Origin of the sequence: Mesorhizobium sp. B2-7-2 (genome assembly GCF_006440775.1) — a bacterium.
Taxonomy (GTDB): domain Bacteria; phylum Pseudomonadota; class Alphaproteobacteria; order Rhizobiales; family Rhizobiaceae; genus Mesorhizobium.
Map to the genome: position 1 here is coordinate 1 of NZ_VFTZ01000016.1, position 53,981 is coordinate 53,981.

Below are 53,981 nucleotides of genomic sequence, written 5' to 3' on the forward strand. Positions count from 1 at the left end.
TTCGCTCCTTGCTCCGCCATAGAATGACGAGGTTGGGGCGGCTTCAACCAATCTCCGGCGTTTGCGCTGATTTCACGCAAATGAACGGAAATCTTGCACCAAGACAAACCAACCTTTCAAAATCCCTGTGTCGGGAAACTAGTTCGACGCCGATTCTAGTCACTGCATCACACTGAACCGCGTCAGCCCCTTCGGCAGGAACAGCATCGCCAGCATGATCGGCCCCGAAACCCTTCAGCATTGCGGACATTCCGGGTTCGACGTCTATGCGGCTGATGCCTTTCACACTATAGAGCGCAGAAGGGCCTGCATGTGTTCTGGCAGGTCGAGCTCGCCGCGCGCCTCGATCTCCAAAAGGTATCGGGCCTTGGCCAGGCGGTCGCCTTCTTTGACCGCCCGATAGGCGCAAATGGCCAGCAGCGTCCTCTCCTCCTCTCGGCCGGCCTCGATGTGGTCGCGGCTATGGCTGCCCCTTTTGTGGACGGCCTTGCCGAACGCTGCGTACGCTGCCTTGTGCGCCTCAATCAGGGCGAACAGATCATTGGATGGTTGCCGGTCACGCCTCGGCGCCCTTGTGCTGTGACCGTTTGCTGCGACGGTCGAGGCGACGACCGCGCAGCCGGAGTGAAAGAGCAAGGCGCGGCGACTGATCCTGGACGTGGCGAACTCTCCTCTTCACTTGACGGCAGGCCCGAGCGGATGCCGTGAACATCACCAACACCGTAACACAACGGTTCGCGTATTCATGTCAGGATGGATAGCGAGGAAACCGCGCTTGAGGCTCGAGCGCGAAATATTCGAGCAGGCGGCGGCTGACCGGACCGGAGCCGGTGAACGGGTCGACATCCAAATGCAGGCCGAGCGCCTCGCCGGTCTGATCGGTGGATTCCCGACGCAGATAAGAAAAAGGCCGGGCGCGAAAGCGGCCCGGCCAAAGTATGAAGGTCATAACCTTCAGAGGGGAACATCGCCCGGCGCAATGGGAGGAAAACACCGAGCGATGGTTCCTATGTGGGCCTGGAGCGGCAGATTTTCCACGAACGGAATTCCAAAAAAGACGAGAAACGCGAAAAAATCTCGCTCAAATCCGACGAAATCGTCAGCCGATGGCCGCTGCTTTTTCCAGAAGGTCGGCATAGTGACGCCGCGCCACGTCGGGATGCGACCGCAGGCGGCTTTTCAGTACATTGGTTCCGACGTTGCGGAAGAGCGGATTGTCGGGATCGCTGGCCGGGCCGCGCGCTTCGGCAGCGAGTTCCTCCGGCAGGTCGAGCAGCGGGATGGTGGCATCGAGCCGGGCGCTGAAGAAGAATGGCACCGAAATGCGTTCGACGCCAGCCGGCGGCGTGACGACGCGATGCACGGTCGCCCTGAGATAGCCGTTCGAGGCGAGCTCCAGCAACTCGCCGATGTTGACGACGAGCGTTCGCGGGATCGGGTCGACATCGACCCAGCTGCCGTCATATTCGACCTGCAGGCCCTTGTTCTCATCCTGCAGCAGAAGCGTGAGAAAGCCGCCATCCTTATGCGCGCCGACGCCCTGGTCGTCGCCGGTGGCGTGGCGGCCAGGATAGCGCACGATCTTCATGCGGTGGTTCGGCTCACCGCGATAGATCGGATCGAAAGCATCCTCCGGCTGGTCGAGCGACAGCGCGAAGGCTTTCAGCAGCCGGATCGCCACGTCGGTCGCCTTGGCCTGCCAGGCAAGCAGCGCGGGCTTCAGGTCGGGAAGCGCGGCCGGCCACTGGTTCGGACCCTGCAGCCGCGTCCAGGCCGGCACGCCCGGCCCTTGCGCAATCGTCGTGCGTTCGACGCCGATGTCGAGCTGCTCGCGCCAGTCGGCCTTGCCTTTGGTCAGCTCGCCGCCGGCGCGCGTATAGCCACGGAACTGCGGCGACTTGACCATCTCGATGTCGAGCTTGTCGGCCTCCGGCAAGGCGAAGAAGCGACGCGCGGCGTCGAGCACTGCATCGATCTCCGGCTGCGTGATGCCGTGGCCGCTCAGATAGAAGAAGCCGACATCGCGAGCGGCGGTACGCAGATCGAACAGAAATGTCCGCAGTTCCGATGCGCCCTGCTCCAGGCGGTCGAGATCGAGCACCGGAATTATTCTGGGCATGGACAGGCTCCTCTTGGCGGTAACTCTTTTTTTCGCAATCCCGGACGGAAAACCCTGGAATTGTGACTGCGATCCCTTCGCACGATGACATCAGCATCATTGCCGGTGAAGAAACGCACCGCCCAATCTCATTGCAAACGGAGCAAGCCGGCGCTCAATTCCCAGCTTTTGCGGCAAATTGCGTTCGCGCCGGCATCCCTGCCCGACGGGTCAGCGATGATCCAGCCGCGCAACCAGCCGGTCGCCGATCCACTGGATGCCGCACACCAGAACGATGAGAACGACGACCACGGCGACCATGACGCTGGTCTCGAAGCGCTGATAGCCGTAGCGGATGGCCAGATCGCCGAGACCGCCGGCGCCAGCCATGGCCGAGGCGCCGACCAGCGTCACCAGCGTCACGGTAAAGCCGGCGACGATGCCCGGCAGCGCTTCCGGCACCAGCGCCTCGCGGATGATCGCCCATCGGTTGCCGCCCATGGCGCGCCGCCTCAATCAGCCCGTGATCGACCTCGCACAGCGACACTTCGGCGATGCGGGCGTAGTAGGGCGTGGCGACGATCGACAGCCGCACGATCGCCGCCCAGGTGTCGATCGAGGTGCCGACGATCAGCCGCGTCACCGGAATCAATGCCACCAGCAGGATGATGAAAGGCACCGAACGGAAGCCGTTGATGATGGGAAATATTCTCTCAAAGATTTGATGACTTGGAGCACACCCGGCGAGCGGATGTTCGATACGGCAAAGGCGGGCAGCGCCTATGAAGCGCGCCGGGCAAGACGCAAAGGCAATCGGTCGCCTCCCGGCAGCGACGAGACGGTCGGCAAGCCGCGCGCCTCCTGCGTGGCAAAGCCCAATCGGGTCAGGCAGGCCCGTGCCAGGGCCGCATTGCTGTCGATGACCACTAATCCGGCCGGATCGTTGAGGTTGGCGGCCACCACGGACAGTTCGGTGCAGCCGAGAAGCGCTGCATCGGCACCGGCCATTTGCGCGAGATCGAGCGCGCGCTCGGTCTCAGCCGCGGCTTCCGCAATCGAACCGGCCTTGACGAGCATGATTGCGCTGTCGACGCGCTCCTGAAATTCGGCGTCCTGCGCAAGGCAGAGGTCGAATCCCGCCGACGATATCCTGTCCTGATAAAAGCCGGAGACCAGCGTGCCCCGGGTTGCGAGGTTCGCGACCTTGCCCCGGTCCAGGCTGCGGCGGATCTCCGCCACGACCGCGTCGGCGATGTGGATGATCTCGGCTGGCGAGTTCGCCGCCAGCCTGTCGTACCAATGATGTGCGGTGTTGCAGGGCATGGCGATACAGGCAACGCCGAGCGCGTTGAGCGTCGCGACCGCAGCTTGCAGCGACGCCAGCGGCCCGTCATGGCCGGCCAAGATCGCTTCGGTTCGGTCGGGCAGTTGCGGCACGCTGAGGATGACGGAAGGCACATGCTCGTTGTCGCGCAGCGCCCCGGTCATCCGGGTCAGCTTGAAGTAAAAGTCGGCCGATGCGAGCGGCCCGAGACCGCCGATGATGCCGAGCTGCGGACGGATCCCGTCGTCGATCATCGGGCGGGCTCGGCTTCGAGCTCTTGCGCGACGGTTTCAGCGGCCTGCGCCGCTTCCCGATGGCTGGGCGCGATCATTGCCGTGCTTGCGGCCACGGTGGAGACGCTGGACAGCGTCATCAGCGTGTCCACGGCCGCGTCCACCGCGACGAACAGGACGAACGCCGCCTCGAAGGGAAGCTTCAGATAGCCACAGACAATGGACATCTGCGACAGGATGAGCAGGCTGCCCATGCCGCCTGTCGTCAGCGCCAGAAGCGCGGAGACGACACCGACAAGCAAGAGGTCCGGGATCGCCAGCGGATGGCCGTAGAGCTGGGCGATGAACAGGACGCCCGAGGTGTAGACCAGCGCCGGGCCGGTCCGCAGCAGCGCCGCCTGCAGGGGCACGAGCAGCTCGACGACCACCAGGTTGAATCTCAGGCGCTCCGTCAAAAGGTTGATGACCCAGGGCAGCGAGGCGACCGTGGAGCGCGTTGTGATGGCCACCATCAGAAGCGGCTGAAGGGTCTTGATCGTGGCCCAATAGCTTCGCCGCGAGCGTATGGCGATGACGGCAAACGCGCCGGCGAGGAATGTCACGCAGGAAAGGCCCATCACCAGCAGGTAGCCACCCATCAGCATCAGCGGCTTGATGCCGGTCGACGCGGTCTGGTCGGCGATCAGGATGAAGGTCGCGAAGGGCAATCCCCAGACGAACCAGTTGGTCAGCACGGTGCAGGCCTTGTACACCGCGTTGAGCGCCTGTGAGAGGCTGAGCGACGAGGGCTGGGGAATCCTGCCCATCGCGAGCCCGAAAAGCAGGCAGAACAACAGGACCTGGATGGTCTGGCCCGAGGCCAGCGCGTTGAAGACGTTGTTCGGCACCAGATCCAGGAAGATCGAATGAGCGCTGCTCGGATCGCCGGTGGGCGGTGGCGGCTGGAAGGGGAAGGCGAGATCGGTGGAGACGCTGCCTTGCGAATTGATGAACTCGCCGAGCTCGATGCGCGACTGCGGGTTCTCGATCTGGCCGGGCTTGAGGATCAGCGAATAGGTGCCGCTGACCAGCACGGCGAGGAACGACACGACAAGAACGGCTATGCCCACCTTGCCGAGGTAGCGGACCGATTTCGGGTCCTGGACCATGGCGGTGATGGAGAAGATCACCGACGAGACCAGGTAGGGCAGGACGACCATCTTGAGGAAATTCAAGTAGACCTGCGCGACAGGGCTGATCGCATGGGCGAAGGCCGGGTAATAGAGGCCGCACAGGATCCCGGCCAGGATCATGATGATCGTCGTCGCCGGCGAGCGCAGGATGCGCTTTGCCGCCAGGCGCCAATCGAAAGGCATGGCTGCGGCTACATCCGAGACGGCCATTGTCAGGCTTTGCTCCCGTGGCGATAACGCGCGATGATCTCGTCGGTGTTGAGGACCTGCTGGCCTCGTGCGAGATCGAGATAGAGATCGACGAAGGCCGCCAGATGCGGATTGTCCGGACTGATGCCGACGGCGATCGTATCGACCTTGTCGGTCAGCGTGATCGAGCGCGCGACCACCGTCATCGACGGATCGTCCACCATCAGCTTCTTGATCTCGAAATCGTCGCGATAGGCGAGGTCGATCGTGCCGTTGCGGATCGCATCGATAACGGTATTCCAGCCGGCGAAGCGCTGGATCGTCGCGTGCGGAAACGTGGCGGCCGCGTAGGTGGCGAAGGACGAGCCTTCGATCACGCCGAGATCGCCGGAGAAATCACGGATGATCTGTTCAGCCGGCTTGCCCTGCGTGATGCGCGCCAGGTTGACGCGGTTCGCCAGCAGCCCCTGGTGCAGCATGGCGTAAGGCCGCGAATAGAGGATCGAGCGGCCGCGCCGGAGGGTGCGGCTCAGCTTGCCGATCGCCAGGTCCGCCTGGCCGGACGTCAGCTGCTGCACCATGGCGTCGAAGGTCCCGGCTGATCGGTCGAACACCGGTTCGACGCCGAGTTCCGCGGCTATGCCACGCGCCAGGTCCATATCGATGCCGCTATCCCCAGAGCCGTCGGCCGGGAAGAAGGGATCGGAAGCGAAGGCCGGCATGGCGATGCGTAGCTTGTTGTCGCTGACGATAGGCTTGGGAACGTCTTGCGCCTGGGCCGGCGTGGCCAAGGCTTGCGCCTGCGCGAGCAGCAGCCCTCCGCCTCCGGCTGCAAACAGCGTGCGACGTGTAAGCGGCATGCGCATTTCTCTATCGTGCAGGAGAGCCGGACAACAATTCTGACCGATGCGCAGTATGCACGCCGAAGTTAAGTAAAGGTATCTTTTGTTTTGCGCTTTTTTACATTGCAGACCGCTAAAATGGCATCAGGATACATGCAGATTTTCTAAAGTAAACGAGGTCCGCGGCGAGGCGTGTTGTCGCGCGGTTCGTGCGATGGATCGTCAGAACGTCTCGACCCAAGGCCTCAGCTCGACCTCGAAGCTCCAGGCGCTGCGATGCTGGCGATGGACGGCGAGATAGGTCTCGGCGATCGCATCGGGGGAGAGGCGACGATCCGGCCGGTCGGACTCGGGCGCCTGTCCGGCCGGCTCGATCTGGCCGTCGATGATGAAATGCGCGACGTGGATGTTCTTCGGACCGAGCTCGCGTGCCATCGATTGCGCCAGCCCGCGCAGGCCGAATTTCGGCATGGCGAAACCGGCGGAACCGGAGAACCCTTTCAGGCTTGCGCTGGCGCCGGTGAACAGGATCGAGCCGGAACCACGTGCAAGAAGCCGGCGCGCCGCCTGCTGGCCGACAAGGAAGCCGCCATAGGCACCGACGAGCAGGGCTTGCTTGACCGCTTGCGCGTCGAGCTCGGCGATTGGCCCGCGCGTGCGGCCGCTGGCATTGAAGACGGCAATTTCGAGGGGACCTGCCTTGTCGACCGCCTCGAAGAGCCGCTCCACGGAGGCTGCGTCCGATACGTCTGTTTCGACGGCCTGCGCACCGGTTTCCTTGGCCAGCGCGGCCAGTTTGTCGACGTTGCGGGCGGCAAGGACGATACGGAAATCCTCCTTGGCGAGAAGCCGCGCCAGCGAGGCGCTCAATCCGGAACCGGCGCCCGCGATCACTGCGACGTTGGCTGCCATGGCGTTTCCTCCTTGAGATAATCCATCCGGGCAGTCGCCCGGCCGATGGCCTTGTTCGCAGCCTCGCGCCTTCTTCGCCGAGAGGCAAGAACGGCGTTGCTCCGTTTTTCGCCATTCTATGCAAAAAGCCGTCGGTCTATGCGCCGGCCTGCTCGGGTGTAGCGAGACACTTGCCTGCCGGGCCGATCCGTCCGACACGTGAATGAAGGGCGATTCGAGGAACGACCATGGAACCAATCTGGGCCGTCGGTCTGATGACCGGCACGGTGCTCGACGGCAATATCGACGTGGCGCTGATCAAGACCGATGGCGAGCGCATCGCCGACGCCGGCACCTACACGCTGGCCCCCTACCCGCAGTCGATCCGCAGCTTGCTCGAAGAGACGCTGCGCCAAGCGCGCGCCTGGAATTTCGAAGGGCCGGAGCCGGCGATTTTTCGCGAGGCCGAGGAGGCGCTGACGCGCGCGCAATCGGCGGCGGTCAGGGATCTGGTCGAGAGCCAGGGCATGCGCATGGCCGATATCGGCGTCGTCGGCTTCCACGGCCAGACCGTGCTGCATCGCGCTCCGCAGCCGGGCAAGATCGGGAAGACTCGCCAGCTCGGCGACGGCGAGCTGATGGCCTCGCTGATCGGCACCAGGGTCGCCTATGATTTCCGCTCGGCCGATGTCGCGGCCGGCGGGCAAGGCGCGCCTTTGGCTGCAGCCTATCATGCCGCGTTGCTCAAAGAGGCGGACGCCAGCGGCGACACCGCCGTCCTCAATCTCGGCGGCGTTGGCAACATCACCTGGTGGGACGGCAAGGACGTAATCGTCGCTTTCGACACCGGGCCGGCCAATGCGCCGGTCAACGATTTTATCAAGTCGAAAGGCCTCGGCGAGATGGACCGTGACGGCAGGCTGGCCGCCGGCGGCAAGGTCGATGAGGAACGGCTCGCCAGGCTCTTGCAGCATCCGTACCTGACGAAGCCCTATCCGAAATCGCTCGACCGCTTCGACTTCACCGCGGCGATGGCCGAGGGGCTGAACGCCGAGGACGGCGCTGCGACGCTGACCGCCTTCACCGTCTCCGCCGTCGGCAAGGCGCTCGACCTATTGCCGCGCCGGCCGAAGCGGCTCGCGGTCAGCGGCGGCGGCCGTCACAATCCCACGATGATGGCGATGCTCGAAAGCCGCGCCGGCGTCGAGGTGGTGCAGGCCGAGACGCTCGGATGGAAGGGCGATGCCGTCGAGGCGGAATGTTTCGCTTTCCTCGCCGTGCGCGTGCTGCGCGGCCTGCCGATCAGCTTTCCGAGCACCACCGGCGCGCCCGAGCCGCTGCGCGGCGGAAAACTGGCGGGCTGATCAGGACGACAGTTTCTTCTGCAGGAAGGTGCGGCTGCGGCCGGCCGGGAAATCAGGCAGCTCGCCGAACGGCTTGTAGCCCTGGCGCCGATACACCTTTTCGGCGATCGGATTGAAAGTGTCGATCCAGGCGCCGTGGCAGCCGCGCGCGGCAGCCTCCCGTTCGGCCGCGTCGAGCATGCCGGCGGCAACGCCTTTTCCGCGCAGTTTTTCGTCGACCCACAGCCACTGCACATAGAGCCAGCCCCAGGCGGTGTAGCCAGAAATACCGGCAACGAGGGCGCCGGTTTCCTCGCGCACGAATACGGCCAGCGACTTTCGGCCTGACGCTCCGACATCGGCATCGTTGAAAGCGGTGAGGCTTCCGCCCAGGAAAGCGAGGTCCTGCGGCGAGGGCTCGGCGGTGATCTCGAGGCTCGTCTTCATCGGCTGCGACTCCGGTTCGCAAGCCAGCCTTAGAGCAATTCCAGGAAAAGTGCGAAACAGTATTCTGGCCGCAAGCGAAGACTGCGGCAGGCCTGTTACCGAGGACCGACTGACCGCCAAGCCGCCGCGCCCGTCGCCACCAGCATCAGTGCCGCCGCGATCAGCGCGCAGTTGGCGAAGCCCAGGCCTGTGTAGAGCGGGCCGAAGCCTGCCGTGCCGACGGTGACGGCGAGATAGGTGACCGTGCTGTTCAAACCCATGATGGTGCCGCGGCGCGCCGGGTCGAGCGCGGTGAGGCGCATGACCAGCACGTTCAGCCCGAAATGATTGGCAAGGCCCCAGGCGGCGATCGTCGCGATCAGCAGGCCGAAGCCGCCGCTTGCCAGGGCAATCGCGACATAGACGGCGGCGACCAGCAGATAGGCAAAGGGCATGACAAGGCGCGCGCCGAGGCGATCGATGACGCCATCGAGCAGAGCGGCCGCGCCGAAACCGAGGCCGTAGGCGACCGCCGCCAGGCCATTGGCGCTGACCGGCTCGCCGAGGGCTTCGTGGAGATGATCGCCGAGATAGCCGTAGACGCCGTAGAAGGCGGTCATGAAGGCGCCGCAGGCAATGAGCAGCGGCAGGATGCCGGGAACGGCGAGCGCGCCAAGCGGCGACGGCGCGGGGCCGCCTTTCCTGATATCGTGCAGCGAGCTCATCGCCAGACCGGCAACGGCCGCCCCTGCGAGCATTGCAACGGCCGCGAAGACGGCACGCCAATGGATGAGATCGGCAATCACCGCCGACAGCGAGACGCCGGCGACCATGGAAAGCGTCCAGCCGGTCAGCACGACGCCGATGGTGCCGCTCTCGCGGCCGGGCGGCGCGATCGCGGCCGAGCTGGCATAGATCGCCGGCATGGCGATACCGGCGGCGATGCCGGCAACGAGCTGGGCGGCCACCAGCATCGCCACTGTCGGCGCCAAGGCGCTGGCGACCAGCGCGATGGCCAGCAGCAGCAATGCGCCCTGAAGCATGCGGCGCGCGCCGATCCGGTCGATGTAGCGGGCAAGGAAGAGCGCGCTGGCCGATGTGCCGAGGCCGAAGGCGGCGGCGGCCGTCATTACCGCCGGCACGCTTGCGCCGAATGACGCCGCGACGGCGGGCGCGATCGGTCCCAGAACCAGCGAATTGGAGCCGATGACGGCGATGCAGCCGGTCAGCAGATAGGCGGCTGCAGGGATTGGCGCGCGGGGCGCCTCAGTCATAATTGCTGATTGATTGCTGTTCGACATATCATCATAATGGCCGAATTAAATTCCGCATCAATGGAGAATTTCCATATGGACACAGAAACAGATGACATTCAGCGGAACAAGCATCCGACCCGCGAGGTCGACCCGATCGACCGAAAGATATTAGGCGTCCTGATCGAGGACGCGACCATCAGCTATGCCGAGCTCGGCGAGCGCGTCGGCCTGTCGGCGCCGGCGGCGCATGAGCGGGTCAAGCGGCTGAAGCGCAGCGGCGCCATCCGCGCCACATCGGCGATCATCGATCCGAGGGCGGTGAAGAAGCCGCTGCTTGCCTTCGTGCATATCGACACAAGGGGCTGGGGCAAGACGCCGGAGCTGATGGCGGTCTCCAAATATCCGGAGGTCGAGGAGATCCACACGGTCGCCGGCGACACCTGCATGCTGCTCAAGGTGCGCACCGAGGACACGCGCGCGCTGGAGGGCCTGCTGGCCCGTCTCTACGACACGCCCGGCGTGACCTCGACGCGCAGCTATGTCGTGCTCTCGACCTATCTCGAGCGCCCGGTGCAGCCCGAGATCACGAGCGAATGGCCGGCGCCGAAGCATATGGCGACACCCATGTATTAGGTCGCCGCCAGCTGGCGCGTGGAACGCGCCAGCAGATAGAACGCCGCGACATGCGTGATCATCAGCAGCGGCACGTAGAGGATCGGGATCGCGTAAGCCGCGCCCAACTGTCCGGCCTGCCCCGGAAGGTCGAGCACGGCGCCGTGATAGTAGTCGACGACAATGTCCACCACGCCTACGACGTTAAAGGCCACGACCAGCGGCCAGAAGATCACGGGCCTCGACACCGCGAATAGCGCCAGCATGGCGAGCAAGCCGGTGGCGAAGTCGCCATAGGCGGCGAAGCTTGCGAAGGCAGGAGCAAGGTCGGGGCCGACGACGCCCGGGATGAGGAAGACGAGGCCGAAGAAGCGGAAGCTGTGCAGCGTTGCGATGGCGCGTTGCGCCGCCATCGGCTCCATCGACCTCAGCCTTGGCCAGATATAGGCGGCGAAGCAAAGCAGCCACGGCACGTAACCGAGCACGAGATGGATGTTGAAGATCATCGCAGGTGACATCTTCGCTCCCTATCAAGCCTTGACCGGAACAGCCTCGAACACTGCCGTCAGAATGCCCAGCCGTCCCTCCATGAGATTGCGCCCGAGATTGGTGGCGAAGTCGGCGAAACCCTGCCCCATGACGACGCCGAGATTGAGCGAAGGCGGCGGGCCGGAGGCACGGAGCTCGGCGAACCAGGCCTTGGCGGCAGCCGTGTCGTCGCGACGGACGAGCGTGCCGAAGCCAGCGGCTTCGATCGCCTCGCAGGTCGCTTCGGCCGTCAGCAGGAAGCTTTCGCCCGGCGTCTTCGCCCAAGGCACTGGATAGTGCGGATCGCCGCCATTCAGCACGACGTCGAATGTCGCGAATTTTCCGCCCGGCTTCAAAACGCGCCTGATCTCGCGGTAGAGCAGCGGCCGGTCGGCGATGTTCATCGCCACATGTTGCAAAAGCGCGGCATCGAAGCGGCCATCCTCGACGGGAAGCGACAAAGCGCTGCCGGTTTCGAACGACACTTTGGCGTCTTGGCCGGTGCGCGTGGTCAGGTAACGCGCGGCCTCGACGAAGGGTTCGCTGAGATCGACGCCGGTCACCGCGCAGCCATAGGTCTCGGCAAGAAACCTGGCCGGCCCGCCGACGCCCGATCCGACGTCGAGCACGGACATGTCGGCGGTGATGGCGGCGAGGCTGGCGAGTTCCGCAGTCGCGGCCAGCCCGCGGGTATGGAACTGGTCCAGGGTCGCCAGCTGTTCGGACTTCAGCCGCTGTTGCTCAGGCCCAAACACCGCCAGTGCGTTCTTCAATCGATCGGTCAAGCCGGTCGCGCGATAGTGATCGCGCACGCGATCGAGTTCATCGGTCATTGCCATTTCCCTTCAGGCTTCCAACGTCATGGATGAAATAACGCCGCTTTCCGCGAACCACTATCCACGATAATGTCGATGGGTCATGAAGCAGAACTTCACAGTCAGGCACGGAGCGCTCGACGGCGTCGAAGCATTCCTGAGCGTCGCAAGGCATCGCAATTTCCGTAAGGCGGCGGCCGAGCTCGCCGTCACCCCGTCAGCGATCAGCCAGGCGATACGAACGCTCGAGGCGCGCATCGGCGCCGCGCTGTTCATCCGCACGACGCGCAGCGTCGGCCTCACCGAAGCCGGCGAGCGCTTCTTCGCGCGCGCCCGGCCCGCCTTCGAGGAACTGATCGCCGCGAGCGAGATCGCGCGCGGGATGGGCCAGCGGCCGGCGGGGCTCTTGCGCCTCTCGGTACCGCCGGCCGTGGTGCCGATGCTGCTGGAGCCGATGGTCGCCTCCTTCTGCCAAGCCTATCCTGAGATCGAGCTGGAGATCGTCGCCAGCGGCGAGCTCGCCGATCTCGCCGCTGAAGGATTCGACGCCGGCATCCGGATGGGCGACTTGATCGCGCCCGACATGGTCGCGGTCCGCCTGACGCCCTCCTTTCCGATGGCGGTCGTCGGCAGCTCGGATTATCTGCGCCGGCGCGGGGCGCCCGAGCGCATCGAGGACCTGCGCGACCATGCCTGCTTGCGCCTGCGCCGCTCGAATGGTTCGGTCGCGCCCTGGTCCTTCGTCGACGGCAACAAGGCCGTCGAGGCAATCGTGTCGGGACCGCTCATCGCGCACGATTATCCGTCGCTGCTCGGCGCGGCGATCCAGGGTGTCGGGCTGGCGCAGGTGCCAGGCCCGATCGCCGAAGCGCCGATCGCCGACGGGCGACTCCAGGCACTGCTCGGCCGTTTCGCGATGACCACGCCGGGCGTTTTCCTCTATTATCCGGAAAGGCATCAGGTTCTGCCCAAACTGCGCGCCTTCATCGACCACATCAGGCAAACCGAGCGGCGTTGACGCCGCCCCGAAGCGATCAGGCCGGCGACGGTCAAGCTGACGCTTCGAAAGCCCGTGAAGGCAGTTGAGCCAAGCGACAAGTCGCTCGACCGCAGCCGAGCAGCGATGCTGCGCGGGGACACGACCTACTCCCTCGCGTGCCAGGCAAGGAATCTGCGTATCTCCTCCCGCTTGTCTTCGGACAAACCGGCAAGCAGGTTCTCGTCCAAGTACCCTTCCCGTATGAGAACGGCGAAACCGAGGATAAGCTGTGAATAGCGATAGTCGAACATGTGGTCGATCTCTCGCCGCTGCTGCCGCAGATAGTCTTCGACCTCCCACATGTCGGCCGGCGTCGTCGCATCGCTGGCCTTCTTTTTGAATTCGGCCATTGTCTTGCCGAGCGCCGCATCCAGCGCTGCATCGAAAGCGGCGCGAGCGACTTTCTTCTCGGACGGAGACCACTTTAGACCGAAGCTCATGAAACACCTCCTTGCGGCCTCAGATGCTTGGCACGTTGCGACACGAATGGTCGCTTCATTGGCCAGCGCGGGATTCGATCAAGGATCGGATACGTTCCGCATCCGACTGCGCGACCGGATTGTAGACGATCATGCCGAGCTCGGGTCGACCGTCAACAGCAAAGACCGAGAACTCCAACTCGATAAGCCCGATCTCGGGATGCCGCAGACGCTTCACGCCCTCGCCATGCGCCGCAACGACGTCATTGTCGCGCCAGAGTGCCGCGAACTCGGGGCTGATCCTGGAAAGCTCCTCGACGAGTTCCGTGACCTCCGCGCCGGCGCCGGCCCGAACGGCGTCGGCTCTGAAGGATCCGACCACGAAACGCGCGACACTCTGCCAGTCGTCCTGCGCATCGCGCACGCGCGAATTGCCGAACATCAGGCGCAGGATGTTGCGCTGCTCGCGCGGCAGCTTGGAATAGTCGGTCAGCATCGCGGCCGCGGCACGGTTCCAGGCAACCACATCCCAGGTCGCGGTCTTGATGATCGCCGGGCTCGGGTCCAAAGCGTCGAGGACACGCTGGAGGCGCGGCGTCACGCTGTCCACGCTTTTGTAGCGAACTTCCGGCGGCCGCCCGAGACCCAGCATGAACAAATGCTCGCGTTCGGGCTCGGTCAGCATCAGGCCGGTGGCGATGCGGTTCAGCACGTCCGCGGACGGCGCGCCGCCCCGCCCCTGCTCCAGCCAGGTGTACCAGGTTGGGCTGATATTGGCGCGCTGCGCCACCTCTTCGCGACGCAGCCCTTGCGTGCGCCGGCGCCCCGTGGCGAAGCCGAAGGCGGCGGGATCGAGGCGCATGCGGCGATCTCGCAAAAAGGTGCCAAGCTTGTTGGTCGTCTCGACGGGCATTGCGATCCTGTTGACTATTATACCATGATAAAGTCACTACTTTAACAGAATGAGTTATAGCGCAAATAAGGCCTCCGAACAACCACAGGAGACCCTCCCATGCGTGTATTCCTTACCGGCGCGACCGGCTTCATCGGTTCCAGGATTGTGCCCGAACTTCTTGCCGCCGGGCACAAGGTGCTTGGTCTGACCCGCTCCGATGCAGGCGCGCGGTCGCTTGTCGCCGCGGGCGCCGAGCCCCATCGCGGCGACCTCGAAGACCTCGACAGCCTGCGCGACGGCGCGGCGAAATCGGATGCGGTGATCCACACCGCTTTCGATCACAATTTCTCGAGTTTCGTGGCCAATTGCGAGAAGGACAAGCGCGTCATCGAAGCGCTGGGCGGGGCGCTGGCCGGCTCGGACCGGTTGCTGATCATCACGTCCGGTGTGGGCATGGGTTCCGCCGAGCACGGACAGCCGGCGACAGAAGACGTTTTTAACACCGACCATCCCAATCCGCGCATCCTGTCGGAGCTTACCGGCGCGGCGATGGCCGAGAAGGGCGTCAAGGTGTCGGTGGTGCGGTTGCCGCAGGTGCATGACACGGTGAAGCAGGGCCTGATCACACCGCTGATCGCGCAGACGCGCGCCAAGGGCGTGTCGGCCTATCTTGGCGAAGGCCGGAACCGGTGGTCGGCGGCGCATGTGCTGGATGTCGCGAAGCTCTACCAGTTGGCGCTGGACAAGCAGGAAGCCGGCGTGCGCTACAACGCCGTCGCGGAGGAAGGCATCCCGGTGCGCGAGATCGCGGAAGTGATCGGCGCCGGTCTCAACGTGCCGGTGGTCTCGCTCTCGCAGGAAGAGGTTGCCGACCATTTCGGATGGCTTGCCATGTTCGCCGGCCTCGACATGCCGGCGTCGAGCGAATGGACGCGCGCGCACCTCGGCTGGCAGCCGACCGGACCCGGCCTCATCGCCGATCTCGAGCGAATGGATTACATGCAGGCGGCCGCAGCCTGACTCTGCGTTTCCTTATCCAAGGGTCTCCGAGAGCGGATCAGCCCCTGTTTTGAAGGGCTGACCCACTCTCAGGGTCAGCGATTACTTCCCGCAATAGTGGTCGTTGATGTCGTTGACCGCATCCGCATCCGGCCCGACGCGGTGATACGCGCAGGCGCCCGCCGACGTGGTGGGCATCTGCCGGTCGTAGTAGCGCGGACCGCCGAACAGCGTCTCGATGATGTCGTCACTGGCTGGAACATAACGCTCCTGTTTGACGACGCGGTAGCGATGCTGTTCGCCAGCGGCGGCCGGGCCAGCCATCGTGGCTGCCGCGGCAAGCACGAGCGCGGCGATTGCAAAATATTTCGTCATGGCAGCGACCTTCCGGCAATTCGGATCTGCAGCATAGCCAAAATCGCCAGCGGAACAAAAGTTCCCGTTTCGCGCTTGCGGCCGGTGAGTTCCTCGACAGAAATCTGTGTGTTTGCGTTGGCGGTTGGCATGCTTTGGAGATTGGCCGAAGCGCGCATCGCGACGTCATCCACGGGCGGAGCAATGGGCGAAGCGACGCGCGCAGACCGAGAATCCGTGACTTCAGAGCGCTGCTGCGGTGCAGAATTCTGCTCCGTTGCACTCCGCGGCTCAGGTCACGGAATGGATTCCAGGGTCTCCGCGACGCCGCTTCGCGGCTGCTCCGCCCTGGAATGACGAGGTTGAGGGAGGCTTCAGCCAATCCCAGGCGTTTGCGCTGATCCCGGCAGAAATGATTGGTGAATCGTCAGCGAACGGCAATCGCAACGGCGAGCCCGTCTCGCGAATGACCGCGATTGGTTTCCGCGACAGCCGACAACAGATGGGAGAGCCGATGGCCAGAGCCTGCGCGGTTTCGATCATTCTTCAAGTGCAATCAGCGAACGCATCAGGGTTGCCCTTGCCGAAGCGAGATGCGCCCGGCAGGCCTTTGCAACCCAGGCGGGGTTTCGGCTTTCGAGCGCGTCGATATAGGTGATGTGCTCAAGGAGCGCTGCCTTGTTGCGCTGCTTTTCATCCTGCTTGTTCCATTGGTAGTGATAGTGAAAAATGAAGCTGATGATGTCGTAGAAACCGTCGATGAAGCGGTTTGGCGATGCCTCGTTTATGAGCCGGTGAAACCGGTTATCGAGGCCGGAGAAATCGTGAAAGCGGCTTTCGATCCGCTTCAGCAGGTCGACATGTGCGATCTTAAGCGCGGCGAGCTTGGTCCACAGCGGGGAATTCTCAGGCTGCTGTGAAAACAGATGCGCCGAGCGCAATTCGAACATCACCCTGATCTCAAACAGCTCAAGTGCGAAATCCTCCGTGAAGCCCTTGAAAAGCCAACCGGTATTCGGCCTTTTCTCGATCAGCCCAAACCGGCTGAAGCGGATCAGGAACTCGCGGATTCCGTTGGTCGCAACACCGAACTGCCGCGCAAGCTCAAGTTCGTTTATGCTCGTGCCTGGTCTGGTATCGCCCCGCAGCATCCACTCCATGAATTGCTGCTCGACATGTTTGGCACGCGGCGTGGTTTCGGCGTCGGGATAGTAATCATTTTCGTCGACCGCGCGCTCCGCAATCCGGATACCGTTGCGCTCGGCGATCAGTTTGCGACGAACAAGTTCCTGTAGAACCTTTCGGACGGTCGTGCGGCTGACGCCCATTCGCCGTTTCAACTCGTTCTCGGACGGAAGCTCTCCGACCAGTTGTCCATCATGCAGCATACTGGCGACGCGGTTGAACGCCTTCTTGTAGACAGTGTCGGTTCTCATAGGACTTTCCCGAAATATTAGCTTGTTCTTTTTAGCATGAACTTTATCCATAAAAAACAACTTGACCCGATCAAGCTCGTTGTTTTTTATCGATAAGAGGAGGAATTCGACACGATCTGGGTTTTTGACGACGCGGCGCAACCAGCCTCGGCGGGGAGAGAAATTTTGCCTGAAACGGGAAATACCGGCACCACCGTCGGCGAGAGCGCATTACCAGCGCCCAAGAAGAAAGACGCTGTTCCCGGCCTTGCACTTGGCCTGACTTTGCTGAGCGCTGGGCCGGTCGTCATCCTGGCCTTGCTGATCGTCGTCCTCGGTTTTCTGTCGCCCTATTTCCTGACAGGGCGCAACCTCGGCAACATCCTCGCCCAAACCGCCGTGATCTCGGTTGTGGCGATGGGCCAGCATCTGGTCATTCTGACACGCGGCATCGATCTTTCCGTCGGATCGAACCTTGCACTGGCCTCCGTCGTCGGCGCCCTCGCCTTTCATGGCGGCGCGCCCGCATTCGCAGTGATCGCGGTGATGGTTGGCTGCGGCGCGGCGGTGGGCGCCATCAACGGGCTCTTCTACGTCTTCGGCCGGCTGCCGCATCCTTTCATCATCACGCTGGCAACATTGAGCATCGCCAAAGGCTTGGCGCTCCAACTGGCCGATGGGCGCGCCATACCGGGGATGCCGGATTCGATAGATGCGCTCGGCCGCGATGCGGTCTGGGGTCTGCCCGGATCGGTCTTTGTCGTTGCAGGCGTTGCCGCGGTCCTTCTGGTCATGGCCAAGACCATGGTCTGGGGCCGGTGGATTTATGCCGTCGGCGGTCGACCAGACGCCGCCCTGCGCATGGGCATTCCGGTGTCCTGGGTCCTGGTTTCGGTCTATGTGATCTCGGGGCTGTGCGCCGGCATCGGCGCGGTCATACTCGCCGGCCGCACCGACGCCGGTTCCCCCTTGTTCGGCAATCTGCTTGAACTGGATACGATTGCGGCGGTGATCATCGGCGGCGCCAGTTTTCTTGGCGGCCGCGGCCATCTCGGGCACGCCTTGATCGGCGCCATCATGATCGGCGTCATCCGCAACGCGCTCAACCTGCTCAACGTCAATGTCTTTTTCCAGCTCATCGTCATCGGCGTGGTCATCGTCATCGCCGTCGAGTCCGACGTGCTGCGCAACTATCTCGAAGGGCGGGTGCGCGTCATGCAGGCCGGGAGGCAGTCATGAGCGCCGTTGCGGCCAACGCCGATCGTGCCGCCACCGCCGACCAACCCGTGCTCGCCGTACGCGGTGCCACCAAGCGGTTCGGTTCGGTTCTGGCGCTGGACGATGTCAGCATCAAGGTGCGGCGAGGCGAGATCGTCGGCCTGCTCGGCGACAATGGCGCGGGCAAATCGACGCTGACCAAATGCATCAGCGGCGTGCACCAACTCGATGCCGGCGAAATTGCCCTGGACGGTGCGCCAACCCAGATACGCTCCCCTGCGGATGCGCGCTTCGCCGGCATCGAGACCGTCTACCAGGATCTGGCGCTGTTCGACAATCTGACGCCGGGACAAAACTTCTTTGCCGGTCGCGAGCTGGCTCGCCCGCAATGGCTTCCTCGCGGCTTGCGATTTCTCCAGCAACGCAGGATGGACGCCGAGACCCGTGTTCTGCTGGCAAACCTCAAGGTGACGTTGCCGCGCTTGGACGCCGTCGTCGCCATGATGTCGGGCGGTCAAAGACAAGCCATCGCCGTGGCCCGGTCGACCGTGTTTGCCCGCAAGGTCGTGATCCTGGACGAGCCGACGGCCGCGCTTGGCCTGCGTGAATCGCGGCAGGTGCTCAACCTGGTCGCCGCCCTGCGCGACCAGGGCAATGCCGTCATCCTGATCACCCACAATATGGAGCACGTCGTCGAGCTTGCCGATCGCGCCGTGGTGCTGCGCCAGGGCCGCAAGGTCGGCGAGCTTGTCCCGACCAGGGAAAACAAGCAGGAGCTGGTTTCCATGATCGTTGGAGCCTGATCCGTTCGAGATTTGGGGATCGTTCCGGTCCGCAAATGCCTGAAGCGACTTCCGCCGGAAGACGCCTCAATTCCAAGGGAGGAATGGAATGCCAATGAACCTGAAACTGTTCGCTGGGCTGGCCATCGCCGTTACATTCGCGATGCCGGCTTCCGCCGCCGACAAGATCAAGGTCGGCCTGATCACCAAATTCCCCGTGCCGTTCTATTCGACCATGGAGGATGCCGCCAAGAAATACGCGGCCGCTCATCCCGAAATCGAGCTGGTCACCGGCCAGGGCCAGGCAGCTACGGACATCGAGGGCCAGATCGCGCTCATCGAGTCCATGATCACCCAAGGCGTCAAGGGCCTGGCGATCACTCCGGTCGACCCGACCGTCGCGCCGGCGCTCGACAAGGCGGTTGCCGCCGGCATCAAGGTGGTTCTCGTTGACAACAGCATTCCCAACTGGAAAGGCCAGACGGCTCTGGTCTCGACCAACAACCTCAACGGCGGCAAGATCGCCGGAGAGTATCTGAAGACCGTGCTGAAAAGCGGCGACAAGATCGGCATCCTGCAAGGTGTTCCCGGAGTGCCGGCTCTGGATGATCGGGTCACCGGCATGATGGAGGGCCTCGGCGACATCAAGGTTGATGTTGTCGGCAAGGGCGCAACCAACTGCACGCTCGAGCTCGGCACGTCGGTGGCCGAGGACATCCTGACCGCCAATCCCGATCTCAAGGCGATCTACTCGGCCTGTGGCCCGCCCATCCCCGGCGCCGTCAAGTCGATAAGCAATGCGGGCATTGCCAACGACAAGATCATCCTGGTCGGCTTCGACGCCTGCTGCGGCGAGATCGAAGCGATCAAGTCCGGCGCGGAAGACGCCAGCGTTGCACAATTTCCGGCGAAGATGGGCGAGCTGGGCATCGACACTGTCGTCAAGGCAATCCACGGGGAGGCGGTCGAAGCCAATGTGGATACCGGCGCCGGCCTTGTGACGCTGCAGAACGTCAAGGACTTCGAGTGATCCAACAGAGGTCCGGCGGCGGCGCCGCCGGACCACTTCTACCGCAGGACTGTTGCGGGTTCGCCTTAGCGAAGGGGTGAAATCACAAACATGGCCCCCACCATCAAAGTCGTCAGATGCGCCGCGCCGGGCAAGCTGGTGCTTGAGGAGCACGAGGCGCCAGGGAGCCCGCCGGAAGGCTGGGCCTTGGTCGATGTCGCCTATGTCGGCATATGCGGGACGGATTACCACATTTTCGAGGGCAGGCATCCCTACCTCGCCTATCCACGTATCATGGGCCACGAGGTTTCGGGAACGATCGCGGCCATCAACGCACCCGCGAACTTATCGGTCGGAAATCAAGTCCTGATCAATCCCTATCTCGCCTGCGGAAAATGTTCGGCCTGTCGCCATGGCAAGCCGAACTGCTGCGTCGCGATAGAAGTGCTTGGCGTGCACCGCGACGGTGCCATGAGCGAGCAGATACTGGTGCCGGCGCAGAATTTGATCGCGGCGACGGGTCTGTCGCCGGTCGAGGCTGCCACGGTCGAGTTTCTGGCCATCGGTGCGCACGCGGTTCGCAGATCCATGGCCGGTCCGGGCAATCGGACGTTGGTCGTCGGCGCCGGACCGATCGGCCTTGGTGTCGCGCTTTTTGCGCGCATCGCGCAGCAGGATGTGACCGTCATGGACATCGATGCCGAACGGCTGGCCTTTGCTGGCAGCCAATTGGGATTCGACGTGATCGACGAATCGGACGGTTCGGCCGCCGAAGCGATAGCCGAGCGAACTGCCGGAACGGGTTTCGATATCGTCTACGACGCTACGGGAAACAGCCGTTCCATGGAGTCTGCCTTCGCCTTTGTTGCCCACGCAGGCGTGATGGTGATGGTCAGCGTTGTACAAGGCGATATTACCTTCTCCGATCCGGAGTTTCACAAGCGTGAAATGATGCTGATCGGCAGTCGTAACGCGACGCATGCGGATTTCCAGCACGTCATCGCCTCGATCCATGCCGGCAAAATAGCGATCGACCAACTCGTCACCCATCGCACGACGCTGCGGGACAGCCCACGCGACATTGCGATCTGGGCGAAGGAGAAGGCCGGTCTGATCAAGGCCGTCATCGAGGTGGGGCGACCTGTCTGACTTGAGCAAACACGTTCAAGATACGCCGTGCCGCCTGGTGCTGGCACGGGATGCGCCTCATGGAGGGAAGCAGTTCGCGCTCGAGGTGTCGATCGATCGCCGCCACGTTCAGCAGCAGCGTTTGAACGACCAGCAAGGATGGGATGCGACAAAACCGCAGCCGAGACCAAGACTCCTGTATGTTCGCTCGATTGCGCGATCAAGGAATCAAGAAGGAATTACCCAATGGACTTGTTCAAACTGGATGGCGACGTCGCGCTGGTCACCGGCGCCGGCAGTGGCATCGGTCAGGCCATAGCGGTCGGCCTTGCTGAGGCCGGTGCCGACGTCGCGTGCTTCGGTCACGCCTCGAAGGGAGGTCTCGAGGCAACGGCGCAAAGGATCACCGCGCTCGGCCGCAAGGCGCTTGCGATAACCGGCTCGGTGACGTCGGAAACCGATCTTGCCGCCGCCGTCGAGCGTATCGAAAAGGAGCTCGGCGCGCTTACGGTTGCCGTCAACAATGCAGGTATAGGCGGCGCGCACGCGGCCGAGACCTTGCCGCTGGCCACGTGGGAAGAACTTTACCGCATCAATGTCGGCGGTGTGTTCTTGTCCTGCCAGGCCGAGGCTCGCGTGATGCTGCCACGCCGCAAGGGATCGATCATCAACGTGGCCTCCATGTCCGGCTCGATCGTCAACCGCGGTCTCCTCCAGGCGCACTACAACTCGTCGAAGGCAGCCGTCATTCACATGACCAAGAGCCTGGCGATGGAATGGTTGGACCGCGGACTGCGGCTCAACGTGCTCAGCCCCGGATACACGCTGACCCCGATGAACCGGAGGCCGGAAGTCGCCGAGCAGGTGAAGAACTTCGAGCGCGATACGCCCATGGGTCGCCTCGCGGCGCCCGAGGAGATGATAGGCCCGGCGGTGTTTCTGGCCAGTCGAGCCGCGTCTTTCGTTACCGGCATCGATCTCATCGTGGATGGCGGCTTCGTGTGCTGGTAGCAGAAGCGAAGCACGGCGCGCTTCGCACTCAATCGAAGGACGTCGCGGCCTTGGCAAAGGCCGCGGGAAACTCGCGGCGGTCCGACACGAACCGGGACCGCCGCTGCATTTGTGCCAAGTCGCCCGCCTTCTCAAGCGCAGCGGCCGGCAGTGGCTAGTTATGGTGGATTTCCGTGCCCAGCACCTTCAGACACTCACGAATGAAGGCGGCAAGTGCGGTCCATCCTTTGGCCGAAACCATCGTGCCGTCTACATAGGCGTCGGTGGGCGAGAGGTCGATATAGGTGCCGCCCGCAAGGGTGACCTCCGGCTCGCAGGCCGCCAGCGCACCGACCTTCTTGCCGCGCACGACACCGTCCACCGCTATCAGAATCTGCACGCCGTGGCAGATCGTGAAGATCGGCTTCCCGGTCTCGTGGAAGTGGCGGACCATGGCCTGAACGCGCTTGTCTGTGCGGATGTATTCCGGCCCGCGGCCGCCGGCGCAGTAGACCGCATCATATTGGTCGATCTGCCTTTCCGCCTCGGAAAACGTCTTGTTGATCAGCGCGTAGTGTCCGGGTTTCTCGGTATAGGTCTGGTCGCCCTCAAAGTCGTGCAGCGAGGTCTTGATCCGGTCTCCGGCGTTCTTGTCGGGGCACACGACATGGATGGTGTGGCCTACGGCTTCCATGGCCTGCTGATAGACAAAGATTTCGTACTCCTCGGTGAACTCTCCGGTCAGAATCAGTATCTTTTTGGCTGGCATGGTCTTCCTCTCGGTTGTGTAGCAGGGCGAGGCGCGCCTTGGGTTTTGGCTTCGGATTGTGGATGTCAGGAAGAGGCATGTTTCACCCGCCTGGAACGTCCGTCTGACTATTCGAACGCAGGCAGGAGCCTGTCACGCGAGTTCTCGATGTGCACCCGCATCGCCGTTCGCGCCGCGTTTGCATCGCCGGCTGCGAAAGCCGAGAGAATGGCTTCGTGCTCGTCCAGCGCTTCCTCGGTTACGCGCGAGTGGTACATCAGCCGGAAAATGTGAAAATGCGTGTGCTGGTGGTTCAGCGTCTCGCGGATGATCTCGTTCTGCGCGAACTCCATGATCTTGTCATGGAAGATCGCATCCTGTCGGGCGAAGTTGGAATAGCGAAGGCGCTCGTCCCTGCCCTCGCCGCGGGTCATGACCCCCGCCGCCTCTTGCAGGGCCGCCAGCCGGGCAGCGTCCAGGCCGGCCGCTGCCTTGGCCGCGGCGGCAGGCTCAAGCAAAAGGCGCAACTCGTAAAGCTCGTCAAAACGCCGGCGTGTGATCTGCGGTGCGGCGCGATAGCCGACCAGGTGGGTCTTGATCACCAGGCCTTCGCCTTCCAGACGCCCGAGAGCCTCGCGGATCGGCGTATGCGAGACATCCAGTTCCCGGACGAGATTGTCCACGGTTATGCGCGACCCCGGCGCGATCTTGAGCGACATGAGTTGCTGGAAGATCGCCTCGTAGACGTCTCCCGCGAGGCTGTTCGCGCGCTGGATCCTGCCTGTCGGCCGCGCGTCGTCATCAAGCTTCACATCGGGGTTCTGCATCTTTTTGCCTCTTGACAGGAAGGACCACTAACACGATGCTCCGGCCAATTCAATCCTATATCCTATACGATTTTATAGCGGATATGTCTAAATGGAAGCGATGGATCGCCGAGCCATATTGGAAGAGCCCACTCGATGACCTTGTTCGCCGCAGCGCGATTGCCGCGTGAGATTTTGTTCGGCAAGGGCCAGCGCCAGGTGCTGCCGCACGTCGCGTCCAGGCATGGCAAGCGCGCGCTCGTCTGCACGGACGAGCGCTTCGCGGCAACGGCCATATTCGGCGAGATGATGGCCGCGCTGAGGAATGCCTCGGTTGAAATCCTTGTCCATGACCGCACGCTGCCGGACGTGCCCCGGGACAGCGTCGCGATCTGTGTTGCCGAGGCGAAGGATTTCAAACCCGACATGGTCGTTGGGATCGGTGGCGGAAGCTGCCTCGACATGGCCAAGTGCGCGGCGCTGCTGATCAGTCATGGCGGCAGGCTTCAGGACTACTATGGTGAGTTCAAGGTCCCAGGCCCAACGCTGCCGTTGATTGCCGTGCCGACCACCGCCGGCACCGGCTCGGAGGTAACCCCGGTAGCCGTCATTTCCGATCCGGAGCGCCTGCTGAAGGTTGGCATTTCAAGCCCCCACCTCATCGCCGCCGTCGCACTGTGCGACCCGGAGCTGACCGCGACCTGCCCGCCCGCGCTCACGGCAATTGCCGGCGCCGATGCCCTGACGCACGCCATCGAAGCCTTTACGGCGGCGAGACGCGGAACCGATCCGACACTTCCGCAGCAGCACGTCTTTGTGGGCAAGAGCGCGCTCACCGACCATTTCGCGCTATTGGCCGTCAAGCTTCTTGGCCGCAGCCTGGAAAGGGCCTACCGGGACGGAGCGGACGAGGATGCACGCGCCGATGTGATGATGGGCGCCTTGGCGGCCGGCTGCGCCTTCGGCACGGCCGGAACGGCTGCCGCCCATGCCGTGCAATATCCGGTTGGCGCGCTCACCCACACGCCGCATGGATTGGGGGTGGCGACCATGCTTCCCTATGTGATGAACTACAACTTGCCCGCCGCCGCAAGCGAGTTTGCCGAGGTCGGCGCCGCGCTCGGTCTGCCCCAGGCCGACATTGAGCTCAAGGACAGGGCTTCCGCGACCATCGCAGAGGTCTCACGGCTTTTCGGCGCGATCGGCATCACACGGACGCTGGCCGAGCTGGGCTTGCCTGCCGGCAAGGTCGAGTGGACCGCCGAGCAGGCGCTCGGCATCGACCGCCTGATCAAGAACAACCCCCGCCCTTTCGACGCCGCCGCGATGCGACGGCTGGTGCAAGCGGCCTATGACGGCGACATGCCCGCCGTTCTGATGTGAAACAGGAGACAGACCTCATGAACGCTTCTCCAGGGCTTTTGGATGAGGAGGACGTCTCCGAATATGCCACGTTCTCACACGGGCTCTATATCGGTGGGCAATGGCGGCCCTCGTCGGACGGGTGCGTTATCGAGGTGGTCGATCCATCGACGGAATCCGTCATCGCGGCTGTTCCCGATGCTACGCTGGCTGACGCCGCGGCCGCCGTCGACGCCGCGGCCAAGGCGGCGGCGGCCTGGCGCGAAACCGCCCCGCGCAAACGGTCGGAGATCCTGAGACGTTGCTTCGAGCTGATGACCGAGCGGGCGGAGACGCTGGCCGTGCTGATTTCGTTAGAGAACGGCAAGGCGCTGCGCGATGCACGCGGCGAAGTCGCTTATGCGGCCGAGTTCTTTCGGTGGAACGCCGAGGAAGCGGTTCGCATCAGCGGCGAGTTCGGCCTTGCGCCTTCTGGAGCAAACCGTATCGTCGTCGACTACCAGCCGATAGGCATATGTGTGCTGATCACGCCATGGAATTTTCCAGCTGCCATGGCTACACGCAAGATCGCGCCGGCGCTCGCAGCCGGCTGTACCGTGATCCTGAAGCCCGCCAGCGAAACGCCACTGACCGCCTATGCGCTTGCCGCGCTGTATGAGGACGCCGGCGTCCCGCCCGGTGTCGTGAACGTTCTCACCACGTCCAACCCGGGACCGCTGAGCGCTGCCATGCTGGCCGACCCGCGAGTGCGCAAACTCTCGTTCACCGGCTCCACCGGCGTTGGGCGCGTTCTTCTGGCCGAAGCCGCCAGGCACGTCATCTCCTGTTCGATGGAGCTTGGCGGCAACGCTCCCTTCGTCGTGTTCGACGATGCCGACCTGGAGGCCGCGCTCGACGGAGCGATGATTGCCAAGATGCGCAACGCCGGCGAAGCATGCACCGCCGCCAATCGGCTCTATGTCCAGGCGGGCGTCCATGACGCGTTCGCGGAGGGACTGCGCAAGCGCATGGCCGCCCTCAAGGTAGGCCCCGGCACGGATGTCGAGACCGAATGCGGCCCGATGATCACTCGCAAAGCCATCGAGAAAATCGACCGGCTCGTCAAAGACGCGGTCCGTCGCGGTGCAAAGGTGCTGTGCGGAGGCGCAGCCTCGGATGACAAGGGCTATTTCTACCCGCCGACGGTTCTTTGCGACATTGCCCCGGATGCGGAGATGGCGCACGAGGAAATATTCGGTCCCGTCGCTCCAATCATGCGCTTCAACGATGAGGCCGAAGTCATCGCACGCGCCAATGACACCGAATACGGGCTGGCGGCCTACATCTATACGCGCGATCTGGCCAAGGGCATGCGCGTGGCATCAAGGATCGAGTCGGGTATGATCGCGCTGAACCGGGGCCTGATGTCCGACCCTGCGGCTCCCTTCGGCGGCGTCAAGCAGAGCGGCCTCGGACGCGAAGGCGGACAAAAGCACGGCATCAGCGAGTTCCTGGAAGCCAAGTATATCGCCGTGACGATATGAGGGCGCAGGCGTGACCAGGGATCCATTTCGCATCCGCGACCACGTTACAGAGTTCGATGATATCGTCGCCGAGATCGTTCGCCGCAGCGCGGAGACCCGGGCGAAAATCGAGAGCGTCGCCGACGTCGCCTATGGACCGGACGCCGCCGAAACCATCGATATGTTCTTTCCCCAAGGAAAACGCGACCGCGTGCCGGTGCACATGTTCATCCATGGCGGCTACTGGCGCATGTTCTCCAAGCGCGATTATTCCTATGTCGCGGACACGGTGACGCGGGCGGGCGCGATCGCGATCATCGTCGACTATTCACTGATGCCCTCAGTGAGGATGGCCGCTATCGTCGAGCAGGTGCGCCGGGCCAAGCGTTGGGTGCTCGAGCACATCGCCGAGCACGGCGGCGATCGCGGCCGCCTGACGGTCAGCGGGCACTCCGCCGGCGCCCATCTGGCGACGATGCTGTTCAACGATGACGGCCGATCATCAAGCGTCAAAGGCGCGCTGCTGCTTGGCGGCTTGTACGAGTTGAAGCCTCTGCAGACCTCCTTCCTTGCCGCCGAGATCGCCATCACGGACGACGAGGCTGCCAGCCTGTCGCCGCTGACACATCGCTTCGATCCCTCCGTAGAGGTCGAGATTGCAGTTGGAGCCGAGGAAACGCCGCCGTTCCACAGCCAGGCCGAGGCATTTGCGAAGCATCTGCGAAAGCAAGGGCTGGCAGTCTCTCAAACCGCCCTCTCCGGTGCCAATCACATGAGCAGCGTTCGCGATCTTGGAGTGAGTGGAACCGAGGCATCGGATCGTTTGGCCAAGCTCATCGCCACATAGAGTCCCATCCAGATATCGGGCCGCTGGCTAATTGGCCGACGCCGGAGACCGGCGCATGATTGCCTTGGCGGCGATCTCGGCCGGCCGGCTACGCAGTCCTGCCCCGCAGGCTGTCGGCGAGGGAGGACAGCGCATCGGCGAGTTGCCGCGCGGTCTCCGGCGGCGGCAGCGGCATTTTCAGGCTCCGCACGCCGGTTGCCGAATCGCGTTCGATCCATGGATGCGCCGGAGCCTTGGGATCGTTGGCGGCCGCCAGAGCGGCAACGAATTGCGCACCCACCTGCGCCAAGGCTAGCCACGGATCGGAACCGGGATCGCTCCGCGGCACCATGGGCCCGTTCGAGTGCGCGACATCGCCGGCATCGAGATCCGAATCCGCCTTTGAGTCTACCGCAGGTCCTGCGTCCTCGGCAGCGGCAATGCTGTTTCCGACCTCTTCCGCCGGCGTCACGGCCTCGCTTTCACCCATGCTCCCGGTGACGTTCTCCACCTCCTTCATGAAGCGATTGAGACGCGAGCCGCCCAGCGAAATCTCGCCGCTGCCACCGTCGAGAATTCCAGCCGACAGCGAGCGCTTGAACGCCAGCACCGACAGCATCCCCTCCTCGATGGTGCCTTTAGCGACGAAATTGATGACCCGCACGGGCCGTGTCTGACCCATGCGATGGATGCGTGCGATGCGCTGCTCGAGCACGGCCGGGTTCCACGGCAGGTCCATGTTCACGAGAGTCGAGGCATGCTGCAGATTGAGGCCCGTGCTGCCGGCATCGGTGGACAGGAACACGCGACAGGCGGGGTCGTGACGAAAGCGCTCGACCAGCGCTGGCCGCTTGTCCGACGGCACGCCGCCGTGGAAGCTGACATAGCCCAAGCCGCGCGCTTCGAGACGCCGGATGACGATGTCGTGGGTCCGTGTCCATTGCGAGAACACCACCGCCTTGGCTTTCGGCTCGGCGAACAGATCGTCGAACAGGGCCGCCAGCTCATCGGCCTTGACGCCATGGTCTGTCTCCTGGTCCAGGAGATAGGTGCTGTTGCACGACATGCGCATATTCTGCAGCGCGCAGGTCAGTCGCCGCTGATCCTTGTCCGACAAAAATCGCGTCCTCCGCCAGCGCTGCACGATTTTCGCCACCACGTCGGCGTTTTCCTGATGATGGAGCATCTGCATCTCCGTCATCGGCACCAGAAGATTCTGGTCGAGACGATGCGGCAATTGCTTCAGCACCTCGGATTTGCGGCGGCGGATCATGATCGGCGCCAGTGTCTGACCAATCTTCTCGAGCCCGGTGTAGCCGGTCACGCGACCGCCTTCGTCCTTGACCTGGTGCTCGTGCAGCAGCTTCCACGTCGGCCCCAGCCGGTGCTGATCGACGAACTGAACGATCGAGATCAGCTCTTCGAGCTTGTTCTCCAAGGGCGTCCCGCTCAGCACGATCGCATAGGGACTGTCGATGCGCTTCAAGGCCCGCGCCGCAATGGTGTTCCAGTTCTTCACCCGTTGCGCTTCATCGACGATCACGAGATCGGGCGCCCAGTCGGCGATCAGATCAACGTCGGGCTTGAGCTTCTCGTAATTCGTGATCTTGCAGAAATCGTCCAAACGATAGTCGTTCTGGCGCTGCGCCCGCCCGCCATTGATGACCCGCGCCGCGTTCTCGCCTTTCCTGCCGGAGAAACGCAGAATCTCGCTCTGCCACTGGTATTTGAGCGAGGTCGGACAGATCACGAGCACTTTTGTGACGCCGAAATGCCGGGCCAATATTTCCGCCGCTGCAATCGCCTGGATGGTCTTGCCCAGCCCCATGTCGTCGCCGATCAGCGCCCGGCCCGCCCGCACGGCGAACAGGGCGCCCTCGGCCTGATAGGGATAGAGCGGCACCGTCAGATGCTTTCCGACTTCGGGGTCGGCGGCCCCAAGCGGAAACAGTTCCTTGAGCTTAGCGGCGCGGCGCTCCGCATCGCGCTTTCCCGCGATGAAATCGAGCGCATCGTCATAGGCGCGGAACTCGTGACCCGACTTCGATGCCATGGCCATGAAAGACTCGAGCTTGTCCAGGCGGTCGTCCGGCAGCATCCCATCATGTTCGGCGTCGAACAATGCCGCGGCCGCCTCGCGCAACGCTTGTGGGCTATCCGTTCCGGCGCGGAAATGGAGACGGCGCCTGCCGTCGTTGCGAAGATACAGCTCGGAAAACGCCGGCTGGTAGCCGCGAGCAAACGCGGCCTTGGCGCCGCGCTTCTTCTCCAGCTTGGCGAGGGTAAATTCGATGTGCTTGCAGGTGCCGAGCTCGCTCGTCGCATAGTCGGGGCATGAGCAGAAATTGCCGCCGGGTCCCATGCCCCGGATCGCCACGCGGTAGCTCGATTTCGAGGCGGGATTGCTGACCCGAAACTCAGAGAAAAACGGTTCGCCAGTCAGATTCTCGAGCCCGAAGGCTTGCTCGCGGCCGAACTGGCGGCGCAAGCCGCGCTGCCAGTCCACAGGCGACAGATCGGCGGGCGCATGGCTGCGCGAGAGCTTGGGTTCCCTGTTCGGCTTGATCGCCGACTTCGTGTTTCCGCGCTTGGATCTCATCGAATAGACTCCGTTCAGCAAATGTTTCCCGCGTGACATTCATCCGTATCCGATGCCCCATGTGGGCTCTACTTCTATTCCCAGCGGCGCCGGTGACCATCGTCCACGAAATCAAGATCGGCACATCACAGCTCTCACGAGTGTCCAACCGGTACTGCCGTGGCGGCAGACGGCTCGACTGTATAGCCGAGCGCCCGGTATCCAGATCGCCGCTTAGCCGCCATTCGCGTGAGAATGGGCACAAGGTCATCGACATAGTCGACAACGAGAACCTCTGTTTTACCAGCATGTTGCCGGTGAAGCCGACCGATATATTGGGCCAACGTGCCTTTCCACGAAATGGGCATCGTCAAGAACAGCGCGTCCAACCTTGGATCATCAAAGCCCTCGCCGATGTAACGCCCTGTCGCGAGGATGAGCCGCTCCTGATGGTCTGCCACTCGCAGGGCAGCATCTGACGCCTTGCGTTCGGCCGCTGACATTCCTCCTCGAAGGACGACAAGATTGCGCACGAAGCGCGAAAAGCGGCCTTGCAAATATTCGAGATGATCCCGGCGCTCGGTGAGCACGATCGGTGAGCGCTTTGCCTCCAGCGCCTTCAACACGTCGTCGAAGATCAGGTTATTACGTGTCTCGTCCTGCGCGATGGCCGCGTAAATCGCTGGCATGGCAGGACGATCCGAGTCCGCCAAAGGCGGTGGCAGTTGAAACTGCGTCGATCGAGTCTTCGCGCGGTGAACAATTCCCCGCCCCGCTGCTTGGGCACGCGCATCAACGCGATGCCGAACTGGGCCACATTGCATGAAGATGATTGGATGGTGACCGTCTTTGCGGGCCACCGTCGCGGACAGTCCGAGGACATAGCGCGCTTTCGCCCGGCGGGCCACAAGCTCAAAGCTCGCCGCCGAAAGATGATGGCACTCATCGACAACCAGATGACCGTAGTTCGCTACCATGTCGGATACTTCACCTCGGCGCACGAGGCTCTGGATCAATGCGACATCAATGATACCAGTCGGCTTGCGGCGTCCGCCGCCAATGACGCCGATATCTTTCGGATCGATATCGAGGAATGTCCTTAGCCGCTCCACCCACTGGGTGAGCAATTCGCGGCGATGGACAAGAACAAGCGCATTGCGTCCGCGTTGCGCAATCAAGGCTGCGGCCACCACCGTCTTGCCGAAGGCGGTCGTCGCCGCAAGCACGCCATGCTCATGCGGAAGAAGGGCGTCAAACGCCTTGACCTGCGGCTCGTACAACGTCCCCTGAAACCGTATTCGGCTCGCAAGCGGATCGCCGATCGCCCTCAGATCATTCAACTCAACCTCGGCGCCCTCGCCTTGGATCAGCTCAACAGCTTCGTCAAGGCATCCGCGGGGCAGCCCCACATGACGCGCGTGAAGTTCGGCGCAGGAGATGATCCGAGGCTTGCCGAAGGTCGAGAGACGCATGGACTGCGCACGATAGAACTCAGGGTTTTGGAAGGCCGCCAGGCGTATGAGCCGCGTCGACATTGCCGACGGCAAATCGGTCCGGTCTATATAGAGCTGGTCGGCGACCACTATCGTGATCTTGCCCGACAGGGGACTGCCGACCGGCCCCGCTTTGGGGCGCCGAGACGGTGTCATGCGCCAGGGCTCGTCCGCTTCTTCATCTTCGACGGGCATGCGGACGCCCAGAATACGGCCACGCGTCTCCGCATCGTCGACGATTTCTGCGGCGGCCTTGGCCGATAGCCGTGGCATCGCCGCCAGAAACGCCCTTTGGTCGTCGTATGGACGAAGATCTTGGTCGATGAAGACACTGTTTCCAAGCTCGCGCGCGCGGCGCTGCAAAGGTAAAGCGATCAGATTGCCGAAGCCGCCGACCGGCATGATATCCTGGCTCGGAAAAAGGCGATCGTATGAGGCGAAACCTATTTCCGGGCGACGCTCCATCGTTTCCGTCAGCATTGTCGCGCCAAGTTGCCGAGCGGTGCGCGCCGAAACCGGCTCAGAGAAGAAAATCCACACATGACCACCATTGCCGGATCGAGACCGCTCAAGGGCCGCAGCAACGCCCTTGGCCTGGCAAGTCTCCAGCATGGCCAAGGCGTCAGCCACCCAGTTCTCCTCGTCAAAATCGGCGGCCAGAAACCAGCAGGTCTCGTCAGGAAGCAGCGGATAAACACCCGCCACGAAATCGCCGCCAAAGCCGCGTGCGGCCTCGCCGCGCAGATGCTTTTCGATGATGTCGTCGGCGACCGGGATGAAGGCTTGATGAGGGCACTCGCCGCATTTGACCTGAGGCTTCCCGCATACCCCTTTCACCCACTCGTTGGCGCACGCGGGCGCATAGCCGGACTTTGCGGCCTTCCGATTTTCCCATCTGACAGGGAATACGTCAGCACGGCCTGCGAATAGGCCCCGAAACAGCGCGATCTTTTCCGTGGTGGGTGACGCGGCAGTGACCCCCGGCGCATCTGCAATGACGGGTGGTGAATAATTTGCGGCCGCGGCCGAGCGCCGGCTCACCAGATTCCTCAGCGCGGCCTCAAGCTCTTTCCGCTCGGCCTCATTTGCGGCTAGGCGGTCGCGAAGCCGCTCAATCTCGACCTCGAGTTCGTGCGCAGTCTCGGCGCCACTGCCCAGCACCAGTCGTTTCGACACAGCTCCGCTCAGCCAAGTCTTCATGGAGTAGGCTCCGCAGGTCGTCGTCCTCGTCTCGCACGTGGCGCCAGCGACTTGTCACCGGATTTCCAAGCTTTGACGTTCTGCGCCTTCCATCGCAACGCCGGACAGGCTTCTATCGCGGCGCTCACGGATTCCGGAACGTCCATAGGAGACGCGCCTATCTCGCCTCGATCAAGTATACTGTCCAAGAACGCTCTCTCGCCTACCGTGAACTGAAACAGCAGCGCGAGTTTCTCTCGACACTCGGCCGTGACCTTGTCGATCCATGCCGCTGGGCCGCCGAAGGCATCGAAATATCGGTCATGTAGGCACATGGTCAGCTTGCCGGTGATGTCGCCGACCTCACATCCGATCGTTGCGGGTGAGGCGGTGCGCCAATCGAAGCTCTTGGCGCTTGCGCCGATCATCAAAGTGGCGGCCTTGATCTTTGCCCAGTCGAGAGACGGCATGGCGATGATCCGGTGTGCGTCGAACAGATCGCGTGCGGTGCGCCGCGTAACCAGCGCGACCATCTTGCCGGCGATGATCTCGTGGATGTCAAGGACCGGCACGTCCATCGCTCGATACGATCCGATGGCTGCCGACGGCATGCGGCCCACGCCGTAAAGGGGAGCACGGAAGAGATAGTTGATATCGATCTCGACCGTCCCCGCCCCGCCCAGCGCGGAAGCATAGCGGTAGATCCATTTGCCGCCGGCGTGCTCGGATGGCCCGCGCCGCGCGGCGTAGCCTTTCGATTCCATCAGCCGCTCGATCCGGTCCTCCAGCCCCGGCCGGTCCGCATCCATCCTCTTCTTCTCGATTGCACCGACATAGTTGATATCGATGTCGACCGAGAGGCGATCCAGATTGGCATGGAAGACATTGAGCGCCGTTCCGCCCTTCAAGGCGACGCGCGGTCCGATCAGCGCGTCGGCGCTCAACGCGTCGAGAATGTCGATCAGCCGGATCACCCTCTCCAACGTCGCCGGCTGGAGCTGCCGCTCGGCCGCAAGGTCCTGAAGCGTTTCTCGCGATGCGACCATCAGACGCCTTCGAAGGAGGCGTCGACCGCCTGCGTCGGGAGAAGCACGCGCCACGGCTGGACGAGCACAGCGTGACCGGGCTCGGCGCCCAGCGCGTAGTGCTTCGAGCGTGGAAGACGTGCTCGCAGGCGTAACAGAACGTCATCGGTGACGCCTAGCGCGCGTTGCCGCTTTTCGAGCCACCAGCCGCAAACCGAAGCGAGCGAGCTGTTGTCCAGCAGTTCGACATAGTCGGCGACTTTCGCCGGATCGAGATAGCGGACCAGGTCCAGTGACTTCAGAACTTCCTCGGCGCCGCCGGCGAGTTCCGGTCGGTGCAGGACATCGACGATCGTGCGTTCGACCGCCGTCACGCGGACCGTCACCCCCTGCCGATCCATGGTCGTGGTCAGGTAGTCGGCCTTGCCGGTCGCCGCCAACGTCTTTGGCGGCGTGACGAAGCGGCAAGCGCCAAACGACAGTTCCACGCGTTCGGTTCGGCCGGCGCTGATGAGCTGGACTTCGTTGAACTCGGAATAGGCTATGCCATGCAGCTCAAGGCCGGAGTGAAATCCCAAAACGCCATCGGGGCGCAGCCTGCTCGCCGCGGCGAAGCGGTCGATCACCATCCGGTCCGCTGTCAGGTGAGCCGGTACGGCCGCGAACACCTCGCGGCTGACGCGCTTGATGTTACCGGCCCGCAGATGGTACCGGAGCAGGCTCGTCACATTGGCCCCGCCCGCCGGGTGGCCGAGGGCCACTGCGAACTCTGCGCGGGTGAATACCGGATGAGCCGACAGGAAGCTGGCCGTTTTGCGCTGGCGAGGTTGCGTAGCGAGTCTTCGATTCTGCTCCATAATGGGTAATTAATTGCCGTTACGACGCATATCTGTCAACAAACCCACGCATGGACGGCCCCGATGGCCCTGCTTTCCGGTTGCGAAAAACGCGCCGTATAGGCTATAAATTACCCATCTGAACGCATTTTCTAGAACTAACGATGTATTGCCGATTATCCTCAGCCTCAATAAGCCGTTGAATAAATGGAATCTTGTAGGCGACGGCCGCCCCCTATTCCTACTCGATTGTCCTGAGCCATCGTAGTGCGCTGATTTGGCACCGCAATTTATTTTTGCATAACAGAGAACCGTCTCGCCGATTCATCAGAAAATTGCACTCTTGATTTCAAAAGAGAATATCGCCGATTCGGGACGACGATGGCGGTCTCAGGCTGACGAAAAAAGGACTACCAGCCTCCATCTGTTTCGGTGTTCAGCGCCCGCGCGATTAAGAGCGCGAGTCCCAGGCGCGACAGAGCCGCGGAAACCCTCGGTTGGATGAGGCGTTCTTAATCATGACCCGACGCATGAGCGAGCGCGTAGCTATCGTGACTGGTGCAGGACGCGGCCTTGGGCGCGCCATGACGATGGCTCTGCTGGGCGCAGGCCATCGCGTATTTCTGACGTCGACCGATATCGAGTCGCTCGACGAGACACGACGCGCCAGCGGAGCGGGCGAGCGCGCTGCCGTGAAGACTGCCGATCTCGGCAATGAACAAGAGCTGGCTGACCTGGTCGATGCCGCCATGCGCGCATTCGGGCGCGTCGATGTCCTTGTCAGCAACGCGGGCGTCCCAAACCCGCCGGTACAACGGCCTCTTGACGTCACACCGGATCAGTTCCGGCAGTTGTTCGAGATCAACACGATTGCCTCGATCAATTTGATCCGGCTGGTCACCCCCGACATGGTCGCGCGCAGATGGGGTCGGATCATCTTCATCTCCACCAGCCTTGATACCATGCTCGAACCGGGTCACGTCGCGTATGGAATGACCAAGGCGGCTGGAGAAGCCTTCATCGCGGCTCTCGCAACGTCGCTTCAGTCGACGGGCGTCACGGCCAACGTACTTTCGCCCGGCGGCGCAGTTGCAACGAGAATGGCGGCAGGTGTTGCGGACCCAAAGGCCCTACTTCAGCCCGAAATCATGGCGGCGCCCGTTGTGTGGCTGGCGTCGGATGACTCGAATAACGTAACCGGCCGACGCTTCATCGCCGCGAAGTGGAATGCTGCGCTCAATCCCGCTCAAGCGTCGCAGGCCGCAAGCGCGCCGGCTGCATGGGGCGGCTATGGCGACAAAAGCGTCAAACCCGTAAGAGGCGGTAGCCGCTCAAAAAGTTCTCCGCCTTGAAGCCTCCCGTCGCCCGAACCGTCAGATGCGCAAGCGTCCCCGGCGACCTGCCGCGGGTCAGTCGCGCGGTATGGACAGCCCCGCGAGAAGCGGCGCGTGCGCGGCAAGCCTGCGAGATATGAACTCGGTGAAGAGCCGCACGCGCTTCGTCTTGCGGGACTCCCCCTGCGTGAGAAGCCAGAGCGTTCCGTACGTGTGCAGGTCGGTTCCCGGCACCCTCACCAGGAGGGGGTCGGCGTCGCCGACGAAGCACGGCAGCGTCGTCATCCCGAGCCCTTGCCGTACGGCAACGATCTGCGCCTCGCCATCCGTGACCCTGAACGGAACCCCGGTGGTGCGAACCTCGCCGTCGCTCGCCCAATCCGGAATTCCATGAATGCTTATGACGATCCATCGGATGGGATCAGGCGCGCCCGCACGCCACGCGGCCAGTCGATCGCGAGACATGTAGACGCCGCCGAACACCTCCGGCCCCTTCAGGCCGTGGAGATTGAGCGGCAGGGTTTTGCGGTCGTAGACAACGCGGATCGCGACGTCGGCCTCCCGGTTGGTCAGATTTGCCAGCTCGCCGGATGACAAGATGTCCATCTCGATGTCCGGATGCAGACGCGCGAAATCGGCGAAGTCCGGCATGAGCAGGTGTGTCGCGAGGGGCGGCGCCAGCGTCACCCGCAGAAGCCCGCGCACGCTCTGGTCGCGCCCAAGGATGCGCGTCTCCAGCAGGTGCGACGACGCTTCCATCTGGTCCGCGAACTCGAGGACCTCCTCGCCCGCAGCCGTCAGGCGGTAGCCCGAAGGCAGCTTTTCGAACATGTGCACCCCGAGGCGCTCCTCGAGCTGGGCGATGCGTCGCAGCACGGTCGAGTGGTTCACACCGAGGCGCTCAGCGGCAGCCCGCACGGAGCCTCCGCGCGCGGCGGCAAGAAAGTAGCGAACGTCATCCCAGTCGATCATGGTGCATTCCTGCCGCGGAGTGCGGTTTGCAAAGCCCGTTCTAACACGCTCAGCCGTGGTTCGCGCGGTCGTCGCGGCGTTCGATCATCTGACTGGATCGTTTTCGCACCACCGATGTGCGCGATTGCGCACTCACCGCCCGACTTCAGCGAACCCATCTCAAGGCTCTCGCGGGACTTCCCCGTACAGCCAAGGACACGAGACGGCGAAACGAAGGATGCATGACATGAACAGACTGAATGGAAAGACCGCCGTCATCACCGGCGGCGCCACCGGCATCGGCCGCGCCGCGGCAAAGCGCTTCATCGAGGAAGGCGCCTTCGTCTTCATCTTTGGCCGCCGGCAGGAAGCGCTCGACGCCGCCGTGGCCGACCTCGGGCCCAGTGCCCGCGCGGTGAAGGGCTCGGTCTCGAATGGGGCCGACCTCGACCGGCTCTACGCGGCGGTGAAGGCCGAGCGCGGAAGCCTCGACATCGTCTTCGCCAATGCCGGGGCCGGCGGCCCGCTTCCGCTCGGCCAGATCACCGCCGCGCACATTGACGAAACCTTCGACACCAACGTGAAGGGTACGATCTTCACGGTTCAGAAGGCGCTGCCGCTGATGGGCCAGGGCGGCTCGATCATCCTGACCGGATCGAGCGCCGGCACCACGGGCGCCCCGGGATTCACTGCCTACAGCGCGAGCAAGGCGGCCGTACGCAACCTTGCGCGGACCTGGGCGGAGGACCTGAAGGGCACCGGCATCCGCGTAAATGTGCTGTCGCCCGGGGCGACTGCGACCGAACTCGCGAAGGAGGCGCTAGGCGAGGAAGGCCAGAAGGCCTACGGCGCGATGACTCCGCTCCAGCGCATGGCCGATCCGGCGGAGATCGGGGCGGTGGCTGCGTTTCTCGCGTCGTCGGACAGCAGCTTCATGACCGCCAGCGAGGTCGCCGTCGACGGCGGCCTGGCGCAACTCTGACCCGCCTCGTCCGGCCGCTCCCTCCACCGATCCGATTATTCGCACACCCACGGAAGAAAATAAAATGGAACAAGCACTTAAAGGCAAAACTGCTCTCGTTACCGGGGCATCGCGGGGCATTGGCCGCGCTATCGCCGAACGTCTTGCAAGAGATGGTGCGACGGTCGCGCTGACCTACAACGCCAGCAAATCTGGTGCAGACGAGGCGGTCGCGGCCATCGAGAAAGCTGGAGGTACTGCGTTCGCAATCCACGCGGACCTCGTTGACCCGGCGACCGTCCCGACCTTGTTCGAGAAACTCGACGCCGAGTTCACCAAGCGGAAGGGAAGCAAAGCCCTCGATATCCTGGTCAACAACGCTGGCAATATCGGCTGGATTGGCTTCAAAGACGCGACGCCGGACAGTTGGGACACCCTGATCGCCGTCTATGCCCGCGCGCCCTTCTTCATCGTTCAGGTCGCCATGGGTCGTCTCGCCGATGGCGCGCGCATCATCAACATCTCTTCCGCTGCCGCGACGAAGCCCGTGACAGCCGCGCCCATTTACTCGATGGCCAAAGCGGCCATCAACAATCTTACCCAAGCACTCGCGTCCGAGCTGGGGCCGCGCGGAATTACCGCGAACGCCGTAGCGCCGGGCTACACGCGAACCGACGCGAACGCCGCGTTCCGAGAGAATTCCGAACTCGTAAAGGCGGTCGAGGCACAGATCGCGCTGGGACGCTTTGGCGAGCCTTCGGAAATCGCCGCCGTCGTGGCGTTCTTGGCTTCCGATGAAGGCCACTGGGTGACCGGCCAGACGATTGAGGCAAGCGGCGGCTACAAGCTCTGACCGCAACGAAAGAAGCAAAGGAGAATATAATGAGCTACGCAATTATCGGCTTCGGCAAGATCGGCCAGGCCCTCGCCCGCGCCTTCGCCCGCAAGAACATCGACGTGGCCGTCGCGAGCCGCCGGCCCCCCGAGGCATTGGCGCCGCAGGCTCGAGCGATTGGACCCACGGTGGTCGCCAAGTCGCTGCGGGAAGCACTCGAGGCCGACACAATCATCTTGGCGGTCCCTTTCGGGGAGCATCGCGAGGTTGCGAAAGCCCTGCCGAGCTGGAACGGCAAGACGGTCATCGACGCGATGAACGCGTTTCCTGAACCCGAAGAGCTGGACGGCCTCCCGTCCTCCGCCTTCGTTGCGAAGTCGTTCACCGGCGCCAAGTTCGTGAAAGGCTTCAATCACCTCATTGCAGCCACCCTGGCTGCCGATCCGGTCGTCGAGGGCGGCCACCGGGTGGTCTTCCTGTCGAGCGACGACGAGGACGCGACCGCTCCCGTGGCGGCCTTGGCCAAACAGCTCGGGTTCGCACCCGTCAAGCTGGGAAAGCTCAACGAGGGCGGCGCGCTGGTGCACGCACGCGGCCGCACCTGGGGCCGGCTCATCTTCCAGGATCTGTTCAAGAAGGAGCAGTAATCGGTGTACGACCGTGTGATTTGGCCCGAGAAGTACAACCCCAAGACGTCGGCGATCTATGCGCTCAACGACATCGACGTGAAAGCGCCCCCAGAAGTGGTATGGAAGCTGCTGGTCGATGCTGAGAACTGGTCGAGCTACTTTCCTGCTGAAGACCAGGTCAAAATCCTGAGCGGCGAAAGGCAATTGGCGCGCGGGACCAAATACAGCCGAGTGACCGTCGGATTCCCGATGAGCCTGGTTGTTACGGAGTGCGAGCCCTTCCGCCGACTTGCGTGGGCGACTACTGTCGATGGTGACGACACCGGCTCGAGCGCCATGGCTGGGTCATCACTCCCACAGATGATGGCTGCCACGTGCTGATCGAGGAAACGCAACAGGGCTCATGGTTCCTCGAGGAACTCGGGCGCAAGCGTCCCGGTGGGCTCTATCGCTATCACCAGGAATGGGTCGAACGCCTCGCCGGCGCGGCAGAGGCGAAAGTAGAAGTCAAGGCAGGTTAACCTGCGGGTCCTTGGACTTGGGCTGCCCAGCGCCTCAGCACATTGAGCGGGATAAGGGCAGCGCCGGCCAAGATTGGAGATAGTTGAAATGAATATAGACCTCAAAGGTAAGAAGGCGATCGTCACCGGGTCAACGGCGGGCATCGGCCGTGCCACTGCGGAAGGTTTAGCCCGTACAGGGGCGTCAGTCGTTATCAGCGGCCGTGGGAATGCCCGGGTCGACGAGGCGGTGCAACAAATTCGGCAGACCATTCCTGGGAGCAATATCACTGGCGTTGCAGCAAACTTGGCCACCGTCGAAGGTGTCGAGGCTTTCATCGCGCAGGTGCCGGACGCCGATATCCTCGTGAACAACGTGGGTACGGCATATATCCGGGACTACAACGGCATCGAAGACATTGCGAATATCCCCGACGAGGACTGGCTTGGCCTGTTCCAGCTGAATGTCATGAGCGGCGTGCGCATGACGCGCCACTACCTGCCGCGCATGGTGAAAAAGGGCTGGGGCCGAGTCGTGTTCGTCAGCAGCGAGTCCGCGGTCAATATCCCCAAGGAGATGCTCGACTACGGCATGACAAAGACCGCGCAACTGGCGGTCTCGCGCGGGCTTGCCGAGGCGGCCGCGGGCACGGGCGTCACCGTCAATGCCGTCCTGCCGGGCCCTACTCGGTCTGAGATCCTGGGTGACTTCATGGCAAAGCAGGCGGAGGCGAACGGGATCACGCAGGATGAGGCCGAGCAAGGTTTCCTGAAGGCGATGCGCCCGACCACCCTCATACAGCGTTTTGCGACCACCGATGAGGTGGCCAACATGATCGTCTACGCCTGCTCGGAGCAGGCTTCGGCGACCACCGGTGCGGCTCTGCGCGTCGACGGCGGCGTAGTCCGCTTCGTTGCCTGATCGTGCGGGCGGGCTTCGGCACCGGAAGCCGATGCAGCGTCAGGGCTGACGGCGGACCAAATCGATCAACAGCTACAGCTTTCATGTCGTTGCGCGCGCCCCTTCCCCGCCAGCACGCTGAATCCTCGAAGACGGGGTTTAGACTTGACGGCGGACATCTGCTGCAAATCCTTTCCAGCTTCTAAAACCCTGGAACCACCAATGAGCGAAATCATTTAGACCGGGAGGTTTCTGGCCCGCTCGCGCATCATTCTTTGGCTCGGTCGCTTGTGGTGGTCATGATGAAGCGCTCGTCCGATTTCACAGATTCGCCTGCACTTCGCTTCGTCCTCATGATGGGCGTCGTCAATCTGTTTGGTGACGTCACCTATGAGGGAGGCGCCGCGATCAACGGCCAGTTCCTGGGTGCGTTGGGCGCCAGCGCGGCCGCTGTCAGCATCATCGCCGGGTCTGGCGAGTTTCTCGGCTATGCCTTGCGTTCGGTCTCCGGCTACGTCGCCGATCGGACCGGCCGCTACTGGTTGGTGACTTTCGTGGGCTACGCCATCAATCTCTTTGCCGTCCCCGCCATGGCGCTGGCGGGCAGCTGGCAGATCGCGGGCGTCCTGATCATCGCCGAACGCATCGGACGGGCTATCCGCAAGCCGACCGTGGAGGCGATGATCTCTTATACCACCGGCAAGCTGGGACGCGGCTGGGCCTACGGCCTGAACACTGCCCTCGACGAGACGGGCGCAACGGTCGGCCCGCTGATCATCGCACTGGTGTTGTTGCTGGGTGGCGACTACCGGACTGGTTTCGCGTGGTTGTTCGTCTCGGCGATCCTTGCGGGCGCCGCCCTGGTGGCCGCGCGCGTCGGCTTTCCGGTCCCCGCACGCCTCGAGGACCGGCCCACAGCGGAGGCAAAGGGATTCGGCGCACCCTATTGGCTCTATATGGTTGCGGCCGCGGTCTTCGCCGCAGGGCTGATGAGCTACGAGCTCGTCGCTTTCCACCTGGCACGGATGCAGTTGGTTGCAGGACCATGGATACCTGTGCTGCTGGCGCTCTCGACCGGCTGCGGCGTGATCGCCAACCTCGTGCTGGGCAGGCTCTATGACCGCATCGGCCTCCCGGTGATTCTGGCGGGCGTGGTCCTTTCGGCGCTGTTCGCACCCTTGGCGTTCCAGAACACCCTGCTGCCGATCGTCCTTGCCATGCCGTTGTGGGGCGTCGGCTACGCAACGCAGGACACCCTGCTGAAGGCAGTCATCGCGGGAATCCTGCCGGAAGGGCGGCGCGGTCTGGCGTTTGGGCTCTTCTACGCCGCCTATGGCGTCGGCTGGCTCGTTGGAAGCATCGCGGCTGGTCTGCTATACGAACGCTCCCTGCCTGCGGTTATAGCTTTCGTCGTGATCGCGCAGCTTGCGTCGCTGCCGTTGTTCCTTCTTGCGGGGCGCGGCCTCCGATAGCTGACCTGGCGCCCATTCAGGAGGACTCAGAAGGGCTCGCATTCGGCGCCAATGAATTCATCGATCTCGAGAAGGATGCCCCTGGCCGGCTCAGATCTCGAGCAGCGCATAGGGCCGGCCCGTCGGCTTCGCGACGTGCATGGCGACATTGTAGACTTTCGCGCCGCCGGGAGTTTGACCTTCGAAGGTGCCTCGATGCGCGTGACCATGCACGACGGCGCTCACCTTGAACCGGTCGATCGTTTCCGCCAGCCGGGAAGAGCCGAGGAACGGGAAGATTTCGGGCGGCTCGCCAGCGACCGTTTCCGCGATCGGGGCGTAGTGAAGCACCACGAGCGTCCGCTTGGCGCGGACTTGCCGCATGGCATTTTCCAGCCGCATCGCCTCGCTGACGCTCTCGGCCACCATGGCCTTGATTGCCGGCTCACCGAAGGACCCGAGCATCCTCGAGCCGAACCCGCCAACAAAACCCTTGACGCCGACAAAGCCGACTTCCATCAGTTCCGTCGCCTGTCCGTCGAGGAGGTAAACGCCGGCCTGGCGAAGTGTCGCCGCTATCTGCTCGGCGCAACCGGATTCGTAGTCGTGGTTGCCGAGCACCGCGACCACGGGAATCGAGCAGGCCCGGAGATCCTCCGCCAAAAGCTCGGCCTCCTTCGGCTTGCCGAGATTGGTGAGGTCCCCCGCAAGTACCAAGATGTCGGCTTCGCGCGAAACCTCCCCGAACAGGTCGCGATGGGAGGTCTGCGCATCTTCCTGCACATGCAGATCGCCCACCGCGGCGACTTTGACTTTGCCGTTTCCGCTCGTTTTGCCGCTTGCCCTGCTTTGTTCAGCCATCGTGAAATTCTCCAACGCCGCCGACACCGGCAAAGCCCCATTCCTTGACATCGATCTCGTAGTCGACCTGTGACAGCAGTCGACCGCGGCAGATCTTCATCCTCGGTGAAGGCAATTGCCGCTGCCTGGCGAGCCGGTCGAGCAGATCGTCAAGCAACCAGTCGGGAATGCGGTCGCGTTCGCTGGGATAGATCCAGCGGAAATTCAGCAACTGCATCAGCAGCACCTCCCAGTGGATGTCGAGATAAGACAGCAGCCTTTGCCAGTCGATCTGCTCATGTGCCTTGAGGATGGTATGGGCGATATCGGCGCCGTCGTGCCGTCCCCTGTCCTGGATGAAGCATTTCGACCAGATAAGTTCCGTAGGTCCGATGATCCTGACCCGGCTGCCCAGCAGCTCGACCTGCCGGGCATGCTCCAGCCACTGGTCCTCGACCTGCATGGTGCCGTTGGCGGAAGCAAAGATCACGTCGAAGAAATGCGGACCTTCGAAGACCTTCCCCAGCCAGCGATCGTCCTCGATCACGACGGCGTAGCCGATATCCTTGAAATGGGCGAGGATGCGCGAACAATCGCCTGCCTTGCAGAAGATATCGAGGTCCTTGGTCTGGCGCACGACGCCGGTATAGGCGCTCACCGCATATGTCCCGGCAACCAGAAAAGGAATGTCGGTGGCGGCGAGCTCGCGGATCGCGTGCGTATAGAAAGCTTCCGCCTCCGCGCTCTTCAGCGTCGGCTCCGCTTTGGCGTCGATCACAGGCAGCGTCGCCAGCACGCCCGGCAACTCGTCATCGGCCATCGACCGTTGCTCCGAGCTCAAATCTTCATCCGGGATGTAAACAGCAACCTGACCGGCTGGTTCCGTCGCCGGCGACTGTGGGTGGGCCTCACCTCAGTCCCCTTGCTTGCGGTATAGGCGCTCGGTTGCACGATCGCTCTCGCGGCGTTCGGCCGGTCCTCGGTGCCGGCGAGTCAAAAGAGCATAAACGAGCACGAGCAGGAGAATAGTCGGCCCGCCGATCACGACGAAGGCCCACAGATCGATACCGAGCATGGCTTTTCCTTCCCGGTTGGAGGCGGTCGTCCGGCTAACCGAGTTGGCGGCCAAAGGTTCCGCCGGCCGTCCATGCGAGGCGACAGTTAGGCCAATCTCGCCACACGGCGGCGCCCATGCTCGACAAGACGGAAATCGCAGCGGTCGCGTCTATGTCTATTGAAGAAGCGCGCTTTCGAGGGAGGATGAGATCGCTGAAGGCCTTTACCCGCACGCATTGCGAAGCCAATTGAAAGCCCGGTCTGCTTATCCTCGTTGGTGACACAGGAGCGCAGATCGGGCCTGCCTCGGTGAGGGAACTAAGGCGGCCGCACTTTGCGCCACGATCGGTCGCGCCGCCTTAACATAGGTTGTTGTCGCAAACGCCGATTGAAGGATGATGCCGTGTCCGATCACCGTTTCAGCGGCAAAGCGGCCATGCGCTATCGCATCAAACGTTTTCGCAAACCGGTCGTGGTGCAGCCAGGTCGCATCGACCGCGACCGCGTCGTCGTGTCGGTGCTGGACGCGGCTGACGTGCTTTTGCACGATTGGCCCAAGCCCGATTTGAGGACACGGCACCGCGCGATCCAGGCCTGTCTTGCGGTGTTGCGCAATCAGGAGCCGCCAAGGGTCGCACGCCAGGCTTTCATCGCCGCTGCCGAGGACGCCAGAATATTGCTTGGCGACCAGAGCTGAGATCAGGATGCCGGCGGCTCTGCCGCCCCGGTGTGCTGGCCGGCATCCATCGGCGAGCCGAGATTTTGTCCGCCCCGATCTGATCCAGCTGCCAGCGGGATCGTTCCGGCAAAAAGGCGGCCCCTCGCGACGGCCACCCCGTTTCTTCGATCAGGCGCTCGGTACGCCGGCGGGTGCGACGGAGGACTTCCGAACCGCACCGAGCCGCATGTTCGGTGCAGCGGCCGGCGGAACGTTTACCGGCGGACGTTGTTCTTCACCAGGAGGAACGGTGATGGTCGACGACAAGAACAAGCGCGATTTCCGCGACCGCGACCGCGTATCGGGCGACGAAGAATATGAGGTCGCGTATTTCGCGCGGAAATTCCAGCTGACGATGCCCGAAGCCCGGGAGCTTATTCGCAAACACGGCAATGACCGCGCAACGCTGGAGCGCGAAGCCAAGGCGCTCGGTTCTCGCTAGAGCGATTCACCGTTTCACGGAAACGGCGAACCGCTCTATCTCTTTGTTTTGACGCAATTCCAGACGGAAAACCGCTCACACTTTTCCTGGAATTGCTCTAGCCCGGAATGACCTGGCGCGGATGCGTTTGGCTGAAGCCGCCGGCGAAGGGAATGCGCGCAAAGCCAGTGTGATTAACCGAAGCGCCAACGCCTCGACCACTTGCTTGCGGCCTCGCAGGACCTCGCCCTCGTCACTGCCGCTGGAGTCCGTCCAGCGCCTTGGAGATGGCTCCGACGACTTGCCTGAGTTGCACCGGTTTCTGCAGCCGCTCGATGTCGTCGAACCGGCCGGGAATCACATCCTGGTCGTAGCCGGTGATGAAAACGAACGGGACACCGATGTCCTTGAGGGAGTCGGCCAAGGTGAATGACGGCCCGGGTCCAAGATTGATGTCCAGCAGAACCGCATGAGGGCGCCGCTCTTCGAGTTCGGCCCGCGCAGCCCGATCGGATGGACAAGGCCCGATGACTTCGGCGCCGGCGCAGCTGAGCGCGCGCGCCACCTCGAGGGCGATATAATACTCGTCCTCCACGATCAGGACGGTGCGGCCGCCGAGCTCAGATTTCTCTATCATGGCCAGGGCTCCTCGACACACCATAGCGCTGCTCGACGCGCCTCTTGCCGGTGCCGGGCGGTCTGCCACCGAATGGTGCGGCAGTTATTCTCCGGAGTCGAGTTGAATGACCGCTTTTTTGATCCTTTCGCATCCACCCTGCGCACCAGCGACCGCCGCGACGACATCTCGCGGCCGATGCATCTCGGAACGGAAAGGGTCCGCGGCCCGAAATCTCAATGGCGGCGCATCTTCAGATGCCGGCTGCTCCAGACGTGTCGTTGCAGCGCCGAAGCTTGAAAGAATTTCCACCTCCCTCTCATGGGTTAATGCGCGACCGCGAGACCGGGAGCATTCGTTGGCTGCAAGAGAAATAAAGCGCGGCTTAGGGAGGTGCAGCGTGATCAAATATCATCCTGTCCGTCTGAACGAACTCATCGAGCACTATATGGAAACGCGTTCCTCGCACCGCTCGCCGGTGTCGGTGGCCGCGGCCACGCGGGCCATCCTGACTGTCATGCCGGATTGCTCGATAGAGTCTCCTCAATTGAGCAACATGATCGCGCGGTCGGCCGTCAAGCACGGACACGCCGTCAGCTTCGACTTGATGACAGTCTAATCCGGCGAGGATCTCTCAAGGGTCGCAGGCCGGAGCGTCATGTCCAGCGGGTGGCGCGCCGGATCGGTCGGCAGTGGCTTGTCAAGCCCGCGATTTCGGCAACACGAGAGGGACGCGGCTGCGTCGTAGCCGGTGGCGGACACCCGCGGCAGCCGCTTCTCAGCGCTTGGCTCACGACGCATGATCAATCGGCGGCTCCGGCCGGTCGAGATCGGTCATGCCCATCTGGACGCGATCTTGACCAGGCGCTTCCAAGCCTCTTCGCACGTCGCAACGGGATCGGTAGCCGTGAAACCGAGCGCGAAAATCGCCGCTGTGATATCCTGCTCCGGAAAATACGCGTCTCCAGGACGGTGCGCGAGCATCGGCGACTTTCTCGTCCATATGCGCTTCCTGCGCGCAGTCGTGCGCGGCAAATGGACGTTAACATAGGTAAGGTCATTGCCCGGTCGTTCTGTGTATCACAGACAAGAAGGACAAGGATGAGGCGGCCTCTGATCCGGAAGCTCGAGAAGTTCACGCGGCTCTCGCACGCCGACAAGGACATGCTGCTCAGAATAGCGGCGCAACGGGTCCGGCGTTTCGCCGCGCGCGAGGATATCATCCACGAGGGCGAGAAGCCCGAATTCATCAATCTGATCAGCGAGGGCTGGGCCTGCCGCTACAAGACCCTCGAAGACGGCCGCAGGCAGATCATCGCATTTTTCCTGCCTGGGGACCTGTGCGATCTGAATGTCTTCGTCCTGAAGGAAATGGACCACTCTATCGGCGCCATCACGCCGGTCGTGGTGTCGGAAATCTCGCGCACGGCCTTCGACGAGATGATGATTGGGCATCCGCGCATCACCCAGGCGCTGTGGTGGGAATCGCTCGTCGCAGCGGCGATACAGCGCGAGTGGACCGTCAACCTCGGGCAGCGCGATGCACTGGAGCGCATGGCGCATTTATTATGCGAGCTGTTCATCCGGCTTGAAGCCGCCGGCTGCACGAGCAATAGCAGTTGCGAGTTCCCGTTGACGCAGACGGAACTGGGCGAGACGCTGGGCATGTCGACGGTTCATGTGAATCGCACCCTGCAGGAGCTGCGCGCTTCGAATCTCATCGTGCTAAGGGACAGGACGCTGACCATTCCCAACCTTCAGGCATTGCAGGACGTCGCGCTGTTCAATCCCAATTATCTGCATCTCGATCGTGAAGGCAGGCATCTCGATGCCAATGAAGAGTGATGTCAAAGGGTCCGCCCAAAAAGCCGCTTGAACGTAGCCTGGCCGAGGCCAAGGCGGCCCTGCACGAGCATGCGAGCGCCGAAGCCGGGCTGCGCGCAAGCGAGGAGAACCTGCAGAATTTCGGCGAGGCCGCCTCGGACGTGCTTTGGATCCGGAACGCCGAGACGCTGCAGTGGGAATATCTGACCCCCGCTTTCGACGCCATTTACGGCACGAGCCGTGAAAAGGCCCTGGCCGGCGACAACTTCGCCAGCTGGATCGAGCTTGTCCTGCCTGAAGACCGCGAGCATGTGCTGGCCCAGATCGAGCGCATTCGCGACGGCGAAAGCGTCACCTTCGAATACCGGATATGCCGGCCGGCCGACAATGAGATACGCTGGCTGCGCAACGCCGATTTTCCGATGCGCGATGAAGCGGGAAAGGTCGCCCAGATCGGGGGCATCGGTCAGGACATCACGCGTCAGAAGGAATGCGAGGAACAACAGCAGGCCCGCTTCGCCGAATTGCAGCATCACGTGCGCAACACGCTGGCCGTCATCCGCTCGATCGTGCGGCGCACGATGGAGAAGAGCGAATCCCTGGACGAAGCCGCGGCCCATCTGGAAGGCCGCATCAACGCCTTCGCCCGGGTCCAGGCGGCCATCACACGCCGCCCGTCGATCGGTATCAGTCTGGCATTGATCGTGGCGGAAGAATTGCGTGCTGCGGGCGGCCGGGAAGGCGAGAATCTGACGATCGAAGGTCCGCCCTTGACGCTTGCGCCCAAGGCCGCCGAGACAATGGGGCTGGCCATTCACGAGTTAGCGACCAACGCCCTGAAATACGGAGCACTGTCCAGCCGCGCGGGCCGCATCGACATCCAATGGCAGCTGGAAGAGGACCTGCTCCATTTCAAATGGATCGAGAGCGGATCCCACCATTTCAAACCCGTCGAGCGGCGCGGCTTCGGCTTGGAGGTTCTGGAGGGCACCTTGCCGTACGAGCTCGGAGCGACAGTGGACTTGCGGCTCGCTCCGAGCGGGCTCAATTTCACGGCTGCCATCCCGCTTGGCGCCATAGGCGGCCAGTAGCACGACCACGGCTATCGGCGACGCTGTTGCCGCCCTCTTCAGACTCCCGGATTCGGCTTTCGTTCCACCCGCGAGCAGAGCTCTGAGACAAAGGCCGGTTCGCATCGGTGCTGAGCGCCTGATTGTGGCAAAGGCCCAGTTGTGAAAAAGAGCCGATCCTCATCGACGAATTCACCGACTCCTCTCTTGCCCGCTGACCGGGCTTCGCCATGGTCGATCGATCAGAAACCCGCCCGGCCGGAGCAGGCGGGGTTCCATTTCGGTCTTTTGAATTGCCGCAGTCTGTCGCGGAACAAAGGCCGGGAATAGCGGTTCGGTCCCATCAAACAGCAAGGGAGCCTTCAGCCATGAGCATGCGTATGTTGCTCGTTCCATCGACGGCCGTCGCGTTGATGCTTGCCCTTCCGGCCTTCGCGGCCGACGACGCGCAGACCTTCGTCGACAAGGCTGCCATCGGCGGGATGTTTGAGGTGGATACCAGCAAGATCGCGCAAGACAATGCGAAGGATCAGCAGATCAAGGATTTCGCCAAGCGGATGATCACCGACCACGGCGCAGCGAACGCCAAACTGCAGAAGATCGCCGCCGAGCAGAAATTGCAGGTACCGACGCGATCCGATGCGCAGCATAAGAGCGATCTGGAACGGTTGCAGAGCACGACGGCCTCGCTGGATCAGCCTTACGTGGAGATGCAGCGCAAGGCACATGCGGACGCAGTCGGCCTGTTCGAGGCCTACGCCAAGGACGGAGACAACCCCGCGCTCAAATCTTTCGCGGCGCAAACCTTGCCGACACTGAAAATGCATCAGGACATGATCGAAAAGATCGCCCGCGCCAGCGCGAGTATGCCGGCGGTCAAATCGGCATCGACACCCAAACCACCCGCTCCGGTTTCCGGCGCAAACAGCTTCACCGAAGCGCAGGCGAAGAAGCGCATCCAGGATGCCGGCTATGCGGACGTGTCAGCGCTCACCAAGGACGAGCAGGGCATCTGGCGCGGCCAGGCGACGAAGGACGGCAAGGGCACCTCCGTTGCACTCGACTATCAGGGCAACGTCTTCGCCGGTCAACAATAGACAGGAGAACCGACATGCAAACGATCACCGCGCTGTTCGACGATTATGACGACGCCGCTGACGCGGTAGGCGAGCTGGAATCCACCGGCGTCCCGTCATCCGACATCAGCATCATGGCCAACAACGCCCGCGGCTGGTATCGAAACACGCAATCGCCGGCCGCTGAGGATGCCGCCAGCGGCGCCGGTATCGGCGCGGTCGTGGGCGGCGCCGGAGGCTTGGCAACAGGCCTGGGCGCCATGGCGATACCCGGCGTCGGGCCGGTCGTTGCGGCCGGCTGGCTGGCGTCGACAGCCGCGGGCGCCGTCGCCGGAGCGATTATGGGCGGCGCGGCCGGCGGCATTATCGGCAGCCTGACCGATGCCGGCGTGCCGGAGGAAGACGCGCATGTCTATGCCGAAGGCGTCCGCCGCGGCGGCACGCTGGTGACAGCTCGCGTCGAGGACGACCTCGCTTCGGAAGCCCGGGAAGTCCTTCACAGCTCCGCGTCAGTCAACATCGCCGACCGCCGCAGCGAATATGAAGCGGACGGGTGGGCAGCCTTCGATCCGGCTGCCGGCGGTTATTCGGCTGAGGATGTCGAGCGGGAAGCGGCGCGCCGAAGGACGGCCTAACCTCGCCGTCGGCGGCCACAACAGACGCAAAGCCAGCCAGGAGTTCGACATGAGACGGGTGCTTCTGCCACTGATATTGGCTGCGGTGGTCCTGGTGCTCTGCTATTGGGCCTTTGTCTATGTCGGCACAGGCTGGCAAACAGCGCCCGTCAAACGGGCACCCGAACAGAACCAGGGCGGGAACGCGCCGCAGGATACCTCGCCGGCCGCCGGCATCACGAAGAATCCACAGGATGCCAGCAAGATGCCGGGGGTTCGGTGACAGTTCGAGCGCGATATCCGCTCTTTCCTGGAGGCCTACTCACGCGCGATGAATTTGTTGAACCGGCTGATGGTACCCTCCGCGGTCATGTCCTGGTGGACGAACGCCAAATTGTCGTCGTCCAGCACTTTGAAGAAGTCTTCCCATTCGATCGGCCTCAGATCTTCGTCGCCCGCGCCGAAATCGACCCGCAGGATCGCGCCCTTCCCCGGCCCGGCGACGACGGCAGGCCTGCCCTCGCGCGCCTCGATCCAAGCTCGGATCACTTCGTGATTTGAGGTCGTCATAGCCTCGCTCATTGCGGCCTCCTGGTTGACAGTCCCCGCTATCTCAGAGGAACCCGAAGATATCCCGCTTGTTCCCCTTGCGCCCGGTTCGCGAGCCCCGCGGCAATCGAAGATCCACGCGGCGATCCAGACGAAGAAGGCCCGCTGCCTGCATGCGGCAACGGGCCATGGGCCTGATGGGACCCTGGATCGCTAGAGGGAGGGCGATCGGCTTTCGAACCGGCAGGCGGCAGAAATGTTCCGGAGAAAGTTTCACGTTCCAGTGCGTCGGGTGAACATTCAGGATTTGACGACAATCTTCTCGCCCACGGCCGGAGCTTGCGGCAAGCTTCCATGAAAGTGCGCGCTGAATTGCCTGACGCAAGCTTAACCAGTCCTCGCCTAGTTCCCCGACACAGGGATTTTGAAAGGTTGCCGTTTGTCTTGGCGCAAGATGTCCGTGAAATCAGCGCAAACGCCGGAGATTGGTTGAAGCCGCCCCAACTTCGTCATTCTATGGCGGAGCAAGGAGCGAAGCGACGCGGCGCAGACCATAGAATCCATTCCGTGACTTGGAAGCGCCGCCTCGGTGCAGAATTTTGCTCCGTTGCATTCCTTGGCGAAGGTAACGGCATGGATTCCAGGGTCTTCGCGACGGAGCTTCGCTCCTGCTCCGCCCTGGAATGACGATCGCGATGGGCGTTTCGGCCAATCTCCAACGCATGCCACCTGACAACGCAAACAGAGCCGACCGGTCAAAATCCCTGTGCAGTGGCACTAGCCGAAATGATGTTGCCGAACGAGCAGTCGGACGAGATTTCAGCCGGCGGAGCGGGCATGCCCTAGCTTGCGCTATCTTGGAACTTCATCCGATCCTTCCTCTGCCCCGGTCGCTTGAGAACTGTCCGATTCTACCCGCGAGAACGCACGAACCGGCGCTTGCCTCGGTGCCGGGCCGCGAGATTTTCGGCGCCACCATCGCGGCAGGAACTCGGCAATCAGGCTTTGAATTATGCCCTTCATCCGATCGCCTCATGGAAGGTTTGGAGACGAACAACTGCCGGCCATGATGGTTCCGCATGGTCGCGATCAGAACGTCCCAGTCGACAATCAATTCGGGCGGGCTTTGCGCGTCCGCAACGCTATCGCGGCGTCGAGCTTACGCGCCAGTGCCAACATTCGAGACGGTGCATTCTCGTATCTCAGCGCCTCCAACGCGACGCACGTCTCACGCTCCGGCGTCGTGATCTTGGAGGGTTCCTCCTCCGATCTGAGCACTTGACGAACCTTGCGTGTCACGGCCGTTCCCCTAACATGGGTTAATGCCTGCCCCATTAACCCACTGATGGGAAAAAGGTTCCTGTCTCGTCCGTCTGCTGGACCAACGAACTTCCGGTCGGGCGCAGCTGTCCCGAATATCGAAGTCGGCGCAGCCTATCGCCTGCCGAAGCTTATCAGGAAGCTCTCCAGCGCCTCTCGGATCTGCTCAGGCGCCTCGCGGGTCGGAAAATGGCCGACGCCCGGCAGAAGCTCACGTTCGTAGCTTGCCGAGAAATACTCCTCCTTGCCTTCGGAGGAACCCGGCAGAACGACGCGGTCGTCATCGCCATGAAGGACCAGTGTCGGCACCGAGATGACCTGCGCCTCAACCTGCTTGCGCGCGAGCTCAGCGTAGCGCGGATCGGGATCCGCCTCCCCCCAGCGCACGCGATAGGAATGCAGCGTCACGTCCGGCCAGTCCGGATTTTTGAAGGACCTCGCCACACGTTCAAACAGCGCGTCGTCAAACCAGCCTGGCGGGCTCCAGCTGCCCCACTGGAATCGAGCGAAGGAGTGGCCGTGCTGTCGCACGAACTCCTCGCCGCGCTTGGTCGCCATGAACCACTGGTACCAGAAGGCCCTCGTCTGCTCCAAAGGCGGCGTCGGAAGCGAGCCGGGTTGCCATCCCAGCGAAAGCGCCGCGCAGCATCTTATCCTCTGCGGAAAGACGGAGGCGAGCAGGTAGGCGATGCGTGCCCCCCAGTCGTGGCCGACAACCGCGAACCGTTGGAGGCCGATGGCATCGGCAAAGTCGAGCGCGTCCTGCGCCATGGCGGCGATCTCGCCGGAGCGCATCGTTTCGGCGGAGTGGAACACAGTCCCTCCAAACCCGCGCAGCCATGGCGCGAAGGTGCGAAAGCCCGCGGCGTGAAGAAGTGGCGACACGTCCGCAAAAGTGGTCGCATCGTCTGGCCAACCATGAAGGAGCAGCACAGGCGCTCCGTCCTCGGATCCGCCGCTCACATAGGCGACCCGCAGCAGCGGCGTGTCGCAGAAGACAGGCTCTTCCACAGATCCTCCTCAGAGCAGCACATTGCAGTGGCCGCCCAACCTTGTGCAACCGGGTTTGTTCCTTGTGGCCGCCGGCCCGGCCCGATCCGACGAGGGAACCAACCGTGGCGCCGTCGGATGGTCGATGTTCATCTCGGCGGCCGCGGCATCCCGGATCGGGAAAATCCTGGCGGCGATATCAGAGGTTCCGCGCAAAATCTTCGTGGACCCAGGTTACGAGGAATTGGCCTATGGGACGGCCCGCGTTCATTCCTTTACATAGGCGCCGGGCTGACGGCCGCTCCTGGGCTCCTGGGCGCCTTGGCGTCCTTGGAATGCTCCGCGACAGTGGGACCGGCCCCTGAGCTCTTTTCCGTCGCCGTGCTTGGCGTCGGCTGTCGCGGCGGATTGCGGCCCTCAGATTGACGGGTCTTGTCCTCGACCTCGCCCTGCTTTCGGCTGAGGCCCGGATCGACATGGGGTCTTTCATTGCCGGCGGCGTCCTGGGAAAATTCGTCGCTCGGATCCGGATCGGTATTGGCGGGATATTTCGTGGCGCCGGTCTCGCGACGGTTCTGGCTGTTCTTCATGACTCTGTCTCCGGTTGGATGAAAGATAACACCGGCGCGAGAGCGGCGTTCCCAACTGCTGGCCCAACTGCCGGGCAGTCCGTTTCAAGTCCGGTGGAACAAACCTCCAGGCATCCGATTAGGCGCAGACAGTGCAGTTCAGCCGTGCGAGAGGAGCCAGGCATGGACAGGGAAGAACGCATCAGGCAACGCGCCCATGAGATCTGGGAGCGTGAAGGCCGACCGGAGGGCCGTCAGCAGGAACACTGGGATCAAGCCGTCCAGGAGATCGAGTCGGAAGGTTCGGAAGTCGAGCGCGGTCCGGTGGCGCCCGATCCCGCGGTTGGCGCCGGCTCTGACCCCGCCGCCAACAGGCCAGGCGGCTGAAGCACGTCGGCCCGCGGATGCGTCGTATCCTAATTGC

Annotated in this window: 60 protein-coding genes and 1 pseudogene; 29 read left to right on the forward strand and 32 right to left on the reverse strand. The window is 63.0% G+C overall.

All coding sequences use genetic code 11. The annotated features are described in order from the left end of the window. Nucleotides 1-282: 282 nt before the first annotated feature. From FJ425_RS20795 to FJ425_RS20830, 8 genes and pseudogenes are all read right to left on the reverse strand, one after another. Nucleotides 283-636: a hypothetical protein gene (locus FJ425_RS20795; RefSeq protein WP_246673643.1), complete on the reverse strand. Its 354-nt coding sequence runs from the start codon at nt 634-636 to the stop codon at nt 283-285. A gap of 112 nt (nt 637-748) precedes the next feature. Continuing rightward, a complete protein-coding gene (locus tag FJ425_RS31605) occupies nt 749-949 on the reverse strand; it encodes a hypothetical protein (protein WP_181165093.1) in 201 nt (66 codons plus the stop codon). 150 nt (nt 950-1,099) lie between these two features. Next, the gene (locus tag FJ425_RS20805) at nt 1,100-2,119 is read right to left on the reverse strand and encodes an isopenicillin N synthase family oxygenase (RefSeq protein ID WP_140637069.1); all 1,020 of its coding nucleotides are present in this window, start codon (nt 2,117-2,119) and stop codon (nt 1,100-1,102) included. 210 nt (nt 2,120-2,329) lie between these two features. Continuing rightward, a pseudogene (locus FJ425_RS20810) lies at nt 2,330-2,798 on the reverse strand (methionine ABC transporter permease); the annotation flags it as partial. A gap of 80 nt (nt 2,799-2,878) precedes the next feature. Beyond that, nucleotides 2,879-3,676: an amino acid racemase gene (locus FJ425_RS20815; RefSeq protein ID WP_140637071.1), complete on the reverse strand. Its 798-nt coding sequence runs from the start codon at nt 3,674-3,676 to the stop codon at nt 2,879-2,881. After that, nucleotides 3,673-5,037, reverse strand: a complete 1,365-nt coding sequence (locus FJ425_RS20820; protein WP_140637073.1) for a cation:dicarboxylase symporter family transporter — start codon at nt 5,035-5,037, stop codon at nt 3,673-3,675. The genes FJ425_RS20815 and FJ425_RS20820 overlap by 4 nt, the downstream gene beginning before the upstream one ends. A 2-nt stretch (nt 5,038-5,039) precedes the next feature. Next, on the reverse strand, nt 5,040-5,876 hold the full coding sequence (locus FJ425_RS20825) for a transporter substrate-binding domain-containing protein (RefSeq protein ID WP_181165090.1): 837 nt from the start codon (nt 5,874-5,876) through the stop codon (nt 5,040-5,042). 204 nt (nt 5,877-6,080) lie between these two features. Then, the gene (locus FJ425_RS20830) at nt 6,081-6,770 is read right to left on the reverse strand and encodes an SDR family NAD(P)-dependent oxidoreductase (protein WP_140637075.1); all 690 of its coding nucleotides are present in this window, start codon (nt 6,768-6,770) and stop codon (nt 6,081-6,083) included. A gap of 227 nt (nt 6,771-6,997) precedes the next feature. On the opposite strand from FJ425_RS20830, the gene FJ425_RS20835 reads away from it, so the two are divergent. Beyond that, complete coding sequence (locus tag FJ425_RS20835; RefSeq protein WP_140637077.1) at nt 6,998-8,113, forward strand: anhydro-N-acetylmuramic acid kinase; 1,116 nt, start codon at nt 6,998-7,000, stop codon at nt 8,111-8,113. Here FJ425_RS20835 and FJ425_RS20840 read toward each other — a convergent pair whose 3' ends face one another. Further along, nucleotides 8,114-8,539 carry a GNAT family N-acetyltransferase gene (locus FJ425_RS20840; protein WP_140637079.1) on the reverse strand — a complete coding sequence of 142 codons (426 nt, stop codon included), beginning with the start codon at nt 8,537-8,539 and terminating at the stop codon, nt 8,114-8,116. A gap of 95 nt (nt 8,540-8,634) precedes the next feature. Continuing rightward, the gene (locus FJ425_RS20845) at nt 8,635-9,819 is read right to left on the reverse strand and encodes an MFS transporter (RefSeq protein ID WP_140725801.1); all 1,185 of its coding nucleotides are present in this window, start codon (nt 9,817-9,819) and stop codon (nt 8,635-8,637) included. 48 nt (nt 9,820-9,867) lie between these two features. Here FJ425_RS20845 and FJ425_RS20850 point away from each other — a divergent pair, with 48 nt between their 5' ends. Continuing rightward, on the forward strand, nt 9,868-10,407 hold the full coding sequence (locus FJ425_RS20850) for an Lrp/AsnC family transcriptional regulator (RefSeq protein WP_140637082.1): 540 nt from the start codon (nt 9,868-9,870) through the stop codon (nt 10,405-10,407). Here FJ425_RS20850 and FJ425_RS20855 read toward each other — a convergent pair. Together FJ425_RS20855 and FJ425_RS20860 are read right to left on the reverse strand one after the other, a co-directional pair. After that, on the reverse strand, nt 10,404-10,904 hold the full coding sequence (locus FJ425_RS20855) for a hypothetical protein (RefSeq protein WP_140637084.1): 501 nt from the start codon (nt 10,902-10,904) through the stop codon (nt 10,404-10,406). The genes FJ425_RS20850 and FJ425_RS20855 overlap by 4 nt on opposite strands. A gap of 12 nt (nt 10,905-10,916) precedes the next feature. Further along, nucleotides 10,917-11,747, reverse strand: coding sequence for a class I SAM-dependent methyltransferase (locus FJ425_RS20860; RefSeq protein WP_140637086.1), 831 nt, complete (start codon nt 11,745-11,747; stop codon nt 10,917-10,919). Nucleotides 11,748-11,832: 85 nt separating this feature from the next. Between FJ425_RS20860 and FJ425_RS20865 the strand changes: the two genes are divergently transcribed. Beyond that, nucleotides 11,833-12,747, forward strand: a complete 915-nt coding sequence (locus tag FJ425_RS20865; protein WP_140637088.1) for a LysR family transcriptional regulator — start codon at nt 11,833-11,835, stop codon at nt 12,745-12,747. A 125-nt stretch (nt 12,748-12,872) separates the two neighbouring features. Here FJ425_RS20865 and FJ425_RS20870 read toward each other — a convergent pair whose 3' ends face one another. Then, nucleotides 12,873-13,208, reverse strand: a complete 336-nt coding sequence (locus FJ425_RS20870) for a hypothetical protein (RefSeq protein WP_140637090.1) — start codon at nt 13,206-13,208, stop codon at nt 12,873-12,875. A 55-nt stretch (nt 13,209-13,263) separates the two neighbouring features. After that, nucleotides 13,264-14,100 (reverse strand): helix-turn-helix transcriptional regulator, encoded by an 837-nt coding sequence (locus FJ425_RS20875; protein ID WP_140637092.1) that lies wholly within the window; start codon nt 14,098-14,100, stop codon nt 13,264-13,266. A gap of 99 nt (nt 14,101-14,199) precedes the next feature. Here FJ425_RS20875 and FJ425_RS20880 point away from each other — a divergent pair, with 99 nt between their 5' ends. After that, nucleotides 14,200-15,102 carry an SDR family oxidoreductase gene (locus FJ425_RS20880; protein ID WP_140637093.1) on the forward strand — a complete coding sequence of 301 codons (903 nt, stop codon included), beginning with the start codon at nt 14,200-14,202 and terminating at the stop codon, nt 15,100-15,102. Between the two features lie 81 nt (nt 15,103-15,183). On the opposite strand, the gene FJ425_RS20885 is transcribed toward FJ425_RS20880, so the two are convergent. The 3 genes from FJ425_RS20885 to FJ425_RS20890 all read right to left on the reverse strand — a co-directional run bounded on the left by FJ425_RS20885 (nt 15,184) and on the right by FJ425_RS20890 (nt 16,871). After that, entirely contained in the window at nt 15,184-15,456 is a 273-nt protein-coding gene (locus FJ425_RS20885; protein ID WP_140637095.1) for a hypothetical protein, read from the reverse strand. Next, a complete protein-coding gene (locus FJ425_RS31610) occupies nt 15,453-15,614 on the reverse strand; it encodes a hypothetical protein (RefSeq protein ID WP_181165091.1) in 162 nt (53 codons plus the stop codon). Before FJ425_RS31610 ends, FJ425_RS20885 begins: the two co-directional genes overlap by 4 nt. A gap of 360 nt (nt 15,615-15,974) precedes the next feature. Further along, complete coding sequence (locus tag FJ425_RS20890) at nt 15,975-16,871, reverse strand: GntR family transcriptional regulator (RefSeq protein WP_140637114.1); 897 nt, start codon at nt 16,869-16,871, stop codon at nt 15,975-15,977. Nucleotides 16,872-17,036: 165 nt separating this feature from the next. On the opposite strand from FJ425_RS20890, the gene FJ425_RS20895 reads away from it, so the two are divergent. The 5 genes from FJ425_RS20895 to FJ425_RS20915 all read left to right on the forward strand — a co-directional run bounded on the left by FJ425_RS20895 (nt 17,037) and on the right by FJ425_RS20915 (nt 21,998). Next, the gene (locus FJ425_RS20895; RefSeq protein WP_246673644.1) at nt 17,037-18,089 is read left to right on the forward strand and encodes an ABC transporter permease; all 1,053 of its coding nucleotides are present in this window, start codon (nt 17,037-17,039) and stop codon (nt 18,087-18,089) included. Continuing rightward, nucleotides 18,086-18,871: an ATP-binding cassette domain-containing protein gene (locus FJ425_RS20900; protein WP_140637097.1), complete on the forward strand. Its 786-nt coding sequence runs from the start codon at nt 18,086-18,088 to the stop codon at nt 18,869-18,871. Before FJ425_RS20895 ends, FJ425_RS20900 begins: the two co-directional genes overlap by 4 nt. A 94-nt stretch (nt 18,872-18,965) precedes the next feature. Beyond that, nucleotides 18,966-19,880, forward strand: a complete 915-nt coding sequence (locus tag FJ425_RS20905) for a sugar ABC transporter substrate-binding protein (RefSeq protein WP_140637099.1) — start codon at nt 18,966-18,968, stop codon at nt 19,878-19,880. A gap of 102 nt (nt 19,881-19,982) precedes the next feature. Beyond that, nucleotides 19,983-21,008, forward strand: coding sequence for a zinc-binding alcohol dehydrogenase family protein (locus FJ425_RS20910; RefSeq protein WP_140637118.1), 1,026 nt, complete (start codon nt 19,983-19,985; stop codon nt 21,006-21,008). Nucleotides 21,009-21,233: 225 nt separating this feature from the next. Further along, nucleotides 21,234-21,998, forward strand: a complete 765-nt coding sequence (locus FJ425_RS20915) for an SDR family oxidoreductase (RefSeq protein WP_140637101.1) — start codon at nt 21,234-21,236, stop codon at nt 21,996-21,998. Nucleotides 21,999-22,152: 154 nt separating this feature from the next. Here FJ425_RS20915 and FJ425_RS20920 read toward each other — a convergent pair whose 3' ends face one another. Both FJ425_RS20920 and FJ425_RS20925 read right to left on the reverse strand, forming a co-directional pair. Next, a complete protein-coding gene (locus FJ425_RS20920; protein ID WP_140725804.1) occupies nt 22,153-22,746 on the reverse strand; it encodes a DJ-1/PfpI family protein in 594 nt (197 codons plus the stop codon). 107 nt (nt 22,747-22,853) lie between these two features. Then, nucleotides 22,854-23,552: a GntR family transcriptional regulator gene (locus FJ425_RS20925; RefSeq protein ID WP_140637103.1), complete on the reverse strand. Its 699-nt coding sequence runs from the start codon at nt 23,550-23,552 to the stop codon at nt 22,854-22,856. Nucleotides 23,553-23,687: 135 nt separating this feature from the next. Here FJ425_RS20925 and FJ425_RS20930 point away from each other — a divergent pair, with 135 nt between their 5' ends. Genes FJ425_RS20930 through FJ425_RS20940 form a run of 3 tightly spaced genes read left to right on the forward strand, consistent with a single transcriptional unit; the run spans nt 23,688 to nt 27,242 of the window. Further along, a complete protein-coding gene (locus FJ425_RS20930; protein ID WP_140725806.1) occupies nt 23,688-24,914 on the forward strand; it encodes an iron-containing alcohol dehydrogenase in 1,227 nt (408 codons plus the stop codon). 17 nt (nt 24,915-24,931) lie between these two features. Next, a complete protein-coding gene (locus FJ425_RS20935) occupies nt 24,932-26,416 on the forward strand; it encodes an NAD-dependent succinate-semialdehyde dehydrogenase (protein WP_140725809.1) in 1,485 nt (494 codons plus the stop codon). Between the two features lie 10 nt (nt 26,417-26,426). Continuing rightward, nucleotides 26,427-27,242 carry an alpha/beta hydrolase gene (locus tag FJ425_RS20940; RefSeq protein WP_140725812.1) on the forward strand — a complete coding sequence of 272 codons (816 nt, stop codon included), beginning with the start codon at nt 26,427-26,429 and terminating at the stop codon, nt 27,240-27,242. A gap of 88 nt (nt 27,243-27,330) precedes the next feature. On the opposite strand, the gene FJ425_RS20945 is transcribed toward FJ425_RS20940, so the two are convergent. The 4 genes from FJ425_RS20945 to FJ425_RS20960 all read right to left on the reverse strand — a co-directional run bounded on the left by FJ425_RS20945 (nt 27,331) and on the right by FJ425_RS20960 (nt 34,257). Next, a complete protein-coding gene (locus FJ425_RS20945; protein WP_140725815.1) occupies nt 27,331-29,820 on the reverse strand; it encodes a DEAD/DEAH box helicase in 2,490 nt (829 codons plus the stop codon). A gap of 134 nt (nt 29,821-29,954) precedes the next feature. Beyond that, nucleotides 29,955-32,492 (reverse strand): DEAD/DEAH box helicase, encoded by a 2,538-nt coding sequence (locus tag FJ425_RS20950; RefSeq protein ID WP_140725818.1) that lies wholly within the window; start codon nt 32,490-32,492, stop codon nt 29,955-29,957. Next, complete coding sequence (locus FJ425_RS20955) at nt 32,489-33,445, reverse strand: nucleotidyl transferase AbiEii/AbiGii toxin family protein (protein ID WP_246677969.1); 957 nt, start codon at nt 33,443-33,445, stop codon at nt 32,489-32,491. The genes FJ425_RS20950 and FJ425_RS20955 overlap by 4 nt, the downstream gene beginning before the upstream one ends. Nucleotides 33,446-33,516: 71 nt before the next feature. Beyond that, nucleotides 33,517-34,257, reverse strand: coding sequence for a type IV toxin-antitoxin system AbiEi family antitoxin (locus FJ425_RS20960; RefSeq protein ID WP_140635133.1), 741 nt, complete (start codon nt 34,255-34,257; stop codon nt 33,517-33,519). A 572-nt stretch (nt 34,258-34,829) separates the two neighbouring features. Between FJ425_RS20960 and FJ425_RS20965 the strand changes: the two genes are divergently transcribed. Beyond that, nucleotides 34,830-35,684: an SDR family oxidoreductase gene (locus FJ425_RS20965; protein WP_140725821.1), complete on the forward strand. Its 855-nt coding sequence runs from the start codon at nt 34,830-34,832 to the stop codon at nt 35,682-35,684. Between the two features lie 57 nt (nt 35,685-35,741). Here the strand turns inward: FJ425_RS20965 and FJ425_RS20970 are convergent, their stop codons facing one another. Next, nucleotides 35,742-36,638 (reverse strand): LysR family transcriptional regulator, encoded by an 897-nt coding sequence (locus FJ425_RS20970; protein ID WP_140725824.1) that lies wholly within the window; start codon nt 36,636-36,638, stop codon nt 35,742-35,744. Between the two features lie 226 nt (nt 36,639-36,864). Between FJ425_RS20970 and FJ425_RS20975 the strand changes: the two genes are divergently transcribed. The 7 genes from FJ425_RS20975 (at nt 36,865) to FJ425_RS21000 (ending at nt 41,915) form a co-directional block, all read left to right on the forward strand. Then, complete coding sequence (locus tag FJ425_RS20975; RefSeq protein WP_140635128.1) at nt 36,865-37,599, forward strand: SDR family oxidoreductase; 735 nt, start codon at nt 36,865-36,867, stop codon at nt 37,597-37,599. A gap of 64 nt (nt 37,600-37,663) precedes the next feature. Then, the gene (locus tag FJ425_RS20980) at nt 37,664-38,431 is read left to right on the forward strand and encodes an SDR family oxidoreductase (RefSeq protein WP_140725827.1); all 768 of its coding nucleotides are present in this window, start codon (nt 37,664-37,666) and stop codon (nt 38,429-38,431) included. A 29-nt stretch (nt 38,432-38,460) separates the two neighbouring features. Beyond that, nucleotides 38,461-39,060, forward strand: coding sequence for an NADPH-dependent F420 reductase (locus FJ425_RS20985; protein ID WP_140725830.1), 600 nt, complete (start codon nt 38,461-38,463; stop codon nt 39,058-39,060). Nucleotides 39,061-39,063: 3 nt separating this feature from the next. After that, nucleotides 39,064-39,423: an SRPBCC family protein gene (locus tag FJ425_RS20990; protein ID WP_246677970.1), complete on the forward strand. Its 360-nt coding sequence runs from the start codon at nt 39,064-39,066 to the stop codon at nt 39,421-39,423. Continuing rightward, nucleotides 39,417-39,563 (forward strand): hypothetical protein, encoded by a 147-nt coding sequence (locus FJ425_RS32090; RefSeq protein ID WP_246677971.1) that lies wholly within the window; start codon nt 39,417-39,419, stop codon nt 39,561-39,563. The genes FJ425_RS20990 and FJ425_RS32090 overlap by 7 nt, the downstream gene beginning before the upstream one ends. Nucleotides 39,564-39,651: 88 nt before the next feature. Beyond that, complete coding sequence (locus FJ425_RS20995) at nt 39,652-40,464, forward strand: SDR family oxidoreductase (protein WP_140725832.1); 813 nt, start codon at nt 39,652-39,654, stop codon at nt 40,462-40,464. Between the two features lie 278 nt (nt 40,465-40,742). Beyond that, nucleotides 40,743-41,915, forward strand: coding sequence for an MFS transporter (locus tag FJ425_RS21000; RefSeq protein WP_181175992.1), 1,173 nt, complete (start codon nt 40,743-40,745; stop codon nt 41,913-41,915). A gap of 90 nt (nt 41,916-42,005) precedes the next feature. Here the strand turns inward: FJ425_RS21000 and FJ425_RS21005 are convergent, their stop codons facing one another. The 3 genes from FJ425_RS21005 to FJ425_RS31615 form a co-directional block, all read right to left on the reverse strand. Continuing rightward, nucleotides 42,006-42,755, reverse strand: a complete 750-nt coding sequence (locus FJ425_RS21005; RefSeq protein ID WP_140542257.1) for a metallophosphoesterase — start codon at nt 42,753-42,755, stop codon at nt 42,006-42,008. Next, complete coding sequence (locus FJ425_RS21010; RefSeq protein ID WP_140725835.1) at nt 42,748-43,554, reverse strand: nucleotidyltransferase family protein; 807 nt, start codon at nt 43,552-43,554, stop codon at nt 42,748-42,750. Before FJ425_RS21010 ends, FJ425_RS21005 begins: the two co-directional genes overlap by 8 nt. A 93-nt stretch (nt 43,555-43,647) precedes the next feature. Then, a complete protein-coding gene (locus FJ425_RS31615) occupies nt 43,648-43,809 on the reverse strand; it encodes a hypothetical protein (protein WP_181175994.1) in 162 nt (53 codons plus the stop codon). Between the two features lie 384 nt (nt 43,810-44,193). Here FJ425_RS31615 and FJ425_RS21015 point away from each other — a divergent pair, with 384 nt between their 5' ends. Together FJ425_RS21015 and FJ425_RS21020 are read left to right on the forward strand one after the other, a co-directional pair. After that, complete coding sequence (locus FJ425_RS21015) at nt 44,194-44,487, forward strand: DUF982 domain-containing protein (RefSeq protein WP_246673550.1); 294 nt, start codon at nt 44,194-44,196, stop codon at nt 44,485-44,487. A 274-nt stretch (nt 44,488-44,761) separates the two neighbouring features. Then, nucleotides 44,762-44,950, forward strand: a complete 189-nt coding sequence (locus FJ425_RS21020) for a DUF3606 domain-containing protein (protein ID WP_140542258.1) — start codon at nt 44,762-44,764, stop codon at nt 44,948-44,950. Between the two features lie 232 nt (nt 44,951-45,182). On the opposite strand, the gene FJ425_RS21025 is transcribed toward FJ425_RS21020, so the two are convergent. Continuing rightward, nucleotides 45,183-45,566 (reverse strand): response regulator, encoded by a 384-nt coding sequence (locus FJ425_RS21025; RefSeq protein WP_210239103.1) that lies wholly within the window; start codon nt 45,564-45,566, stop codon nt 45,183-45,185. Nucleotides 45,567-45,945: 379 nt separating this feature from the next. On the opposite strand from FJ425_RS21025, the gene FJ425_RS21030 reads away from it, so the two are divergent. Next, nucleotides 45,946-46,164 carry a hypothetical protein gene (locus tag FJ425_RS21030; protein WP_140542259.1) on the forward strand — a complete coding sequence of 73 codons (219 nt, stop codon included), beginning with the start codon at nt 45,946-45,948 and terminating at the stop codon, nt 46,162-46,164. A 171-nt stretch (nt 46,165-46,335) separates the two neighbouring features. Here the strand turns inward: FJ425_RS21030 and FJ425_RS21035 are convergent, their stop codons facing one another. Beyond that, entirely contained in the window at nt 46,336-46,548 is a 213-nt protein-coding gene (locus FJ425_RS21035; RefSeq protein WP_140725838.1) for a hypothetical protein, read from the reverse strand. A 98-nt stretch (nt 46,549-46,646) separates the two neighbouring features. On the opposite strand from FJ425_RS21035, the gene FJ425_RS21040 reads away from it, so the two are divergent. The 5 genes from FJ425_RS21040 (at nt 46,647) to FJ425_RS21060 (ending at nt 50,412) form a co-directional block, all read left to right on the forward strand. Next, nucleotides 46,647-47,390 carry a Crp/Fnr family transcriptional regulator gene (locus tag FJ425_RS21040; protein ID WP_140542318.1) on the forward strand — a complete coding sequence of 248 codons (744 nt, stop codon included), beginning with the start codon at nt 46,647-46,649 and terminating at the stop codon, nt 47,388-47,390. Further along, on the forward strand, nt 47,390-48,460 hold the full coding sequence (locus tag FJ425_RS21045; protein WP_140725841.1) for an HWE histidine kinase domain-containing protein: 1,071 nt from the start codon (nt 47,390-47,392) through the stop codon (nt 48,458-48,460). The genes FJ425_RS21040 and FJ425_RS21045 overlap by 1 nt, the downstream gene beginning before the upstream one ends. Before the next feature lie 347 nt (nt 48,461-48,807). After that, nucleotides 48,808-49,536: a DUF4142 domain-containing protein gene (locus tag FJ425_RS21050; protein WP_140725908.1), complete on the forward strand. Its 729-nt coding sequence runs from the start codon at nt 48,808-48,810 to the stop codon at nt 49,534-49,536. Between the two features lie 14 nt (nt 49,537-49,550). Then, nucleotides 49,551-50,150 carry a hypothetical protein gene (locus FJ425_RS21055; protein ID WP_140725844.1) on the forward strand — a complete coding sequence of 200 codons (600 nt, stop codon included), beginning with the start codon at nt 49,551-49,553 and terminating at the stop codon, nt 50,148-50,150. Nucleotides 50,151-50,199: 49 nt separating this feature from the next. Further along, nucleotides 50,200-50,412, forward strand: coding sequence for a hypothetical protein (locus tag FJ425_RS21060; protein WP_140725847.1), 213 nt, complete (start codon nt 50,200-50,202; stop codon nt 50,410-50,412). A 35-nt stretch (nt 50,413-50,447) separates the two neighbouring features. On the opposite strand, the gene FJ425_RS21065 is transcribed toward FJ425_RS21060, so the two are convergent. From FJ425_RS21065 to FJ425_RS21075, 3 genes are all read right to left on the reverse strand, one after another. Beyond that, nucleotides 50,448-50,711 carry a hypothetical protein gene (locus tag FJ425_RS21065; RefSeq protein WP_140542264.1) on the reverse strand — a complete coding sequence of 88 codons (264 nt, stop codon included), beginning with the start codon at nt 50,709-50,711 and terminating at the stop codon, nt 50,448-50,450. Nucleotides 50,712-52,112: 1,401 nt separating this feature from the next. Further along, nucleotides 52,113-53,009 carry an alpha/beta hydrolase gene (locus FJ425_RS21070; protein ID WP_140725850.1) on the reverse strand — a complete coding sequence of 299 codons (897 nt, stop codon included), beginning with the start codon at nt 53,007-53,009 and terminating at the stop codon, nt 52,113-52,115. A 254-nt stretch (nt 53,010-53,263) separates the two neighbouring features. Then, a complete protein-coding gene (locus tag FJ425_RS21075; RefSeq protein WP_140725853.1) occupies nt 53,264-53,578 on the reverse strand; it encodes a hypothetical protein in 315 nt (104 codons plus the stop codon). 162 nt (nt 53,579-53,740) lie between these two features. Here FJ425_RS21075 and FJ425_RS21080 point away from each other — a divergent pair, with 162 nt between their 5' ends. Next, nucleotides 53,741-53,944 (forward strand): DUF2934 domain-containing protein, encoded by a 204-nt coding sequence (locus FJ425_RS21080; protein WP_095768854.1) that lies wholly within the window; start codon nt 53,741-53,743, stop codon nt 53,942-53,944. Nucleotides 53,945-53,981 lie beyond the last annotated feature (37 nt).

Excerpts from the sequence above, each read along its gene's own strand:
- FJ425_RS31605 (WP_181165093.1), bottom strand. The coding sequence starts at position 949 with ATGACCTTCATACTTTGGCCGGGCCGCTTTCGCGCCCGGCCTTTTTCT.
- FJ425_RS20805 (WP_140637069.1), bottom strand. The coding sequence starts at position 2,119 with ATGCCCAGAATAATTCCGGTGCTCGATCTCGACCGCCTGGAGCAGGGC.
- FJ425_RS20815 (WP_140637071.1), bottom strand. The coding sequence starts at position 3,676 with ATGATCGACGACGGGATCCGTCCGCAGCTCGGCATCATCGGCGGTCTC.
- FJ425_RS20820 (WP_140637073.1), bottom strand. The coding sequence starts at position 5,037 with ATGGCCGTCTCGGATGTAGCCGCAGCCATGCCTTTCGATTGGCGCCTG.
- FJ425_RS20825 (WP_181165090.1), bottom strand. The coding sequence starts at position 5,876 with ATGCCGCTTACACGTCGCACGCTGTTTGCAGCCGGAGGCGGAGGGCTG.
- FJ425_RS20830 (WP_140637075.1), bottom strand. The coding sequence starts at position 6,770 with ATGGCAGCCAACGTCGCAGTGATCGCGGGCGCCGGTTCCGGATTGAGC.
- FJ425_RS20835 (WP_140637077.1), top strand. The coding sequence starts at position 6,998 with ATGGAACCAATCTGGGCCGTCGGTCTGATGACCGGCACGGTGCTCGAC.
- FJ425_RS20840 (WP_140637079.1), bottom strand. The coding sequence starts at position 8,539 with ATGAAGACGAGCCTCGAGATCACCGCCGAGCCCTCGCCGCAGGACCTC.
- FJ425_RS20845 (WP_140725801.1), bottom strand. The coding sequence starts at position 9,819 with ATGTCGAACAGCAATCAATCAGCAATTATGACTGAGGCGCCCCGCGCG.
- FJ425_RS20850 (WP_140637082.1), top strand. The coding sequence starts at position 9,868 with ATGGACACAGAAACAGATGACATTCAGCGGAACAAGCATCCGACCCGC.
- FJ425_RS20855 (WP_140637084.1), bottom strand. The coding sequence starts at position 10,904 with ATGTCACCTGCGATGATCTTCAACATCCATCTCGTGCTCGGTTACGTG.
- FJ425_RS20860 (WP_140637086.1), bottom strand. The coding sequence starts at position 11,747 with ATGACCGATGAACTCGATCGCGTGCGCGATCACTATCGCGCGACCGGC.
- FJ425_RS20865 (WP_140637088.1), top strand. The coding sequence starts at position 11,833 with ATGAAGCAGAACTTCACAGTCAGGCACGGAGCGCTCGACGGCGTCGAA.
- FJ425_RS20870 (WP_140637090.1), bottom strand. The coding sequence starts at position 13,208 with ATGAGCTTCGGTCTAAAGTGGTCTCCGTCCGAGAAGAAAGTCGCTCGC.
- FJ425_RS20875 (WP_140637092.1), bottom strand. The coding sequence starts at position 14,100 with ATGCCCGTCGAGACGACCAACAAGCTTGGCACCTTTTTGCGAGATCGC.
- FJ425_RS20880 (WP_140637093.1), top strand. The coding sequence starts at position 14,200 with ATGCGTGTATTCCTTACCGGCGCGACCGGCTTCATCGGTTCCAGGATT.
- FJ425_RS20885 (WP_140637095.1), bottom strand. The coding sequence starts at position 15,456 with ATGACGAAATATTTTGCAATCGCCGCGCTCGTGCTTGCCGCGGCAGCC.
- FJ425_RS31610 (WP_181165091.1), bottom strand. The coding sequence starts at position 15,614 with ATGCGCGCTTCGGCCAATCTCCAAAGCATGCCAACCGCCAACGCAAAC.
- FJ425_RS20890 (WP_140637114.1), bottom strand. The coding sequence starts at position 16,871 with ATGAGAACCGACACTGTCTACAAGAAGGCGTTCAACCGCGTCGCCAGT.
- FJ425_RS20900 (WP_140637097.1), top strand. The coding sequence starts at position 18,086 with ATGAGCGCCGTTGCGGCCAACGCCGATCGTGCCGCCACCGCCGACCAA.
- FJ425_RS20905 (WP_140637099.1), top strand. The coding sequence starts at position 18,966 with ATGAACCTGAAACTGTTCGCTGGGCTGGCCATCGCCGTTACATTCGCG.
- FJ425_RS20915 (WP_140637101.1), top strand. The coding sequence starts at position 21,234 with ATGGACTTGTTCAAACTGGATGGCGACGTCGCGCTGGTCACCGGCGCC.
- FJ425_RS20920 (WP_140725804.1), bottom strand. The coding sequence starts at position 22,746 with ATGCCAGCCAAAAAGATACTGATTCTGACCGGAGAGTTCACCGAGGAG.
- FJ425_RS20925 (WP_140637103.1), bottom strand. The coding sequence starts at position 23,552 with ATGCAGAACCCCGATGTGAAGCTTGATGACGACGCGCGGCCGACAGGC.
- FJ425_RS20930 (WP_140725806.1), top strand. The coding sequence starts at position 23,688 with ATGACCTTGTTCGCCGCAGCGCGATTGCCGCGTGAGATTTTGTTCGGC.
- FJ425_RS20935 (WP_140725809.1), top strand. The coding sequence starts at position 24,932 with ATGAACGCTTCTCCAGGGCTTTTGGATGAGGAGGACGTCTCCGAATAT.
- FJ425_RS20945 (WP_140725815.1), bottom strand. The coding sequence starts at position 29,820 with ATGAGATCCAAGCGCGGAAACACGAAGTCGGCGATCAAGCCGAACAGG.
- FJ425_RS20950 (WP_140725818.1), bottom strand. The coding sequence starts at position 32,492 with ATGAAGACTTGGCTGAGCGGAGCTGTGTCGAAACGACTGGTGCTGGGC.
- FJ425_RS20970 (WP_140725824.1), bottom strand. The coding sequence starts at position 36,638 with ATGATCGACTGGGATGACGTTCGCTACTTTCTTGCCGCCGCGCGCGGA.
- FJ425_RS20975 (WP_140635128.1), top strand. The coding sequence starts at position 36,865 with ATGAACAGACTGAATGGAAAGACCGCCGTCATCACCGGCGGCGCCACC.
- FJ425_RS20980 (WP_140725827.1), top strand. The coding sequence starts at position 37,664 with ATGGAACAAGCACTTAAAGGCAAAACTGCTCTCGTTACCGGGGCATCG.
- FJ425_RS20985 (WP_140725830.1), top strand. The coding sequence starts at position 38,461 with ATGAGCTACGCAATTATCGGCTTCGGCAAGATCGGCCAGGCCCTCGCC.
- FJ425_RS20995 (WP_140725832.1), top strand. The coding sequence starts at position 39,652 with ATGAATATAGACCTCAAAGGTAAGAAGGCGATCGTCACCGGGTCAACG.
- FJ425_RS21000 (WP_181175992.1), top strand. The coding sequence starts at position 40,743 with ATGATGAAGCGCTCGTCCGATTTCACAGATTCGCCTGCACTTCGCTTC.
- FJ425_RS21005 (WP_140542257.1), bottom strand. The coding sequence starts at position 42,755 with ATGGCTGAACAAAGCAGGGCAAGCGGCAAAACGAGCGGAAACGGCAAA.
- FJ425_RS21010 (WP_140725835.1), bottom strand. The coding sequence starts at position 43,554 with ATGGCCGATGACGAGTTGCCGGGCGTGCTGGCGACGCTGCCTGTGATC.
- FJ425_RS31615 (WP_181175994.1), bottom strand. The coding sequence starts at position 43,809 with ATGCTCGGTATCGATCTGTGGGCCTTCGTCGTGATCGGCGGGCCGACT.
- FJ425_RS21020 (WP_140542258.1), top strand. The coding sequence starts at position 44,762 with ATGGTCGACGACAAGAACAAGCGCGATTTCCGCGACCGCGACCGCGTA.
- FJ425_RS21025 (WP_210239103.1), bottom strand. The coding sequence starts at position 45,566 with ATGATAGAGAAATCTGAGCTCGGCGGCCGCACCGTCCTGATCGTGGAG.
- FJ425_RS21035 (WP_140725838.1), bottom strand. The coding sequence starts at position 46,548 with ATGGACGAGAAAGTCGCCGATGCTCGCGCACCGTCCTGGAGACGCGTA.
- FJ425_RS21040 (WP_140542318.1), top strand. The coding sequence starts at position 46,647 with ATGAGGCGGCCTCTGATCCGGAAGCTCGAGAAGTTCACGCGGCTCTCG.
- FJ425_RS21045 (WP_140725841.1), top strand. The coding sequence starts at position 47,390 with ATGTCAAAGGGTCCGCCCAAAAAGCCGCTTGAACGTAGCCTGGCCGAG.
- FJ425_RS21050 (WP_140725908.1), top strand. The coding sequence starts at position 48,808 with ATGAGCATGCGTATGTTGCTCGTTCCATCGACGGCCGTCGCGTTGATG.
- FJ425_RS21055 (WP_140725844.1), top strand. The coding sequence starts at position 49,551 with ATGCAAACGATCACCGCGCTGTTCGACGATTATGACGACGCCGCTGAC.
- FJ425_RS21060 (WP_140725847.1), top strand. The coding sequence starts at position 50,200 with ATGAGACGGGTGCTTCTGCCACTGATATTGGCTGCGGTGGTCCTGGTG.
- FJ425_RS21065 (WP_140542264.1), bottom strand. The coding sequence starts at position 50,711 with ATGAGCGAGGCTATGACGACCTCAAATCACGAAGTGATCCGAGCTTGG.
- FJ425_RS21075 (WP_140725853.1), bottom strand. The coding sequence starts at position 53,578 with ATGAAGAACAGCCAGAACCGTCGCGAGACCGGCGCCACGAAATATCCC.
- FJ425_RS21080 (WP_095768854.1), top strand. The coding sequence starts at position 53,741 with ATGGACAGGGAAGAACGCATCAGGCAACGCGCCCATGAGATCTGGGAG.